Source organism: Subtercola sp. PAMC28395, assembly GCF_018889995.1.
Classification (GTDB): Bacteria; Actinomycetota; Actinomycetes; order Actinomycetales; family Microbacteriaceae; genus Subtercola.
In genome coordinates this window covers 912307-968568 of sequence record NZ_CP076547.1, presented here as the reverse complement: position 1 = coordinate 968568, position 56262 = coordinate 912307, and the positions used below count along the sequence as shown (strand labels likewise).

Sequence of the window (56262 nt, the reverse complement as noted above, 5' to 3'; positions counted from 1 at the left end):
CTGACTTCGCAAGTGAACCGCTCCACCCCAGCTCACTCGTGAGTCCGTCGAGCACCGAGCTGATGCCCCGGGGGTCCCTTCCGGTGCCATAGGGAACCGATTCGCCACTCGGAATCCGCCGGAGCTTCGTCTTCGACCGGCCGATCAGGCGGGCGTCGCCGAACATTGTCTTGAACCTCGTGTAGACCGACGCGGATTCGCCGAGCTGTGGTTCTTCTCCAGGATGAACCTCCGATGGCGTTCCGTTCTGAGCCGGGACCGCCAGCGAATTGTCGTCAGTCATTTGTCCCTCCGCCTTCACCCGGTGGGCCGTCGGCATCGGCATTCTGATCGATGATCGCGCCTGCGTCGATATGAACCGTGTGAGCAGCGAGCTCGACAGGAACATCCTCCAATACTGCCGCTGTGATGAGGACCTGCTCGAAACCCCCGACCGCCGCCGCGAGGCGGCCCCGCCGCGACTGGTCAAGTTCAGCGAACACGTCGTCGAGAATCACCACGGGGTCGCCCGTCCGGGAGTCGGCGCGCATCAGCTCTGCCGATGCGACCTTCAGGCCGAGGGCGAAGGACCAGGATTCACCGTGACTTGCATATCCCTTTGCCGGCAGGGAATTCAACTCGAAGACCACGTCATCCCGATGCGGGCCCACAAGAGTGATTCCCCGGTCGATCTCCTGTTTGCGAGCCCCAGCGAGGGAGGCCCGAAAGACTTCTTCGACCCCCGCCCTCGTCTCGGGCATTCCGTTGCCAGCGCCGGAAGAGAGTGCAACAGGGTCGACAGAACCCGAGTCCTGCGGGTCGTCGTCTGTATTCATGCCGGGCATGATGCTCAGTCGGTTCGTCAGGCGTGGAGCGTGGTCCGCTCCTGCCACGGCCCGGTAGGCCGCATCGACAAGTGGGCGGAGCTCAGCCACCAAAGCGGCTCGCTCGGTGATGATCTCCGAACCCAGAACGACCAGCCGATCATCCCAGATCTCGAGCGTCGAGAGCCCCGACCCGCGTACTCCCGCATTTCTGGCTGACTTCAGCAGAGTGTTTCGTTGACGCAGCACCCGGTCGTAGTCTGCCGTCACTCCTGCAAGCCTGGGCGTTCTCGCCACCAGCAGTTGGTCGAGGAACCGGCGCCGCACCGACGGGTCTCCCCTCACGAGCGCCAGGTCTTCCGGAGCGAACAACACGCTCGAGAAATACCTCGGTATCTCGCGCACCTTGACCACACTGCGATTGACCTGGGCTCGATTGGGCTCACTTCTGTTCAACTGCAGTTCGACGAGCAGTTCGCGCTCCTCGTGCTGCAGGCGTGCACGGATGATCGCCGCCTGGGCCGAGCTCTTGATGAGTGCCTGGTCGTTCGACACCCGGTGCGAGCCGAGCGTGCTCAGATATCCCAGCGCCTCGACCAGATTCGTCTTGCCTTGCCCATTACGGCCCACGAACAGGTTAGGGCCGCCGAACAGCGTGACCTCCGCGCGGGAATAGTTCCGGTAGTCGGTGAGGCTCAGGTGACGGACTAACACTCTTTTTCGCTCAGCAAGCGGTGGTCAGTCGGCCTTCTTCACCGCGTGACCACCGAACTGGTTGCGGAGCGCCGCGACAGCCTTCATGGCTGGAGAGTCTTCCTGGCGTGAGACGAAACGGGCGAAGATCGAAGCGCTGATCGTCGGGACCGGAACCGCATTCGCGATTGCTTCCTCAATTGTCCACCGACCTTCGCCGGAGTCCTCCACATACCCCTCGATGTCGACGAATTCAGGGTCTTCTTCGAGAGCGAGCACCAGAAGCTCGAGGAGCCACGATCGCACGACAGTGCCTCGCTGCCAGGCCTTGAATGTGCCTGTGACATCTTTGATGATGTCCTTCTTGGTGTCGAGGAGTTCATAACCCTCTGCATATGCCTGCATCAATGCGTATTCGATGCCGTTGTGCACCATCTTGGCGTAATGCCCGGCGCCGACTTCACCGACATGCACGAAGCCCTCTGCACGTGGCCCATCTGGCCGAAGCGCATCGAAGATCGGCATTGCACGATCGACGTCGGCCTTGTCGCCGCCTACCATGAGCCCATAGCCGTTCTTCAGCCCCCAGACACCACCCGAGACGCCCGCATCGACAAAGTTGATGCCTGTCTGAGCGAGCTGCTCAGCGTGTTTGAAGTCTTCGGTGAACCGCGAGTTCCCGCCGTCGATCACCAGGTCACCCGCCTCGAGTACACCAGCGAGGTCGGAGATGACCGAATCGGTGATGGCTCCGGCGGGAACCATGACCCACACGATTCTCGGAGTCGGAAGAGCAGCGGCCAGGGCGGCCAGATCTGCGACGTCACTCACAGCAGGATTGCTGTCGTAACCGACGACCTCGATCTGGGCTTCGCGCAGTCTTTCGCGCATGTTGTTGCCCATTTTTCCAAGCCCGATGAGTCCGAGGTGCATGTCTTCTCCCTAGCGAAGTAAGAGGTTGGGTTGAAGCAGGTACTTGTAGTCATCTGAGCCTGGCTGGTCTTTGGATGACTGGCTTGTGATCAGCACAGGCCCCGGTTTGTTGGGGTTGTCGGTCTTGGTGAACGAGATGCGCACGTACTCCGAGTGCACCGCCCCGAGTCCGTCGAGGAGGAACTGAGGCTTGAGTGAGACGACTGTGTCAGAACCCGTGAGAAGCGCATCGATCGTCTCTGACGCCTGGGCCTGTTCGGAGCCGACGGCTTCAAGTGTGACCCCATCGATGGTGAATGTGAACCGCAGCGCCGCCTCGCGCTCGAGCACCAGCGAGACACGCCTCGTTGCCTCGATCAGGTCTGCCGTGTTCATCACTGCGTAGTTCTCGACAGTCTCGGGGAAGAGACGTCTGACGGGAGGGAAGTTGCCCTTGATCAGCAGGGACGTGACTGTCTTGCGATCTGCCTTGAATGCGATCAGTTCGCGATCGTCGGTGTTCGTGATGGCAACGGAGATGGTGCCGCTGTTGCCGAAGGTCTTGCCGATCTCCTGGAGGGTCTTTGCCGGCACGAGCGCGGATGCGGTCTCGATGTTCGACGTGCCGGCGTCCCAGTCGATGTTGCGCACTGCGACGCGGTACCTGTCTGTGGCCACCAATGAGAGGCTGCGTTCAGATATCTCGAGCTGCACTCCCGTAATCACTGGCGTCACGTCATCGCGTGAAGCCGCAACAGCGACCTGGGCGATTGCCGCGGAGAAATCCTCTGCCCTCAGGAGGCCCGATTCTTCACCGACGACAGGCAGGCTTGGATATTCCTCCACAGGCATACTCAAAAGGGTGAATTTCGCCGACCCTGCGGTGACGATGATGTGGGTGTCTTCGGTATAGAAGCGCACCGGGGCATTCGGAAGCCTGTTGGCAATGTCAGAGAGCAGCCGGCCCGACACCAGCACACGACCGGGTTCTTCAACATCTGCGGTGATGTGTGTCTGCGATGACACCTCGTAGTCGAACGAGGAGAGTGTGAGCCCATCGGCGCCAGCCTCGATGAGCACGCCACTGAGGATCGGCAGGGTCGTTCGTTGAGGTAGAAGTTTGACCGCGAAAGATACGGCTTCGCTAAATACGTCTCTGTTTGCTTGAAACTTCACGCGCGCACCTTCAGTTTTTACGTATTGGTCGGTCCATGCTATCCGGTGGGCAGGGGCTCTGCGTGACCGGTTTCGAGGGAGTCGTCCCAGCGAAAAAGTTATTGGCGATCATCATTAATTAGTTCTTTGGTTAATCTTCTTAACCGACGTGGATATGTGGAGAACAGCAGAAGTTCCCTTTGTTCATGTTGGAACTACACCCGTGTGACTTGTTGAAACCGTGGGCAAACTTTTTGTAATTACCGTGCTCGTGTGACATGGCGGTCTCGGGAGTTCACACAACCATCCACAGACCATCAACACATTGTCCTTAGTTATACACAGGGTTGTGCACAACGTGTGGAATCAGCTCGAGAGAGAGATTCAAACGCCCTTGTAGCGCTGATTGTGCTTGATTCTCGTGCTGATCTCGGTGACCTGATTGTAGATAGACCGTTTCTCCGTCATGAGTTTGCCGATCTTGTTATTGGCGTACATGACCGTTGTATGGTCCCGGCCGCCGAACAGTTGACCGATTTTGGGCAGTGACAGGCTCGTCAGTTCCCGGCAGAGATACATGGCGATCTGTCGTGCAGTTGCAATCGCCTGGGACCTGGACGAGCCATAGAGGTCGTCCACAGAGAGCTTGAAGTACTCCGCGGTGTGGCCGATGATGTCGACAGGAGCGATGACATTGTCGTCGTCGAGGGTTATGAGGTCTTTCAGTACTGTCTGTACCAGTGCAAGGTCAACAGGGTTGCGTGTCAGGCTTGCGTACGCGGTCACGCGGATGAGGGTGCCCTCGAGTTCGCGAACATTCGAGGAGACTTTCGACGCCATATATTCGAGGATCTCATCGGGGACCTGGAGCTTTTCGCTCTGTGCCTTCTTTCGGAGAATCGCGATCCTTGTTTCGAGGTCCGGTGTCTGTACATCTGTGATCAGGCCCCATTCGAATCGCGTCCTCATGCGATCTTCGAACCCGGTGAGGTGTTTCGGTGGCAGGTCACTCGTGATCACAACCTGTTTGTTGTGGTCATGCAGGGTGTTGAAGGTATGGAAGAAGGCTTCCTGGGTCTCCGCTTTGCCCTGGAGGAACTGGATGTCGTCGATGAGGAGCAGATCGATGTCCCGGTATCGCGAGTGGAAGGCTGCCCCGCGATTGTTAGCGATCGAATTGATGAAATCGTTTGTGAATTCTTCGGAACTCACGTATCTGACTCGAACCCCCGGGTACAGGCTCATTGCGTAATGGCCGATCGCGTGCAGCAGATGGGTCTTGCCGAGCCCTGAGTCCCCGTAGATGAAGAGGGGGTTGTAAGCCTTGGCCGGTGCCTCTGCCACGGCGACCGCTGCTGCGTGGGCGAAGCGGTTCGATCCGCCGATGACGAAGTTGTCGAAGCTGTACTTCGGATTCAGTCTCGTGTCATTGTTCCGCAGTGGCCCGACTGTCTCTTGAACCGGTGTTGTCTCGACGTAGCTGACTGTCGCGGGGGTCACTTCGACCACGGCTGGAGCAGGAAGGTAGTCGTCTCCACTGATGTCCGGGTTGACGACGACCGCGAAACTGGTCACTCCAAAGGACTCGTCGAGTTTTCCGAGGGCAGAGAGCAGTGGGACCCGTATCCGCTGCTCGAGCATTCCGCGGGTCAGGTCGTTCGGAACCTCGAGGTAGAACGAGCCGGCCATGATTCCTTTGGGAACGACAAGTCCTAAGAATCCATGGAGTTGGGGTGTGATCCGCTCATCGGTGGAAAGTGCCTGGAGAACGGTGCGCCAATTGGCCTCCGGTGAACCGGAATCGTCAGCCATGGATCTCCTGTCAGAAGGATAGGTGTAGCCCCAGCAGCTGCGAGGGAGACGTACGAAGAATTGTGCGACTGCATCCCCACACCACTGTCACAAACCTAAGGATCTAAGCTAGTGACTGGCACGGGCTAGATCAAGTTCATTCTCCCCCTTCTGGGCGTGTCACTTTCGACCACTGACAATGAACTGTGGATAATTGGGCGTTTGACCGCTTTCAGTTTGACCAATTGCCAGTCAGGCCGTAGTTTTAATCAGTTGACCTGTGTGCGAGCGCACACCTTACTAAGCTTCCCGGCGCGTCATCGGCTGGGCCACGGAGACCAAGAATCATGAGCAAAAGAACCTTTCAGCCCAATAACCGCCGTCGCGCCAAGGTTCACGGGTTCCGTCTGCGTATGCGCACCCGTGCCGGCCGCTCAATTCTCTCGGCTCGTCGTCGTAAGGGCCGTACCGAGCTCTCCGCGTAAATCGTTCCACTGAGTTCACCTCAAGGTGCTTGCCAGATCCGCCCGAATAACGACTGCAGATGATTATCGTGCTGCGGTTCGCCGAGGTGCCAGGTTTGCGGCTCCGACTACGGTGACGTACCTCCGGCAGGGCTCCCACTCGACTCCGCGGTTCGGTTTCATTGTGGCGAAATCAGTCGGGGTTGCCGTTGTACGTAATCGTGTTCGGCGCCGGCTCAAAGCAATCTGCTACTCGCTTTCCCCTGATGTGGCTCCTGGTTCCGAAATTGTGATCAGAGCTCTTCCGGGAGCCGCGAATTGCTCGTTCGAGGTGCTGAAGCGCGAGGTCTCACGGTCGTTGACGCGGGCTGCGGTGCTGTCGTGAACAGTGCCCTTGTGAACGGCGTCGACGTGCGGTTGCAGATTGGTTCGAAGTTAGTCTCCCGTCTGACAGGTGTCGCGGTCTGGGTATTTCTGTTTCCCCGAAACCTGGCAATTCTCATCCTGCGGATATACAGGGCAGTGATATCGCCGTTGTATGGCGATGTGTGCCGTTACTATCCCTCATGCTCGTCGTACACACTGCAGGCGATCCAGCAGCGCGGTCTTCTTGTCGGCGTGGGTCTCGGGGGGTACCGGATCATCCGCTGTCATCCGTGGGCCGCCGGAGGGATCGACGACGTTCCCCCACCCCGAGTTTCACACTTCCGTATCACCAGATTCGGCTTCGTCGTAGCTAACGGCCAACGAAAGGGCTAGCCCGAAAACATGGATATTCCCGGATTCATCAGTACCATCCTGTGGCCCATCAAGTGGGTCGTGGAATTTCTCCTTGTGTCGTTCCACACGCTGTTCACGGCCCTGGGTATGGATCCTGCCGAGGGATTGACCTGGGTGCTCTCGATTGTCGGCATGGTACTCGTGATCCGTGCGGCGCTCATTCCCGTCTTCGTTCGACAGATCAAGAGTCAACGCAAGATGCTCGAGGTTGCACCACAACTGAAGAAAATTCAGGATAAGTACAAGGGTAAGAAGGATCAGTTCTCTCGCGAGGCCATGTCCCGCGAGACAATGGAGCTCTACAAGCGAACCGGAACGAATCCGTTGAGTTCGTGCCTGCCGCTTCTCCTCCAGATGCCGATCTTCTTCTCCCTCTTCTCGGTGCTGAACGATGCCCAGAAGGGGCAGGCGGGCGTCGGCCTGTTGAACTCCGAGCTTGCGCAGCAGTTCGGCAATGCGAAGCTCTTCGGTATCGCTCCCCTTCATGAGAGTTTTCAGCAGGCGACCGTGACCGGCGACGTGGCTGTGATGGTCATTGCAGTGATCATGGTGATTCTGATGACCGGCTCGCAGTTCATCACGCAGCTCCAGATCATGTCCCGCAACCAGTCCCCCGAGGCCAAGAACAGCCCGATGTTCAAGCAACAGCGGATCCTGCTCTACATTCTTCCTCTCGTATTCGCCTTCTCTGGTTTCACCTTCCCTCTCGGCGTGATGTTCTACTGGCTGACGTCGAACTTCTGGACTATGGGACAGCAGTTCCTGGTCATTCGAAACATGCCAACACCTGGCAGCGAGGCCGCGAAAGCACGCGAGGCAAGGCTTGCAAAGAAGGGCAAGTTGAACATCCAGACCGCGGGAGACGGGTCGATCAGCCATGTCGTGCTCGACTCGTCCAAGCCGGTGACTACCCAGCGACAGCAGCCGGTGGGAAAGAACAGAGCAAAGAAGCAGGGTGAGAAGAAATGAGTGACGTGACCGACGTGAACACGCAGGAATTCGTAGAACTGTCAGACGGAGTCACCAAGACGGGCATCGACGCCAGTCCTGTCGAGCCGGCTGAATCGACAGACGCCGGTAATTCCGTCGAGAATACTCTCTCAGGCAGCCTCGAAGACGAGGGTGACATTGCCGCGGATTACATCGAGGAACTGCTGGACATCTGCGATCTCGACGGCGACATCGACATAGATGCCCGGGGTGGCAGGGCTTACGTCTCGGTCAACTCCTCCGAAGACAGCAACCTTCGCCTTCTCTCCAATCCCGACACCGTCCAGGCACTTCAGGAGCTCACACGCTTGGCCGTACAAACGAAGACGGGTGGCTTCTCCCGCCTCATTCTCGACGTTGGTGGCAGCCGCCAGATTCGAGAAGCCGAGCTGGCACGCCTGGTGACAACCGCAATCGATCGGATCGAAGTCGGCGGCGAGAGAATGGTTGCCCTCGAGGCAATGTCGTCGTATGAACGCAAGGTGGTTCATGATCTGGTTGCCGAACGCGGGTTCGCTTCGGCTTCTGAGGGCGAAGGGCGCGATCGCCATACTGTGATCAGCGCAGCATAGTTTCACGTGAAACAATGAGCGGTATCGACTACGACGAGGTCTTGCGTTCGCTTGAGGGCGAGCCGGCGTCAGCGGAAGCCATGTTCGGCGATCGCATTGGCGTCGCCCGTGAGTTCGTCACGAATCTTGCCCGGCATGGCGAGGAGTACGGGCTGATCGGCCCCGTCGAACTACCTCGTCTCTGGAGCCGACACGTGCTGAATTGTGCAGCTTTGGCGCCGTTGATGAGACCGGGTCGGGTCGGTGACATCGGCAGCGGTGCCGGCCTACCGGGCCTGGTGCTGGCGATTGCACGACCGGATGTAGACTTTGTGCTCATCGAGCCGATGGAACGCCGGGTGAAGTGGCTGAATGATCAGGCTGCTGTTCTGGGTCTGGACAACGTCTCAGTTCTTCGCGCTCGCGCTCAGGATGTCGGTCTTCCTGATGCGCTCGACCAGGTGACGGCCCGCGCGGTCAGTGCTCTCTCCAAATTGGTTCCCTTGTGCGCTCCCCTGGTTCGGCGAGGCGGAGAGCTGGTGCTCATGAAGGGTGCAGGAGCAGAGCGCGAGATCGAAGAGGCAAACAAAGTCATTCGGAAGTTCGGCTTGCGGGATGTCCGAGTCGAGGTGCTGGGAGTCGGCGTGCTCAATGATCCGACTCGTGTAATTCGTGCGACGGTTTCCTAACGGAGCAGTTGTGATTGACGAGTAAGGCGTTTCACGTGAAACATCATCTCGACGTTACCGACATGCCGTTCGACTTAGATAAAGCGCCGAGTGCAGGTACCGTGGATGTTGAGTTCGTGAACGGAGTAATTCGGCCGCAGCCATCCCATCCGGCCTGAGAAGTAGGTCTCATCGCAATTTGGGACTTAGAGAGAGTGTTTCACGTGAAACATCTTTCGTCCGAACAACGCAAAGCACCAATCCAGGCCCACATTGGGTATCGCGCAATCGAAGAAAGTATCTATGACAAGCGAATCGGTCGGCTTCGACGCTTCGACTCCCCTTGCACGCGAGATTGCAGACCTTTCACAGCGACGGAGAGCAATTGCCGTCGCTGAGTTTCCACTCCCTTCAAAGACGAGGGTTTTCACTGTGGCCAACCAGAAGGGCGGCGTTGGAAAGACCACCACTACCGTAAATCTCGCTGCTGCCTTGGCGAAGACAGGTGCGAAGGTGCTGGTCGTGGACCTTGATCCGCAAGGAAACGCTTCAACGGCGGTCGGAGTAGATCATCGTGCCGAAACGCTGAGCGTATACGACATTCTGATCCGCGATGTCGAATTGGAAGACGTTGTCCAGAAGAGCCCAGAGTTCGATCGCCTCTACTGCGCACCAGCCACCATCCATCTTGCGGGTGCCGAAATTGAGTTGGTCCCCCTGGTTGCGCGTGAACTGCGCCTTCGTGAAAGCCTCAATGCCTACCTGAGCCGGTCTGAGGATAACGGTGAGCCCTTCGACTATGTCTTCATCGATTGCCCACCTTCACTGGGACTGCTCACCATCAATGCTTTTGTCGCCGCGCGGGAGGTACTCATCCCGATCCAATGCGAGTACTACGCCCTCGAAGGGCTCAGTCAGCTTCTCTCGAACATTGCGTTGATTGAACGTCACCTCAACCCCACGCTGGCTGTCTCGACGATTCTGTTGACCATGTACGATGGCCGCACTCGGCTGGCCTCCCAAGTGGCAGAGGATGTACGCAACCACTTCCCGAACGAGACGCTCCAGGCGATCATCCCGCGCTCTGTGCGTATCTCAGAAGCGCCGAGTTATGGCCAGACAGTGATCAGCTACGACCCGAATTCACCAGGATCACTTTCTTATCTTGAAGCAGCATCAGAAATCGCACGACGAGGAGTTCACAACCATGGCTAACCCCAAACGCACCGGACTTGGCCGCGGAATCGGAGCGCTGATTCCGACCGTTGACGAGTCTCGTTCGACTAGTCCAGTGGATGTGTTCTTCGCAGAGCGCGGCGCTGGCGAGGCCGAACTTGTTTCGGTGCCTGGTGCTCGTCTTGCCAACCTCGCGCCCGCGTCGATCGTACCGAATGCCAAGCAACCGCGAACCGAGTTCGACGCCGACGACCTCGCCGAACTCGTGCAGTCCATTCGTGAGGTTGGCGTGCTCCAACCGATCGTTGTTCGTCAACTGCCGGCACAACCAGGGCTCGCACAGGAGTACGAACTCGTGATGGGTGAGCGGCGACTTCGGGCCAGTAAAGAACTGGGACTCGAGACGATCCCAGCTGTGATTAAAGACACTGCTGATGAAAACATGCTTCGGGATGCACTTCTGGAGAACCTCCATCGTTCACAGTTGAATCCACTGGAAGAAGCATCGGCCTACCAGCAGCTCCTCGACGACTTCGACATCACGCAAGAGCAGCTTGCGACTCGGATCGGTCGATCGCGCCCGCAGATAACGAACACCATCCGCCTCCTGAAGCTGCCGACTGCTGTACAGAAACGTGTCGCTGCTGGCGTGTTGAGCGCGGGTCATGCCCGCGCGATCCTGTCGGTTGTCGACGTGGAGGAGATGGGACGCCTCGCAGACAAGATTGTGAATGAGGACCTTTCTGTAAGGGCAGCCGAAGCCGCAGCATCCAGGGCCCCGCGTGCACGCCGGGTGCGGCCTACCGCAGGCCGACGGAACGACCACCTCGACGAGATTGCCGAGCGTCTGGGTGACCGACTCAACACACGTGTCAAAGTGAGTCTGGGTGCGACTCGTGGACAGATTGTCATCGATTTCGCCACAATTCAGGATCTCAACAGAATCCTGAGCGAGATCGGAGATGAGGGATTCGGGTCAAGCAGGCCCAGTTGAGCGGGGCCTCGTTCCATGAAGCTTCTGATCAGGCCGATTCGGAGCCGCGTGAATCGCGGATGGCGAGCTCGCCGAGCTGCTCGTAGACCGAGCCGAGACTCAGCCCATCGGCGACGATTGCCAGCGGAACCAGGGATGTCTCGGTGAGGCCGGGCATGACATTCGCTTCGAGAAACCAGGGTATTCCATCGGCATCGATGATGAGGTCGATTCGCGAGAGGTGACGGAGCCCAAGCGCCTGATGGATGCTCAGCGCGGCATGTGCGGCGGAATCGGCCCAGTCTTCGTCGATCCGTGCAGGGGTGAAGAACTCGGTCTCGCCCGCGTTGTAACGAGCCTCGTAGGAATAAAGCCCTGATCGTGGCACGATTTCTACTGCTGGAAGAGCGAAAGCACCCTCGCCGGTATCGAGTACGCCAATGGAGATCTCCGTGCCGTCGATCTTCTGTTCGATGAGTGCGGTCTCGCCATAGGTGTACGCATCGACCACTGCCCGGGGCAGATCGATATCGTTTTCGACGACGGTCACGCCCTGTGCTGAACCGCCCATCGCTGGTTTCACCACAACAGGTGTACCGAGGTGCTTGAGCACACCAGCGAGCACCTGGCTGGCGCCGAGTTCCCGAAAGGTCTCGCGGGGTAGGGTGATCGACTCCGGCGTTGCGAAGCCAGCGCGAGAAACCAGTACCTTGGCCGTCGGCTTGTGCCAGGCGAGTTGTGCTGAAGCAGATTCAGACCCGACGTAGGCGATGCCCTGTGCACTGAGCAGGGCCCTCAGAGAACCGTCTTCGCCGCTGGCACCGTGCAGCGCGGGCCAGACAAGGTCGGGAGAAGCGTCTTCGAGAAAGCTCAGCAGGGTGCTGTCGGGCTCGCGCATCGTCACGCGGTGCCCTCGCGCCATCAGACTGTCGGCGACACGGCGGCCCGAGCGCAGTGAGACTTCTCGCTCGTGGGAGATCCCTCCGGCGAGAACGACGACGGAACGCATGGTGGGTGAGTCAGTCATAGTTAGTCCAGGTCTGGTGGTGGGGCTGAGAAGGAACGGCTCTGGCGGATCGTCTGGAGGGGTCCGGTCGCGTTGAAGGTCTCAAGCAGATCGATCTCGCCGTTGATGACGGTGGTGAGCCGACGAATTCCGAGGCGTATTTGATCGGGCGTCGGGTAGCAGAACGAAAGGCGGATCTTGTTGCGCCCACCACCGTCTGCATAGAACGCGGTGCCCGGGGTGTAGGCAACGAGTTCGGTGACAGCGCGTGGCAGCATCTGTTTTGCATCGAGGTAGTCGGGAAGTGTCAGCCAGACGTAGAACCCACCGTTCGGCTTCGTCCATGTCATTTCGGGCAGGTGCTCTGCGAGGGCAGCCAACATCGTGTTCTTGCGCTCTTCGTAGACCCCTCGGAACGTGTTGATCTGGCTCTTCCAGTCGGCCGTCGACAGGTATTCCGAAATGACCAGTTGGCTGAACGAGCTCGGGCAGAGAATCGCCGATTCGGCCGCCAGAACCAGCTTCTCGCGAATGGCGTGGGGCGCAATGGCCCAGCCCACACGGAACCCGGGGGCGAATGTCTTCGAGAATGACCCGAGGTAGATCACTCCTTCGTCTTCGGTGCTCCGCATGGGTGCAGGAGGAGGACCATCGAAATACAACAATCCGTATGGATTGTCTTCCAGCACCAGAATGCCCTCTGATCGGCAAATTTGCAGAATCTCCGCTCGCCGTTCTGCCGTGAGGGTCACGCCAGCGGGATTCTGGAAGTTGGGAATCGTGTAGAGGAACTTGATGGTTCTGCCCGACGACTTCACACGCGTGATCGCCTCGCGCAATGCCTCGGGGATGAGCCCATCGTCGTCCATCAGCACATGTTCGATATCGGCCTGGTATGAGCGGAATACTCCGATTGCACCGACGTAACTGGGTGCCTCGACAAGAATGACGTCGCCAGGATTGATGAAGAGCTTGGTCACCAGGTCGAGGGCCTGCTGTGAGCCGGTGGTGACGACGACATCGTCGACACTGCCGGAAATGCCCTCTTGTGCCATGACTTCGAGGATGTGTTCACGCAATCTGGGCACGCCCTGCCCAGACCCGTACTGCAGGGCGACGGAACCCTGTTCGGCCATGACCTTGGCCATCGACTCGACGACGAGGTGTTGAGGGAGGGCGGAAACGGCTGGCATTCCACCGGCCAGCGAGACCACCTCAGGCCGGGACGCAACGGCAAACAGAGCTCGGACCTCTGACACCGACAGGCCGGCAGCACGGTCAGCGTAGTTGTTGTACCAGGGGTCGAGATTTGTGGCAGAGGGCGACGATGGTCTGTGGTGGCTGTTCACGTGCACTTCCATGAATGAGGCGAAATTCCATGCTACCAACGCCAAAAAGGGCCCGGTGCCAGAATCGGCCCGGGCCCTCTCGCCGTCGGGGCCCGCTCGGGCGGCCTTCGACGAAGGTGAAAGATCAGCCGAGGTAGTCGACGAGGTCGTTCTCGAGCGCTGCCTTCGGCTTGGCGCCGATGATCGTCTTGACGACTTCGCCGCCCCGGTAGACCTTCATCGCCGGGATCGATGTGATCTGGTACTTGGCCGCGGTCTGTGGGTTCTCATCGACATTGAGCTTGACGATCTTGATCTTGTCGGAGTGCTCTGCCGCGATCTGGTCGAGGATGGGAGAAACGGCGCGACACGGCCCGCACCACTCTGCCCAGAAATCCACAAGGATGGTTTCTTCAGAATTGAGTACGTCGGCTTCGAAGCTCGCATCGGTGACTGCTGTTGCGGTTGACATGGTGTTCTCTCTTTCAGATTCGGTTGGGAGCCAGCGGCTTGCTGGCTTCGCGTGTGTGCACGGGAAGCGACACACGAAGTGGTTCTCAGGTGGACCGGATGAGCTCGATCTCAGCTTCGGCCTCGCGCAACTCATGGATCGCACGTGCCTCGGCAAGGCCAGCCAGGTAGTGTTCGGCATCGAGAGCGGCGACAGTGCCTGAAGCCGCTGCTGTGGCCGCCTGTCGATAGGTGTCGTCAATCACGTCACCTGCGGCGAAGACACCCGCGATGTTGGTCTTCGATGAGCGACCGGCGACAGCGATCGTTCCCGACGCCGTCAGGTCGAGCTGGCCATGCACAAGGTGGGTTCGCGGGTCATTGCCGATGGCGACGAACAACCCCTGCACCGGGAGTTCGCTCAACTCGCCCGTGACGGTGTTCTCGAGCGTCAGCGCTTCAACAGTGTTCTCGCCGCTGATGCCCACGACCGCCGAGTTGAAGACGAATTCGATCTTCTCGTTGGCGAAGGCGCGCTCCTGCATGATCTTGGATGCCCGCAGGCTGTCTTTTCGATGAACCAGGTACACCTTCTCGGCGAAACGGGTCAGGAAGGTGGCCTCCTCCATGGCGGAGTCCCCGCCGCCGACAACCGCAATGGTCTTTGTCTTGAAGAAGAAACCATCGCAGGTCGCACACCAGGAGACGCCGCGACCGCTCAGGCGCTCTTCGTCGTCGATGCCCAGTTTGCGGTAGGCAGAACCGGTCGAGAAGATGACGGCCTGCGCCTCGAAGTCGCCGCTGTAGCCCGTGGAGACCTTCTTGATGTCACCGCTGAAGTCCACACTCGTCACGTCGTCGAGGAGCACCTCGGTGCCGAACTTCTCAGCCTGCTCCTGGAGCCTGGTCATCAGCTCAGGACCCTGGATCCCCTCGGGGAACCCGGGGAAGTTCTCCACTTCAGTGGTCTTCATGAGTTCGCCGCCGGCTTCGACGCTCGAGGCGATGAGCAACGGCTCGAGGCCCGCGCGCGCCGCATAGATGGCCGCGGTGAATCCCGCAGGTCCTGACCCAATGATGATTATCTGTCTCATCGACAAGCTCCTTGTAGCGGTGACTCTTCACCGACGATGTTGCACTGTAGACCTCAACCAATCCTAGCCGCCGCGTATTCCAGAGCCGCAGGGCCCATGATTGAACGGTGAGTGAAGCCTTCAGCCCCGTCGACAACGTACGAGTCGCCTACACAGAGGTCGGCGAGGGGAGTCCTCTCGTGATGGTGCACGGTTCGGGCTTGTCGAGAGCGATGTGGCGCGGGCTCGGCTACGTGAAGGCGCTGCGAGACGACTACCGGCTGATTCTCGTCGACCTCCGCGGGCACGGGCTCAGCGACAAACCCCACCGGCCTGACGACTATCGCATGGAGCTCGTGGTGGCCGACCTGCTGGCGGTTCTCGATGCCGCTGGAGTCACGAGCGCCCACTATTTCGGCTATTCATTCGGCGCCCGCGCTGGCTTCACCCTTGCGGCCACCCACCCCGAGCGCCTGCTCTCGTTCGTCTCTGCTGCGGGAAGCTATCGTGCACCGGGGCGCAGCGTCGGCAAACTCTTCTTCGAAGGCTACGACGATGCGTTGGGCGTGGGCGGAATGCGCGCATTCATCGACGGCTGGGAGGAGCGCCGGGGCATGCCGGTCGACCCCGCGACGACAGCGGCCTTCCTGGCGAACGATCCCGTGGCCATCCGGTCGTATTTTCAGCGCGTCGAACTCGAACCCGGCGTCGACGAGCAGGCGCTGTACTCGATCGAGACGCCCACACTCCTGCTGGCGGGTACGGATGATCGGCGAGCCTTCTCCGACTCCGAACGAGCAGCGGAGCTGATGCCCCAGGCCCGTTTCGTGCCGCTGCCCGGGCGTGACCACGCTTCAACGCTGAGGCCGGCCGCCGGAGTCATCGAAGTGGTTCGCGAGTTTCTCGCTTCAGCTGCGCCGCAGCCGCCTGAGGATCGGAACGACGGCCTCACTCAGCTCTGATGATCGCAACAGGCGAAGGGTCACTGCGTAGAGAATCGTCATGACCACAGCGACCACGGCCATGGTGATGATGGCGGGAATGCGGCCCGAGAGCGCGTAGCCCGCCGGGTCTGCGCCGCCGAAGGCGAAGTACACCACGGCGCCGGCGATCGATGCGGGCGCGGCGGCCAGGGCATCCTTTGCGAAGCTCGTCGCCACCCGGCGAATGCCCCCGCCGAGCTTTCGGCGAATGAGAACACCCACCACAATGGTCTGCAGGATTCCAGCGAGCGACAGCATCAGAGCGACACCGACGCCCACCCACACCTTCGGAACGAAGAGGAGAACGGCGAGACTGCCGATGCTGAAGACAACAGCCTGGAAGACGGTGGTGTAGAACGGCGTACGGGTGTCGCCGAGCGAGAAGAACGCCCTCTGCAGCACGAAGAGAATGCTGAACGCGGGAAGACCGACGAGAAAGGCCATCAGTACGGTTCCGATGGCTGTCGAGCCGGCGACGGAATCGATCATCACCCGGCCGAACGGGTAGGCGACGACGAAGAGCACCACTCCGGCGAGCACCATGATGACGGTGATCTGCCGGATGCTCGCAGAGACGTCGGCGCGCACCCGGCCGAGGTCTCCGGCCGACGCGTTCTCGCTCATCCGGGTGAAATAGGCGGTGGCGATCGAGACGGCGACCACTGAGTGGGGGAGCATGAAGATCAGCCACGCGTTTGCGAGAGCAGCAATCGAGGCAGAGTCGCCGCCTGATGCTGTCGAAACCACGTTCGTCTCGACGAGCCCGGCCCCGGTCGTGACGAGAATCATGCCGAATGACCAGCTGGCGATCTTTCCGGTCTGTTTGAGACCCACGCCCCGCCAGCGAAAGTCGGGCCGGTACACAAGCCCGACGCGGCGCCAGAAGGCAAAAAGGATGAGGCCCTGCACGGCGATGCCCAGTGTGGCTGTACCGGCGAGGAGTGCGACGGACGAGGGCGTCCACCAGTCGAGAGGGCGCGTTCCGTTGGGGTCTGCGCCGAAGACGGCGATGAAGACGATGAGCCCGATCAGAGCCACGATGTTGTTGAGGATGGGAGAGAGGGTGAAGGGCCCGAACGAGTTACGAGCGTTCAGTACTTCGCCCAGAATCGTGTAGACGCCGTAGAAGAAGATCTGGGGCAGGCACCAGTAGGCGAATGCCGTGGCGAGCGCTGTCTGTTCGGCCGAGAACCCGTGTGCAGTGATGGAGACCAGGAATGGAGCGAGAAGTGTGGCGGCCAGCGCGGTGACGGCCAGAACGAGCAGCGAGATCGTCACGAGCTTGTTGATGTAGGCCGTGCCGCCGTCGGTGTGCAGCGCGCTCCTCACGATCTGGGGCACCAGAACGGCACTCAGCGCTCCGCCGGCGACGATGACGTAGATCGTGTTGGGCAGCTGGTTGCCAGCGGTGAACGCGTCACCGGCGGCGAACGCACCGATCGCCTGCAACAGCACGATCGCCTTGAGGAACCCGAGGATGCGCGAAGCGATCGTGCCGGAGGCCAGCAGCGCGCTCGAGCGACCGATGCTGCGTTCGGCCATCACGCACGCCTCGCCCGGCGGCGCTTGCGGATCTGCCTGATGATGCCGAAGGCGAGGAAGGCGACGGCGAGCACTGCGATGATGAGCGTACCGATGCCCTCCCAGTCGGCGCTCACGTTGATCTGAAGGGGTTGGGCCTGGCTGACGAGAACCCCGTTCTTGTTGTACAGCTCGAGCCTCAGGTTCACTTCACCACTGGCCACAGCAGCCTTGACCGGCACCTTGGCGGTCTTCTGCGACTGGGCTTCGACCGTGATGTCGATGCGGTTCGGCTCGACCACGAGCCGCCCGTTCGACGGCGTGACCTGGAGTGTGACCGTGACGGGCCAGGCGAGGGAGTTCCTGATGTTGACGGGCACGTCACCGTTGGACGCGAGGAGGTTGATCGAACTGCCGTCGACGATCTGTACCGCTCCGAGCGTGTCTGTCGACGCCTTCTGATATGACGCCTCGGCGGCAGTGCGGCCCGCGGTGTCTGCGGCCCACGACTGTGCGAGTACGCCGAGCAGGCTCGCACGCTGGCGCCCGGTGATCAGTTCGGGAGCCTCGATGACCGGAGCAAACGCTGCGACCTGGTTCTCGCTGGTGAGCATTGACCGAACGGTGTCCGCACGCGAAGATGCCTGCGGGCTGTCGCGGAGGCTGATTCCCGGCGTCTGCGGAGCGGTCAGTACGTCGTTCAACGGCACTTCGGATGCCCAGGGCAGCGCCTCGAGCACATCGAGCACGCGCGTCACCCCGAAACTCGACGCCGGTGCATCCCGCCCCAGGCTCGCAGCGAGCGACGGGGTGGTACCCGGTGAGGTACCGGTGGTCACCGTGAGGACGGCAGAGAGTTCGGCCAGCGCCGCGTCACGCGGAGCCTCGGTTGCCGCGTCAGCGGCGGTCTGCAGGGCATCCGTGATCTGTGCGTCGAGCAGGATCGAACTCGAACCGTCGACCGATGCCGGGGCGTTCGGAGTGATGCCCTGCGCAGCCACGGTGACATTGTCACTGCTCAGGATGCTCGTGGTGAGGCCGCTCTGCGCGAAGAACGCCGAATCCCCGGCCGAGACCGTGTTCGCGGCGGGCCAGGCGAGGTCTGTGCGGGTGTAGTTCCACGACGTGAGGTCGGAGAAGCTCGGCAGCTGGCCGGGTGCCGGGGTGGGAGTGGGTGTCGGTGCGCCGGGCGTGGCAGGCGTGGACGTCGGGATCGGTGAGGATGCGAACAGGGTGAATGGGTCTGGGCTTGGAGACGTCTGGAAGTTCGACGCGCTGAGGGCATAGTCGAACGATGTCGGAGAGAGCACGGTGCTGGCGCCGGCCTGCCGCTCGATGGAAAGGTCGGAGTCGGCGTAACTCAGCGGGAAGGTCGCGTTGGGTGCCGCGGCCAACCGGGCGAGCCAGTCGAGAGCGCTCTGGGGTGCCGCCGTGCCCAGCACCCGAATCGACACCATGATCATCGGGTCGATGGCCAGGGTGACAGGCCTGCCGACCACGGCGTCGAGCTTCTTCGTCAGGATTCCGTCTGAGCCGGTGTAATCGGTGAGGGTGGCCGCCGACAGCAGGCCGGCGCTGGTCGGCGGCACGGTGATGGGCATGATGAGGCCCAGTGCCGAGAAGGTGGAGGGGGCGCCCTCTGACCAGACCACGGCGCTTCTGGCATCGGAAACTGAAGAACCCAGCGGCAGCGTCGCCCTCACCCCATAGGCGCCCCATGCTGAGAGCCCGATCTGGGCGGTAGGGATGATCGCCCGGACGCTCGCGGTCGCGCCGGGTGCGATCGCCGTGGTCGCGGCATCGACGCTCGCCGAATCAGTGTCCTGGGGGGTCTCGGTGGCAGGGTCGAGCCAGCCGGAGAGCTCCGTGCGTGTCGCGAGCCTGGAGCGGTCGAGCCAGAGGTGGATGACTCCGGCCGGCACGGCGACAGCGGTCGTGTTCTCGATGGTCACCGTCATCGCGAGGTCCTGCGACGGAGCGAGGGAGCCCGCGTTGTCGGGGGCGAGGGTCAGGGAGACGGAACCGGCGTCCGTGGCGGCAGTCGAGCTCGGGGTCGGCACAGGCGTGGTCTCGGCCGCGGCCCGGTGCGCAGGACCCGCGAGCGTGCTACCCGTCAGAAGAACACCAGCGACGAGCAGCCCCGCTGCCGCACTGCGCAGCGCAGAAGCCATCGGCACCAACTGTCCGGCGCGTCTCGGGCCGCGACGGACACCCGATTTCGCCGCCGCATTCATACTGCCGATTCTAGAGTGTGTCTCCTGAACGACCGTTGCGGGTCGCGGTGCGGCTTGGTGGGCGGGTTATCCACAGCTTCGGGGCCAGTTCGACTCCCTGAGAGCGGGCAGGCAGTAAAGTGGCGGGGTGCAACCGGTAGCTGATTCCCTCGCGGCCCTGGCGAAGCTGGCTGAGACGCCTCCCGTCTCGTTGGTCGCCGCTGCCTTTGCGACAGCCGGCCACGAGCTCGCCCTGGTCGGCGGACCGGTTCGCGATGCGTTCCTGGGGCGCCCGGTGCACGACCTCGACCTCACCACCGACGCCACTCCCGACCAGATCCTCGCGATCGTCGCGCCCCTCGCCGATGCCCATTGGGACATCGGGCGCGCCTTCGGCACGATCGGCGCACGCATCGGTGGCGAAACGGTCGAGATCACCACCTACCGATCCGACGTCTACGACCAGGTCACGCGCAAACCCGTCGTCGAATTCGGCACAACGCTCGAAGGTGATCTGCTGCGACGGGATTTCACCGTCAACGCCATGGCTCTGCGCCTCCCGTCGAAGGTGCTCGTCGATCCCTCTGGTGGCATGGATGATCTGCTCGACGGCCGCCTCCGCACCCCGTCGACGCCCGAGATCTCGTTCGGCGACGACCCCCTCCGCATGTTGCGTGCCGTTCGTTTCACGGCCCAGCTCGGCTTCGAGCTCGACGACGAGACCCGCGCTGCGCTCGGCGGGATGGCGGGCAGCATCACCCATATCTCCGCAGAGAGAGTCGGAGAGGAACTGTCGAAACTCCTCAGCTCCGACCACCCACGCAGGGGAATCGAATTGCTGGTCGAATCGGGACTCGCGGACTTCGTGCTGCCCGAAATACCGGCCCTCCGCCTCGAGACGGATGAGCACCATCACCACAAAGACGTCTACGAGCACAGTCTCACGGTGCTCGAACAGGCGATCGACCTCGAACAGGAACGAGCAGACGAAGGTGCTCAGCCGGATCTCGTTCTTCGGCTGGCTGCCCTGCTGCACGACATCGGCAAGCCGGCGACCCGTCGGCTCGAACCGGGTGGCGTCGTGTCGTTCCACCACCACGACCTCGTCGGGTCGAAGTTGGTGAAGAAGCGTCTGCGTGAACTCCGTTATGACAACGACACGATCGCCGACGTTGCCCGCCTGATCGAGCTGCACCTTCGGTTCTTCGGCTACACCGACAGCGCGTGGACAGACTCGGCTGTTCGCCGCTACGTGCGTGATGCTGGGCCATTGCTTGCTCGCCTGCACATTCTTGTGCGTGCGGACGTGACGACGCGCAATCGTCGCAAGGCCGACCGCCTCTCCTTCGCCTACGACGACCTGGAGTCGCGAATCACGGAGCTCGCGCAGCAGGAGCAACTCGATTCTGTGCGACCTGATCTCGACGGCGAACAGATCAAGAGCATCCTGGGCCTGAAACCCTCACGCGAGGTCGGCGAGGCGTACCGCTTTCTGCTCGAACTGCGCCTAGACGAGGGACCCCTCGGCGAGGAGGAGGCCACTCGCCGCCTGCTCGAGTGGTGGGCGAACACACGGCCGGCCTGAACGGCCGGTCGTTTCAGTGTGGCGCGGGCGAACGCACGGCCGGCCGGCCTGAACGGCCGTCTCAGTGTGGCGGGGGCGAGCACGAGAACTGCCTCAACGGCTGTTCTCCCAAGCGCGGCGCTGGGGCGCCTGGAATTCGGCCAAATAGCTCGGTCTGCGTCGATGAGGACCGGTCTCGGGTAGTGCTACGTTATGAGGGCAATCGCGGCGTTGCGCGATGCACTTCACTAGTGTGAAGCGATTCCGGGGGCAGTCAATCGTGAAAAGAGTTCTTGCTGGCATCTCCGTTCTGCTGGTGGCCGCCGGCCTCATGGTCGGCTTCGGACCGGCTGCGTCAGCGCAGGCTGTCGGCACGAGTGTGCTGACGGAGTCACCTGTGACGGCCCCGGGGGTCTCTACTCCCGTGGCGGCATTCGTTACGGCGCTCTACCAGGACTTTTTGAACCGTCGCCCGGGAGAGAGCGAGGTCGCCTTCTGGGGCCACCGCTTCGCCGTAGGGGACTCCCGCGGGAGTGTGGCGTCTGCCTTCGCAGGCAGCGACGAATACCGGTTGATCCGAATCGACAACGCCTACAACTCGATCCTCAACCGAGGGCCTGACCCGGGAGGACGAGCATTCTGGCTCGATGCCATGCACCGCGGAATCGTGACAACCGACGACATTGAGAAGTCCTTCTACGCATCGCAGGAGTTCTACGATCGAACGACGGCCAACGGCGGGTGGATCAATGGTCTATACCAGCACTTGCTGGGGCGGTCGGCAAGCTGGGATGAGGCGTCATTCTGGACAGTGGCAGCCAGCAACTACTCGTTCGCACACTTCGACTGGCGCGCCCATCCCAGTGGCGGTGACCTACCACTGGATCGCGACTGGATCGTCGCGCAGATCTACAACGCACTCGAAGCTGCGCGAGCGCGCGTCTCTGTGATGTACCAGCACTATCTCGGTCGTGTTCCAGACGAGCCCGGCGTGCAGTTCTGGGCGGACTACGACATTCGCATGGGCGACGCCGCCGTGCGTTCCGGATTCACGAACAGTGATGAGTACTATGCCCTCGCGTCGACCAGATTCCCAGGCAACTGAGAATCACCGCGCAGGTATGCCCACAGTGAGCCGAAAAGGCGGCGGCTCACTGATGGGAGCTCAGCGATTGGCGCTGATGAACTGCTCGAGCAGTTCGCGGGCGACGTCGTCGGGGTGCTGGATCGCGGGGCTCTTCATGAAGTAGGCGGAGGCCGATTCGAGGGGGCCACCGAGGCCGGCCCTGCGGGCGATTGCGGCGGCACGAAGAGCGTCGATGACGACACCAGCCGAGTTCGGCGAGTCCCAGACCTCGAGCTTGTACTCCAAGCTGATGGGTGCATTGCCGAAGCCGTGGCCTTCGAGGCGAACGAAGGCGAACTTGCGGTCATCCAGCCACGGCACGTGGTCGCTCGGCCCGATGTGGATGTCACGTTCGGGCAGGGAGATGTCGATGTTGCTCGTGACCGACTGGGTCTTGGAGATCTTCTTCGACTTCAGACGCTTGCGCTCGAGCATGTTCTTGAAGTCCATATTGCCGCCGACGTTCAGCTGGTAGGTGTGGTCGATGGTGATTCCGCGGCTTTCGAGCAGGCGGGCGAGCACACGGTGGGTGATGGTCGCGCCGACCTGGCTCTTGATGTCGTCGCCCACGATCGGCACACCGGCCGCGCGGAACTTCTCGGCCCACACCGGGTCGCTCGCGACGAAGACAGGAACGGCGTTGACGAAGGCGACGCCGGCGTCGATGGCGGCCTGGGCGTAGAACTTCACCGCGTCGTCTGAGCCGACCGGCAGGTAGCAGACCAGTACGTCGGCTCCACTCTCGCGCAGGGCGGCAACGACGTCGACGACCGGGGCGTCAGACTCCTCGACCAGCTCGCGGTAGTACTCGCCGAGACCGTCGAACGTCGGGCCGCGCTGAACCAGAACTCCCGTGGGTTCGACGTCTGCGAACTTGAGAGTGTTGTTCTCACTCGCCCAGATGGCATCGGCCAGGTCGAGCCCGACCTTTGCTGCATCGACATCGAACGCTGCCACGAAGGAGATGTCACCCACGTGGAACTCGCCGAAGCGAACGTGCATGAGACCGGGCACCACCTCGTCTTCGGGTGCATCACGGTAGAACGTGACGCCCTGGATGAGAGAATTTGCGCAGTTTCCGACGCCCGCGATTGCGACCTTGATACCCATGGACTTCTTTCGAGAGAGATTCCGGCGTGCAGGAAGGCCCTGTCGAGCGCCGAAAAACCGGCGCGAGGGCTGCACAAGCCTTTTTCATCTTATTGGTTCTCAGTGATGCCGACGGCAGCGCGGTAGGCGTCGAGCGTCGTATCAGCGGTGCTCTCCCAACTGTGCCGTGCGCCGAAGGCCAGGGCACCTGCCGAAAGCCGTGCGAGTGTTTCTGGTCTGCTCAGCACTGCGTCTATCGCACTCGCCCACTCCAGCGGTTCCCGTGAATCGAGCAGAATACCGCTCACCCCGTCTGAAACCGATTCCTGCATGCCGGACGCCCGCGACGCAATGACGGGTGTTGCTGATGCAGCAGCCTCGAGCGCAACGAGGCCGAATGTCTCGGAGTGGGAGGGGAGCAGGACAAGTGCAGCGGATCGCATCCACTCGGCCGTGCGTTCGCGCGACTGGGTTCCGACGAATTCGACGTCGTCTGCCACTCCGAGTTCGGCGACCAGGGCGTGCAGTGATTTCAGATATTTCGTCTCCCCGGGAGTGGGCGCCCCTGCGATCACGAGTTTCGGGCGCCTGTCTTGGTCGATGCCAGCAATGGCCCGAATGGCGAGATCCTGGCCTTTGAGAGGCTGGATGCGGCCGAGCGTGAGGATGACCGGCCTGCCAGGGCCCGACTCCACGGCCTCCGCTCCGGTACGACGGGGGTGGAACCGCTTCACGTCGACACCAGGGGGTATCACAAGCACTGAGGACGGCGTGGCCCCGTAGCCTGTCACGATCGCATCGCGTTCTGCCTCGGTCGACGCGATGCTCAGCTGTGAATCGCCGATGAGTCGCTGTTCGGCCCAGAGCCGCTCCTGCGGTTCGGGGTGGTCACCGGCAGCGAGGTTCTGGTTCTTCAGAAACGCGACGGTGTGCAGGCTCTGAACGTGAGGGATGCCCTGCTCTTCTGCGACGGTGAGTGCTGCCGCGCCAGAGAGCCAGTAGTGCGAGTGCAACAGATCGAATACGGGCCGGGCTCGCAGGGCATCCCGGAACGCGAACATGTGCCGTGCGAGATCGTCTTTCGCCACGGCAGCCTGTGGGCCTGCTCGAAGGAACTGCACGGGGATTCCGTTCGGCGTGTATCCGGTCTGCGGGTCGTCCGGGCTCGAGGACCGGGTGAGCAGTTCGACGTCGAGGCCGCGCCGTGCGAGGGCCTCTGCGAGTGCGACCACATAGACGTTCATGCCGCCGGCGTCTGCCGAACCGGGTGGAGCAAGGGGAGACGTGTGCAACGCAACAAGGCCCACTCGATGCACGCTCACAGGTGCAACTCTAGGCGTGTGGAGATCCCGTAGTGACCCCGGTACGCCTTTCTGGTAGTCTCTACAGGTTGTCTATGTCCAGTGGGGTTCTCCCACGCGGGCACAGACGTATGCACACACCCTCCTGCTACAGAAATTCTGTAGCCGATCTAGTCCGAAGGAGGTGGGTTAGTGACGCATCAGTACGAACTCATGGTCATCCTCGATCCAGAAATCGACGAGCGCACCGTGGCACCGAGCCTCGACAAGTTCCTCAACGTCATCCGCAAAGATGGCGGCACCGTCGACAACGTCGACATCTGGGGTCGTCGTCGCCTGGCTTACGAGATCAACAAGAAGACCGAAGGCATCTATGCCGTCGTGAAGCTGACCGCTACGTCGGAGTCCACTGTGGAGCTCGACCGCCAGCTGAAGCTCTCAGAAGCCGTCATGCGCACGAAGGTCCTTCGTGCAGAAGAGGCCATCGCCCAGGTCGCCGCCGAGTCGAAGCGCAAAGAAGAGAAGGCTGCTCGCGCGGCTGCGAACCCGAAGGCGTCTGCGCCCAAGGTCCAGAGCTCTTCGCCTGCCGCTTCTGCCCCGGCGAAGTCGGCACCTGTTGCTCCCGCTGCTCGCGCAGCGGCAAGCGTCAGTGCAGCTTCGAAGCCGGCAGCAGCTCCCGCGGCTCCTGCCGCAGCAGCTGAGTAGTCGATCGTGGCTGGCGAAACCGTAATCACCGTCGTCGGTAACCTCACCGGCGATCCCGAACTGCGTTATACGCAGAACGGGCTGGCGGTTGCCAACTTCACCATCGCTTCCACTCCTCGCACGTTCGATCGTGCGTCGAACGACTGGAAAGATGGCGAAGCGCTGTTCCTTCGTGCAAGCGTGTGGCGTGAATTCGCCGAACACGTGGCCGGTTCGCTGACGAAGGGTTCCCGTGTCGTTGCGACCGGGCGTCTGCGCCAGCGTTCCTACGAGACGAAAGAGGGCGAAAAGCGCACCTCGATCGAGCTCGAGGTAGACGAGATTGGCCCCAGCCTTCGTTACGCAACCGCCCAGGTCACTCGCGCCTCGTCTTCGGGTAACTCCGGTGGCGGGCGGGGCCAGGTCAGCGGCGGTGGCGACGAGCCGTGGGCAGCCAGTGCCCCCGCCTCGGCGAACTCCGGTGGCGGCGCGGATGTCTGGAACACTCCAGGCAGCTACAGCGACGAAACCCCCTTCTAAACTTCACCTTTTTCAGAAAGCAGAATAACCATGGCTGGAAAGAGCAGCGGCGATCGCCGCAAGCCGATCCGCAAGGGGAAAGACGGCAAGAATGCCGCCCCGGCGAAGTCGATTCGCGTTGGCGTTATCGACTACAAAGATGTCAACACCCTTCGTAAGTTCATCTCCGAGCGAGGAAAGATCCGTGCACGCCGCATCACCGGCGTCTCGGTTCAGGAACAGCGTCTCATCGCCCGCGCAGTAAAGAATGCCCGCGAAATGGCTTTGCTGCCCTACGCAGGCTCGGGCAGGTAGGAATCCAATGTCAAAACTCATCCTCACCCACGAGGTCTCAGGCCTCGGTTCCGCCGGTGACGTCGTCGACGTCAAGAACGGGTTCGCTCGCAATTACCTGATTCCCCAGGGTTTTGCTGTGACCTGGAGCCGTGGCGGCGAGAAGCAGATCGAGTCGATCAAGGCTGCTCGTGTTGCCCGTGAGCTCGCAACGATCGAAGAAGCGCAGCACCTCAAGCAGGTTCTTGAGGCCAACGTCGTCAAGCTGTCCATCAAGGCCGGCAAAGAAGGCCGTCTCTTCGGTTCGGTCAAGACCAGCGACATCGCCGATGCGGTAGCCGCAGCGGGCCACGGTTCGCTCGACAAGCGCAAGATCGAGATCACCAGCCCCATCAAGGTGACTGGCACGCACGAAGCACAGGTCCGTCTTCGCGACGACCTGAGCGCAACGATCACCATTCAGGTGGTTGCTGCCAAGTAGCAGTATCTCAAAGGGGGGCCGTACCGATCCTGCATCGGTACGGCCCCCCTTTGTCGTGCCGATTGTCAAGCCCTTTGTGCACAGGTCTTTGTCAATTCGCTAACATTCAAGCGAGGGTCGAAACATCCGTTTATGCACAGGGTGTTCAGAAGATAAATACCTGATCAAGACGTATTTCGGGGTAAATATCGGCCGAAAGTGCACAGACGATTCCACAAGTTCTACACAAGTAGCGCGGCGTTTCGCCGTTTTTATCAACAGTGTTATGCACAGGCGCATTTGGTGACTGTCCAGAGAGCTTTCTAGTCTTAGGCAGCTTGCTCACCGTGCGCCTGTCGTGCAGTGTCGGGGGTCGACGGTAAGTATGTGAGAGAAGCGTAAAGGAGCATGGGTGTCGATAGCACATCTCGGTCTGACCAGTGACCAGCGTTCGGGCTCAGAGTCCCGTGGGCACGAGCGCACCCCTCCGCACGACCTGCTCGCCGAACAGAGCGCGCTCGGTGGAATGCTGCTCAGCAAAGACGCGGTCGCAGATGTCGTCGAGGTGGTTCGCGGGGCGGACTTCTACATTCCGAAACATGAACTCGTCTTCGACGCTATCCTCAATCTGTATTCGCACGGCGAGCCCACCGACGTTATCGCCGTCACCGATGAGCTCACCAAATCAGGCGAGCTGGTGCGCGCTGGGGGCGCCGAGTACCTCCACACTCTCACCAGCCTCGTGCCGACTGCCGCGAATGCAGGCTATTACGCATCGATCGTCGCCGAGAAGGCCATTCTGCGGCGATTGGTCGAGGCAGGTACGCGTATCGTGCAGATGGGCTACGCGAGTGAGGGTGAGGTCATGGACCTCGTCAACAACGCGCAGGCGGAGATCTATGCCGTCAACGGCAATACCGAGACAGAGGACTACGTTCCACTGACGACCGCGGTGAACGCGGCCATCGACGAGATCGAGGCGGCCAAGGGTCGCGAGGGCCAGATGACGGGCGTGCCGACCGGCTTCGAAGAACTCGACCAACTGACCAACGGCCTGCACCCGGGCCAGCTCATCATTGTTGCGGCGCGGCCCGCACTGGGTAAGTCGACGCTCGCACTCGACTTCGCACGGGCCGCGTCGATCAAACACGACATGCCATCGATCTTCTTCTCACTCGAGATGGGCCGCAGCGAGATCGCTATGAGGCTCCTGTCTGCCGAGTCGTCGATTCCTCTGCAGAGCATGCGTAAAGGAACCGTGGAGAACCACGACTGGACAAAGATCGCGGCAACACGCGGCCGCATCAACGATGCTCCGCTCTACATCGACGACAGTCCCAACATGACCCTGGTCGAGATCCGCGCGAAGTGCCGCCGGCTCAAGCAACGGGTGGGGCTGAAGATGGTCATCATCGACTACCTGCAGCTGATGACATCCGGCAAGCGTGTCGAGTCCCGGCAACAGGAGGTCAGCGAGTTCTCACGCGCGCTCAAGCTCATGGCGAAAGAACTGCAGGTACCCGTGATCGCCTTGTCGCAGCTCAACAGAGGCCCGGAACAGCGCGCAGACAAGAAGCCCGCTCTCTCCGACCTCCGTGAGAGTGGCTCGCTCGAACAAGACGCAGACATGGTCATCCTCTTGCATCGCGAGAGCGCCTACGAGAAAGACAATCCCCGAGCCGGCGAAGCCGACCTCATCGTGGCGAAGCATCGTAACGGTCCGACCGCCACCGTCACCGTCGGTTTCCACGGTCACTTCTCGCGCTTCGCAGATATGCCGCGCAACTGATCGGTCGGCGCCGTGCGCTCCCATGAAGGCTCCAGTGTGCTCCGATACACTAGGGGGTCAGCACCGAGCGAAATGAGGCCGCTGCACCGTGAGCTACCAGCCCGCCATCGTGGAAGGCCGGTCACCCTACTGGGGTGTGCCTGTCGCCCGTGCCGTACCGGCATTCGTGGTGGGACTGTACCTGGCCTTCAATCTGAACCACTCCTCGCAGGTCGGGCTCTTCGTGTTCGGCACCTTCGCGGTCACGTCGGCACTGCTTGTCGGCCTCCTCTCGATGCGAGTGATGGCGCCTGGGGTGATCCGTCGGCTCTTTGTGACACAGGCCATCGTGGGCCTGGTCCTCGGTACTGCGGCCCTGGTGTTCAACAACGGGGGCGTTCCCTTCTTTCTCTACATCGTCACCCTGTACGCAGCACTGACCGGCTTTCTCGAGCTCTACAGTGGATTGCGTAGCAGAGCGGCGCAGGCGGAGCCTGAGCGGCTCTCAGCACGCGACTGGATCGCGGTGGGCAGCTTCACGGCCATCCTCGCGCTGGTGTTCCTGCTTCTGCCACTCGACATCGTCACCGCCGTCGGACTGTTCGGCGGCTATGCCGTGATCCTGGGCATCTTTCTGGTCATCGGCGGCCTCTCGCTCCGCTGGGGACACGAACCATCGAACTCCACTCCACTGAATCAAGAGACGACACCGTGACCGACCAGTCCTCCACGCCAGACACCAACAGAATCCCTGACGCCGGCTTGTCGGCGACGGGTTCGGCAGGCTTCGGCAAACCGACCCGCAAAGAGATCTTGAAGCCGGTGGAGTTGCTCGTCATTTCAGCGGTGATGGGGCTCTTCGTCGGCCTCACGGTCTTGCTGTCGACCCGGCAGCCCATCCTGGCCATCATCTTCTTCGGCATCGCCTTCATTGTGGCGCTCATCGTGACGGCCATGTTCACACTGACGTTCAAGCCCAACGCGGCCGAAACGCAGGAACTTGCTGACGGCGGCGACGCCGACCTCAGCGGTGGCACCCCGCGAACCCCGGGCCACTAGGGCGCGTCAGTCGAGGTAGTCGACGAGTCCGCCTGCCAATCCGGTGTAGGTCTGCGGGGTCAGCAGCACGAGTCTGGCCTTTGCCTCGTCGCCGATATCAAGACCGTTGACGAAGTCGACGAGGTCTGCCTGACCGATCTTCTTGCCCCGCGTGAGCTCCTTGAGAAGCGCGTACGGGTCGACGATCGAACTGCGCCCGGCCGTGATCTCTGCGCGCACAACGGTCTGGATGGCTTCGCCGAGTACTTCCCAGTTGTCGTCGAGGTCGTCGGCGAGGAGCTTCTTGTTGAGAGAGATCTGGCCGAGGCCCGCCACGATGTTGTCGAGGGCGAGCAGCGAATGGCCGAGTGCTACGCCGATGTTTCGCTGGGTGCTCGAATCCGTCAGGTCGCGCTGCAGCCGTGAGGTGACCAGTGTCTGGCTGAGCGAGTCGAGCAGGGCGCTGGAGAGTTCGAGATTGGCTTCGGCGTTCTCGAATTTGATCGGGTTGATCTTGTGGGGCATTGTCGACGAGCCGGTCGCCCCGGCGACAGGGATCTGGGTGAAGTAGCCGAGGGAGATATAGGTCCACACGTCGGTGCAGAGATTGTGGAGAACACGATTCACATGTGCGACGCGGGAATACAGTTCGGCCTGCCAGTCGTGCGATTCGATCTGGGTGGTCAGCGGGTTCCAGGTGAGCCCGAGGCTCGTCACGAACTCCTCCGAGATGCGGGGCCAGTCCTTGGTGTTGTCGGCAGCCAGGTGTGCTGCGAAGGTGCCGGTTGCCCCGCTGAACTTGGCGAGGTACTCGCCTTCGGAGACCTGCTTTTCTAGACGCTCGAGGCGGTAGACGAAAACCGCGAGTTCCTTTCCCATGGTCGTCGGAGTTGCCGGCTGGCCGTGGGTGCGCGCAAGCATGGCGTCGTCTCGGTAGGAGTACGCGCCCGCGCGAAGTTCAGTGACGACCCGGCGGAGGGCGGGCATCCACACCTCGGTGATTGCTTCGCGGATGGTTATCGCATACGACAGGTTGTTGACGTCTTCACTGGTGCATGCGAAGTGGGTGAGTTCGGCTATCTCTGTGAGCCCGAGCGCGGCCAGGCGATTGCGCACGAGGTACTCGACAGCCTTCACGTCGTGTTTGGTTGTCGCTTCGAGGACGGCGAGCTCGTCGATCTCGGTCTGGCCGAACGACGACGCGAACCGCCGGAGTTCGCGCACCTGGTCTTCGGTCATCCGTTCGGTTCCGAAGAATTCGTCGTCTGTGAGGTAGATCAGCCATTCAACTTCGACGTGCACCCGCGCACGGTTGAGGCCGGCCTCGGACAGGAACTCGCCCAGGCCGCTGACCGCGCTGCGGTACCGGCCGTCGAGGGGACTGAGGGGCTGGAGTGGAAGGGCCATGGGGTGTCTAGACTTTCGAATCGGTGTCGGTGTAGAGAGCTGTGAAGCTGGCGGGAGTGTGACGCAGGGCCGGCTCGAGCTGGGCGAAGAGGGCGATGCACGCGCGCGTGATGATCTGAAGCACTTCGTCGAAGAGTGCGTCTGTGGAGTAGTAGGGGTCAGGAACGTCGATGAGGGGCCCGGACTCCGGGTCGAAGCTCGACAGCAGCCGGATCTTGGACCGGTCCGAATCGGTCGTGGCCCATGAACGCACTACGCGTTCGTGGCTTCTGTCGAGCACGATCACCAGGTCGAGATCGTCGAACCAGCCCGGGTCGAACTGGCGCGCCCGATGAGCGGCACCGTCGTAGCCGCTCTTCTCGAGTGAACTGACGGTGCGCGGGTCTGCCTTCTCGCCGACGTGCCATTCTCCGGTGCCGGCCGACGAGACGGCAATCCTGTCGGCGAGGCCAGCTTCGAGTGCGAGCCTGCGCAGCACGACTTCCGCCATGGGAGAGCGACAGATGTTACCCGTGCACACCATGCAGACACGGAACACGCCGGATGCATCGGTGGGGCGGTCGTCAGGCATGATTCCATTGTCGTTCATCGCGACCGCACCCGGTGCGCAGCTGCAATGCTGCGCGGAGGCTGTGGTCGCCGCCCGGTCAGCGGCTGCGTGCGAACGGCCTGAGGATTGCGCCGATGATCGCGCTGAGGATCGCCAGCACAAGTGCGCCCAGCACCGCCCACCAGAAACCGTCGACGACGAGGCCGAAGCCGAACCAGCTCGTCACCCAGCTCGCAAGCAACAGGATGATCGCATTCACGATCAATGAGATCAGGCCCAGCGTGAGAATGTAGAGCGGGAATGCCACGATACGGATCAAGGTACCGATGATGCCGTTGACGATGCCGAAGATGAGCGCGATGAACAACAGCGAGATCACCCAGGCGAATGCACCGGACGCATAGGGCTGCAGGTGGATGCCGCCGTACACGATCAGGGTGGTCAGCCAGAGGGCGATGGCGTTGGCAATCAGAGACACGATGAATCGGCGCATGCCACTACTATCCCAGTAAACGCGCCCTCGCGATATCTCTTCCTGGCGTGGCACGCAGGTTCTGGCCGAGGGCAGCAGCCGCAGCAGGCGCGGGCGAAGCGAGTATGCGAACCACGGCCTGCCTGAGGTCTTCCGCCGTCGCAGCGTTCGGGTCGAGCGACTCGCCGAGACCGGCGGATTCGACCGATGAAGCACCGGCGAACTGGTCTGTGGAGAAGGGCAGTACGAGCATCGGCACACCAGCCGTGGCCGCCTCTGTGACCGAGTTGTTGCCGCCGTGTGTGACAGCCAGTGCCGAGTGCTCCAGGAGCCTCACCTGAGGAAGGAAGTCGCGCACCAGCCACGACTCCGGCAGTTCGCCGAGCGTGGCGCGGTCGGCGGACCCCACGGCCAGGGCGACTCTGACGGGGAGGGTTCGCAGGGCATCCGCAACACGCCTGAGCACGTCGCTGCGAACCGAAAGGAAGCTGCCGAAGCTGACGTAGACCACCGGCACCGCACTCGAAGCCAGCCACTCCTCGACGTCGTCTTCGAGAGGCTCCGAGCGAACGGAGGAGCCCAGAAAGGCATGTGGGGGCAGAAGTGCGGTGCGTTCTGCCGCGTGCAGGGCTTCGGGGTAGTTGAAGAGCAGCAGTTCGCCGTGCTCGGCGAACGCATCCACTGACGGTTCGGCGCCGGGGCGCAGTTCGGCGAGGGCAGTGTTCCACTGGGCGGTGAAGTCGTCGCGAATGCGCTCGCAGAGGCTTCGGAGACCCGCGAGTTCGATGCTGTCGGGTGTGAAGGCGCCGGGCCAGGACGGCGGGTACCCATACACTTCGTCGCCGACAGGAAGAGCGGTCGGATGCCCGAGCACAACGTCGCCGTAAGGAATCTGTGCGGCGGCGAGCCCCAGCCTGGCCCCGAAGGCGAGGTGGTCGACGATGATCTGGTCGGGCTGTACCTGTTCGACGACGGCCTGGACGGCCCTGGCCGTCTCGACGGGGTTCCACAGGAGGTCGCTGCTGCGCGCATTGGCCTGGAAACGCAGGGTCTCCACGAGGGAGACGCGGGTGGCATCGAAGAATCCGCGGAGGGCTTCGTCTTCACCCTTCGGCTGGTCTTCGGCCCGGATGACACCGGGATTCGAGCCGCGACCCAGTTGCAGGTTGACACGCGAGAAAGCGAAGCTCTCCACGATCGCCGCCGTGGCGGGACCCGTGGCGACAACGACGTCTTCACCGGCATCGCGCCAGGCCGTCGCCAGCGTGGCGAGCGGCAGGAGGTGCGAGGCGTAGTCCGGGCTGATGACGAGGAGCGTCACAGGGCGAACTCGGAGTGCAGCGGGCGGAGCGAACGCTCGGCGACTCCGGTGTAGACGCCTGTGAGAGCGCGCGCCATGGCGTCGACCGTGAAACTGCCGGAAATCAGCTGCTGGGCTTCGCTGACCCGGGCAGTGTCTGCGCGACTCTCTGCCGCCGCCCCATCGTCATCGGTCTGGTGCATCGAATGCCGGGCATCCGGATCTGGCACGTGTGCCAGAGCGAACGCCTCGTGCATTCCGAGGCGGATGCCCTCTGACGACTTGGTGTCGACGAGTACTCCGGTGACCCCCCTGTGCACGTACGTGGCCGGCCCACCGCCGTCGGGGGCTATGACGACGAGTCCGGCAGCGAGGGCTTCGAGCAGGGCGATTCCGAATTCCTCCTTCAGGCTGCCGCAGACGTACACGCCATGGGCTCCGATCAGGCCTGGTCGGCCGAGTCGAACTGCAGCCAGCCACCGCGCAACGACGTCATTGGGCTGGTGCCCGGCGAGTACGAGACCATCGCGGGCTTCGGGGTGGGCGTCGAGCGTTGCGGCGATGCGGTCGAGTTGACCCTGTTCATCGGTCGAGGGATGGGCCAGGTCGCCGCCGACGATGATGAGGTTGCTCTGTGCGCGCAGCTGCGGGTCACTCGCCCAGGCCTCGACGATCGTCGCCATACCTTTGACATGGTGCAGCCGGCCGACACTCAGGGCGACCGGCAGACCGCGACGGTGCGGAGGAAGGGCCTGGATGAGGTCGTCGAGTTGTGCGAACGCCGCCCCCGCCACGTCGTGCCGGGCTTCGGAGAGGGCCGACTCGATGACAGAGACATCGATTCCCTCCGGCACGACCGTGTACCGTTCTGGATCGGCCTGGATGTCGACTCCGAGAAGTTCGCTCAGGGCAACGGGCAGGTCGGGGCGGGGGAACAGCACGATGTGAGCCGCCTGCAGCGACAGCCTCTGCACCAGGCGGGTTCTGAACCAGTAGTGCTCGTGCTCATCGACATCGCCGAAGGAGGCGCGTGTCAGGGCCCCGGACATGTCGAGGGCGTGGATGACGCCGTGCGGATCGGGGGCGAGGGTGAAGACGACCGGGATGCCGAGACGTTCGGCAACGGTGGCCGCCGCCATACTGCCGACATCTGCCATGCGCAGGTGCAGCACGTCGACTGGCCCGAGAGCCAGCAGGGCGCGACGGATGCCCCGCTCCGCTGCTATACGGGTCGGCCAGGCGGTGGCAGACGAGGTGGGCGGCGCGAGGAGCGGAATCGGAACGAGAAGGTGCTGGCCGGAGGGAATCTGGTCGTCTGTGCCACTGAAGAGGGCAGCACTCTCGGCGTCGAGATCGTGGCCGACTCCCGGAAGGGCCGCTAGCGCGGCGGCGGCGGACCCCCTTGACATGGTGATGACGCGGCCGATGCCCTCTTCCCTGGCGAGTGAATCTCCGAGTCTGACCAGAAGGGTCGCGATTCCCCCATTGTCGCCCGCACCCGCCCGGGTGAGACCGCGGTCGATATCCGCGTGCAGGAACAGCTGGGCGACAGTGAGTCCCTGGCGCGGTCGGCGTCCCCGGTCGGCGAGCCCGAATGATGACCCTCTACCGGGCACCCTGGGCCTGAGGGACGGGTTCAGTGACAGTTCGATGTCGTACGCAGCGAGGCGGGCGACGTCGCCGAGTTCACCGGACGTCTCGGCGAACTCCTGAATCACCCTCAGGGCGGAATTCTCGCTGTTTCGATCCCCCAGCGCGGCCATGGCGGCGACACGGACCACCAGGTGCTCGGTGTCGTCTGCCGCAAGGAACGCGAGAGCGCGGCCAGCGACGCGACCTGGGATGAGCCCGAGCGTCTCTGCGAGCCGGGCCCTGGCGTCGGGCTGGGTTTCAGACGCCAGTGAACCCTCGATCGCAAGAGCGATGTGGTCGGGGGTGGAAGAGGCCCACTGCTGGAGCGTGCGCTGCGACAGGGCTCCGGTGAACCCCCCGGAGATGATGCCAGCCACAAGCCGGGAGATGGCGTCGAGTCTCGGGAGCCTGCTCCAGAACGCCCAGGCGGCGTGCTCGCGCAGGAATGCGTGATCGCTCGAGAGAAGATCCGAGAGGGCGATCTCGGCTTCATCGTCATAGATGCGGGCCAGGGCATGCACTGCCGTGATCGCGGCGAGAGCGTCGGACCCGTCGGAGATGATCTCGACCAATGAGGCGATCGAGGCGTCACCGAACCGGTCGGCGGAGGCCGCAAACTCGTCGGCGTACCGCATAGCGTCGAGTAGGAACGGCGTCTCATGCAGTTTCAACAGTGCCGAATCGATGGTCATGGCTGGGGCGACTCTCAAATCTGTTGGCTGGACTCGGTGAAACACTCCCACGCTAGTGGGAGTCAGCTGTGCACTGGCTGGCCGTTTGGCAGGGCTTGACATTCGGGACCGCCGACAGGGCGTGCGTTGGGGCAATCAAATACACTGTCAGGATGAGCGCCCCTGATGTTCCCGCGGTGAAACTGCGCCCTGAAATCGTCGCCCTCCCGGCGTACCGCCAGGGAAAGGCGGTCGAGGGCGGGTTCAAACTCTCTTCCAACGAGAATCCCTTCGACCCGCTTCCCGGGGTGCTGCAGGCCACGCAGGCTGCGACGGCTGTGATGCACCGCTACCCGAACGGGTCCGCCCCCGAACTCACTGCTCTTCTTGCGGCACGACACGGTGTTCCGGTTGACAGGGTCATCGTGGGCGCTGGTTCGGTCGCAGTTCTCGCCCAGCTGGTCATTGCAGCAGCGGGATCCGCCGATGAGGTCGTGTACTCCTGGCGCTCGTTTGAGGCCTATCCCCTGCTCCCGCCGATGAGTGGCGCAACGAGCGTGAAGGTCCCCAACCGACCCGATCATTCCCACGATCTCCACGCGATGGCAGACGCGATCACCCCGCGCACCAGGCTGATCATCGTGTGTACGCCGAACAATCCGACGAGCACCATCGTCACCAAAAGCGAATTCGCCGATTTCATGACACGGGTGCCCGAAGACCTGCTGGTGGTGCTCGATGAGGCCTACGCCGAGTTCGTGACCGATCCAGAAGCCGTCAACGGCATGGATCTGCTGGACACCTACCCGAACCTCCTCGTGCTTCGCACGTTCTCGAAGGCGTACGGTCTGGCGGGCCTCCGCATCGGCTACGGTGTCGGCCCCGCGGCAGTCATCGACGCCGCTGTCAGTGCGAGCATTCCTCTGGCCGTGACCCACCATGCCCAGGTTGCGGCGATCGCCTCGCTCGACCACGAAGCAGAACTCCTGGAGCGCGTTGCACACATCTCCGCCCTGCGTAGCACGATCTGGCAGGGGCTCACCGCTCAGGGCTGGCAGGTGCCAGAACCCCAGGGAAACTTCGTCTGGCTGGATACGGGTGACTACACGGCCGAGGCCGCGGAGATCCTGACCAGCAACGGAATCATGGCGAGGCCGTTTCACCCCGAAGGGATCAGGATCTCCATCGGGGAGTCCGAGTCTGTAGGTAAACTCCTTTCTTCAACCGAAGAGATTGTTCAGAACCTCTCAAAGCGGCGCACGGCGGAGCCGGTACGTTAGAGGCCGGCCCACACACAGAAGTACGAGGTAACCAGGTGGCAGAAGATTCGCCGACGGTACAGTTTCTTACGATCGACGGCGAATTCGCCCCGAGCGCTGCGGCCGAACCGTACCTTCCGTACCTGGAATCGCTGAGCGAAGACGACTACCGCCAGTTCTATCGGGACATGGCGATAACCCGCCGTTTCGACGAGGAGTGCACCAACCTGCAGCGCCAGGGGCAGATGGGTCTCTGGCCCCCGAGTCACGGCCAGGAGGCGGCACAGGTGGGTTCTGCCCGGGCTTCGCGGCCGCAGGATGTTCTCTTCCCCAGCTACCGCGAACACGGCGTCGCCCTGGTCCGGGGTATCGACATCGTCGACATCGTGAAGGTGATGCGCGGAGTGAGCCTGGGCGGCTGGGACCCCAACGACCCCGCCAACGGCAACTTCCGCAACTACACCCTCGTGATCGGCTCGCAGACCCTGCACGCCACAGGGTATGCGATGGGCGTGGCTTTCGACGGGCTGGTCGGCACCGGTGACACCTCCGTCGACACCGCGGTGATGACCTACTTCGGCGATGGTTCAACCAGCCAGGGCGATGTCAGCGAGGCATTCGTCTTCGCCGCCAGCAACCAGACTCCGCAGGTCTTCTTTCTGCAGAACAACCACTGGGCCATCTCGGTGCCGGTCTCCACGCAGTCCCGCATACCTCTCTACCTGCGCTCGCGGGGGTTCGGGGTGCCCAGCGTGCAGATCGACGGCAATGACGTACTCGCGAGCTTCGCTGCCACGCGCAAGCACCTCGACGAGGCCCGCTCCGGCCTCGGTCCGTCACTCATCGAGGCGGTCACGTACCGCATCGGCGCGCACACGACCAGCGACGACCCCACCCGGTACCAGACGCCAGAGCAACTGGCCTACTGGGTCGCGAGGGATCCGATCATCCGGTTCGCTTCGTACCTGCGTTCACGCGGCGCCGACGACGCCTTCTTCTCCGAGGTCGCTGCAGAGGCCGACGATTTCGCGGCAGACCTCAGGCACCGCACGCTCGAGCTCGGGCCGCCCTCCCTGGCGAGCATCTTCGACACCGTGTACTCAGAACCGCACCCGGTACCGGCGGAACAGAAGGCCTGGCTCGAAGCGTACGAATCATCGCTGAACGAAGGTGCCTGATGCCCACGACACTCGAAGAAATGCCCATGGCGAAGGCGCTGAACGCCGGCCTGCGTGCGGCCTTGGCTGCGGATGATCGTGTGCTCCTCATGGGCGAAGACATCGGTACTCTCGGCGGCGTCTTCCGCGTCACCGAGGGCCTGCAGGCTGAATTCGGCGCCAAGCGTGTGCTCGACACGCCGCTCGCAGAATCAGGGATCATCGGCACGGCGGTCGGGCTCGCGATGCGCGGGTACCGGCCTGTCTGCGAGATCCAGTTCGATGGGTTCATCTTCCCCGGGTTCGACCAGATCACGACGCAGCTGGCCAAGATGACGAACCGCACCAGCGGCTCGGTGGCGATGCCGGTCGTCATCCGTGTGCCCTATGGCGGGCACATCGGTGCTGTGGAACATCACCAGGAGAGCCCCGAAGCCTACTTCGCACACACGGCGGGGCTCCGGGTGGTCAGCCCGAGCACTCCGAACGATGCGTACTGGATGATCCAGGAGGCGATCGCGTCGAACGACCCCGTGCTGTTCTTCGAACCGAAGAGCAGATACTGGCCCAAGGGCCCCGTCGACTTCACCTCGAGCGCGGCGAAGCTCCACGCCAGCCGTGTCGTTCGTGTCGGCACCGACGTGACGGTCGTCGGGCACGGCGCCATGGTCTCCGTGCTGCTCCAGGCGGCGCAAGTGGCGGGAGACGAGGGAATCAGCATCGAGGTCATCGACCTCCGGTCGCTGAGCCCGATCGACTATGCACCGATTGTCGCGTCGGTCGAGAAGACGGGCAGGCTCGTCGTCTGCCAAGAGGCCCCCGGCAATGTGAGCGTCGGTTCGGAGATCGCAGCGACGGTCGCTGAGAGGGCGTTCTACTCGCTCGAAGCGCCCGTCCTGCGGGTTTCGGGGTTCGACACTCCGTACCCTTCGTCGAAGGTCGAAGGGCTCTACTTGCCCGACGCCGACAGGGTGCTCGAAGCGGTCGATCGGGCACTGGCATTCTGATGACGTCGTCAGATGCCCACATGAATCACAAGGAGCTGACATGAGTGAATCCCTGTTTCATCTGCCCGACGTCGGTGAGGGCCTGACCGAGGCTGAAATCGTGTCGTGGCGCGTGAAACCGGGCGACACCATCGAGATCAACCAGGTGATCGTCGAGATCGAGACGGCGAAGTCACTCGTCGAGCTGCCGTCACCGTACGAGGGTGTTGTGCGTGAACTGCTGGTGCTCGAGGGCACCACAGTCGAGGTTGGCGCGCCGATCATCCGCGTCTTCGGCAGAAGTGCCGGGGCAGAGGGGTCTGCAGCCGATGCGCCCGAAGTCTCGGCCACAGTGGCGCCGGTCGCAGCGACCGCCATCGACGCCGACATCGCCCAGTCGGTTGCAGATGCCGCTTCGACGGTGTCGAGCGACGAGGCGCCGGGTGCTGTGCTCGTGGGCTACGGCACCAAGGGTCACGTTTCGAGCAGGCGCCGGCCACGCGGGGTGAGTGCTGCGGGCAGTGGTGCCCCTCTCGGTGGGAGTCCGGCGTCGATCGCGCCGCGGCCAGCCGCGGCGGCAATGGCCGCTTCGCCCGCGCCCTCCGCGGCCGCGGCTCCGGCGGGCCCCGCTTCACCGGTCGCGACCAGGCCGGTGGGGCACTCCTCGCCTGCCATCACCGGCTTGCCGGTCATTGCAAAACCGCCGATCCGCAAGCTGGCGAAGGATCTCGACGTCATCCTGACCGAGGTCACGCCGACGGGCCCGATCGGCGACATCACTCGCGACGACGTGATTCGCCACGCCTCGCAGGCGAAGGTGTTCCACAACATCGAGACTCCGCAGTGGGCAGACGAACGCGAAGAGCGTATTCCCGTCAAGGGCGTGCGCAAGCACATTGCGAGATCGATGGTGGCGAGCGCCTTCACTGCGCCTCACGTGAGCCTGTTCGTCGACGTCGATGCGACGCGCACGATGGAGTTCGTGAAGCGGCTGAAGGCTTCGGCCGACTTTGCCGGCGTCAAGGTCTCGCCGCTGCTCATCATCGCCAAGGCGATCATCTGGGCTGTGCGTCGCAACCCGATGGTGAATTCGGCGTGGACCGACAAAGAGATCATCGTTCGCAACTACGTGAACCTGGGTGTCGCCGCGGCCACGCCGCGCGGACTGTTGGTACCGAATGTCAAAGAGGCCCAGTCGATGACGCTGCTCCAGCTCGCTGGTGCGCTCGAGAATCTCACACTCACGGCACGCGAGGGGCGGACCAGCCCCGCCGACATGGCCGACGGCACCATCACGATCACGAACATCGGTGTGTTCGGTATGGACACCGGCACGCCGATCCTGAATCCGGGTGAGGTGGCGATCATCGCGCTCGGAACCATCAAGCAACGGCCGTGGGTCGTCGATGGCGAAGTGCGCCCCCGGTTCGTGACGACCCTCGGGGCGAGTTTCGACCATCGCGTGGTCGACGGAGACGTGGCGAGCAGGTTCCTCGCCGACGTGGCAGCAATCGTGGAGGAACCCGCACTGCTGCTCGACTGATGTCGGGCTGCCGGAGACGGAGACGACACGACGGGCGTCAGCGGCCGGGCTCTCATCTCAGCATGCTTGTTGCTTTTGACAATCATTATCAATAGCGTTTACGATCGGTGGAGGATGCGCCGTTCGGCGTTTCTGTCTCACCTCCTTAGATTGCCTCGTCATGAGCCGCACCCGTTCTGATTCTCGCGCCACCAAGCTCCCTCCGCGTATGGTGGTGTCGCTCGCGGCGGCGGCGGCGTCGCTGCTGATGCTCTCCGGGTGCGCCGGTGGGGCGTCAGCGCCCTCTGGCTCCGGCGGAGCGGCCGGAGGAGGGCATTCGACCATCTCCATCGTCACGTCGACCAACGTCTACGGTGACATCGCCGCCCAGATCGGCGGCGCCGCCGTGTCGGTGACGTCGATCATCACCGACCCGTCAAAAGACCCGCATGAGTTCACCGCCGACGCGCAGAACCAGCTCGCCGTATCGAAGGCGGACATCGTCGTCGAGAACGGCGGCGGCTACGACGACTTCTTCGATGCCATGGTGGCCAGCGCCAGGAATCCCGACGTCGTGGTGGTGAACGCGGCGACTGTCTCGGGCAAAGACCAACACCCTGCGAACGGGTCGTTCAACGAACACCTCTGGTATGACATTCCGACTGTCTCCAAGGTCGCAGATGAGCTGGCCGTCAGGCTCACTGCCCTGGTACCTGCGGATTCTGCTGCCATCTCGTCGAATGCCGCGGTGTTCCAGCACAAGCTCGCCTCCCTCGAAGCGACCGAGGCGCAACTGAAGAGCACCTATTCCGGAACCCCGGTCGCCATCACCGAGCCGGTGCCGTTGTACATGCTCGACGCGATCGGCCTGGTGAACGTGACGCCAGAGAAGTTCAGCGCGGCAGTCGAGGGTGGAACGGATGCTGCACCCGACGTTGTCGCTGAAACAGAGGCTCTCTTCACAACGGGCGAGGTGAGGCTGTTCGTCTACAACTCGCAGACCGTCGGCCCGCAGACCGATGCGGTGCGGGCATCGGCCATCGCCGCCGGGGCGTCGACGGTGCCCGTCACTGAGACGTTGCCGGCCGGTTCGACCTTCACGGGGTGGATGGCCGACACCCTCGCGGCCCTGTCGTCGGCACTCGCCGGGTAGGGGTTGATCGATGTCGATGGAGGGCGGGGAAGGGATTCGGGACCGGGCTGCCGGGCATCCGGTTGTGCTGAGCCTGCACAATGCCGGGCTGGCTTTTGGTGGTCGCACACTGTGGAGCGGTCTCGACCTCGACGTGAGGGCTGGTGAGTTCATCGCGGTGATCGGTTCGAACGGTTCCGGTAAGACGAGCCTGCTCAAAGTCATTCTCGGCCAACAGCGCCTCAGCGAGGGTGAAGCATCGTTCCTGGGTGAACCGATCCGCCGGGGCGACCGTCAGATCGGCTATGTGCCGCAGCAGCGACTCGCCGATGACGGTACGCCGCTCCGGGCGAGGGATCTGGTCGGACTGGGTCTCAATGGGCACCGCTACGGCCTGCCACTGCCCTCCAGGAAGCGCAGTGAGTGCGTCGACTCGATTCTGGCCTCGGTCGGTGCGTCTTCGTATGCGAACGTGCCGGTATCCACCCTGTCGGGTGGCGAACAGCAACGCCTGAGGATCGGCCAGTCGCTGGCGGGTGACCCGCGCCTGTTGTTGTGCGATGAGCCGCTGCTCTCGCTCGATCTGAAGTACCAGCGAGCGGTGAGCGAGCTCATCGACACGCAGCGCCGGGAGCGGAACCTCGGTGTTCTCTTCGTGACCCACGACATCAATCCCGTGCTTGACATGGTCGACCGCGTTCTGTACCTGGCCGGGGGTGCCTTCCGGATCGGGACCCCCGACGAGGTGTTGCGCTCGTCCGTGCTCACGGAGCTCTATGGATCGCCCGTCGACGTGTTCCGGTCGCACGGCCGGGTCGTCGTGGTGGGCACACCGGACGGAGCGCACAGCCACGACGGCGGAGACCTCTCCCACCACAGCGACGAGCACGCCCGAGGCACTGGCCATGCCCGAGGTACCGACCAGACTCAGTCAGGCCGGCACCCGGATGTCGGTGGAGATGGCGATCCTTCTTCACCACTGGGCGGTAGCCCATTCGGAGTGCGCCCATGAACGACTGGTGGTCTGTCATCTTCAATTTCAGCAACTATGGCGAGTTGCTGGTGCTCCTCCAGAATTCCTTGATCGCGGGCGCAGTGCTGGGGGTGGTCGGCGGGCTGATCGGGGTCTTCGTCATGTCTCGGGACATGGCCTTCGCTGTGCACGGCATCAGCGAGCTCTCCTTCGCCGGGGCGTCGGCTGGGCTCCTCTTCGGGGTGGGCGTGGTTGAGGGTTCGATCGTCGGTTCGCTGGTGGCTGCGGCACTCATCGGCGTGCTCGGGGCGCGGGCGCGGGATCGCAATTCGATCATCGCCGTCTTGATGCCGTTCGGCCTTGGCCTTGGCATTCTGTGCCTGGCCCTGTACCCGGGGAGGTCGGCCAACAAGTTCGGCCTGCTCACCGGCCAGATCGTCGCCGTCGACGACCCTCGACTCAATTCGCTGATCGCCATCTCCATCGTTGTCGTTGTCGGATTGATGGTGGTCTGGCGCCCGCTCACGTTCGCGAGTATCGATCCGGAGGTTGCAGCCGCTCGGGGGGTGCCCACCCGTTTTCTCTCCCTGTACTTCATGTTGCTCCTGGGTCTTGCGGTGGCAGTCTCGGTCCAGATCGTGGGCTCCTTGCTCGTTCTCTCCATTCTCGTGACGCCGGCAGCCGCGGCGCTGAGGGTCTCGTCGTCGCCGATCGTTGTGCCGCTGCTGAGCACCGTCTTCGCGGTGTTCTCGCTGGTCGGCGGCATCATGCTGGCTCTGGGGGGTTCGCTGCCGATCAGCCCGTACGTGACAACGCTCTCCTTTCTCATCTATGTCGTGTGCAGGATCATCGCCGCTGTCAGGATGCGACGAGGCAATACTGGGCGTGCCAGCGAACTCGTGGCGGCGCGAAGCTAACATTGTGCAGAACTGGGCCTCCCCGGAGGCCTGTGGAGGAAGAGGCCGAGTCATGCAACGGAACACCTGGCAACGAGAAGCTGTGCGCAGTGCTCTCGGTTCGCAGACGGGTTTCGTGAGCGCGCAGAACCTGCACTCGAGCCTCAAGAGCACAGGTTCGCACATCGGGCTCGCCACGGTCTACCGTGCCCTGAGTGACCTCGCCAGCGAGGGCGAGGCCGACTCGCTGCAGTCTCCGGAGGGCGAGAGTCTCTATCGCGCCTGCTCGGTCGGGCACCACCACCACCTGATCTGCCGGAATTGCGGACTGACGATAGAAATCGAAGCCGACGCCGTGGAGGCCTGGGCGAAGAAGGTCGCATCGCTTCACGGATTCAGTCAGGCAGAGCACGTGGTGGACGTGTTCGGATACTGCTCGACTTGCGCGGCTGAGCCCCCTCACGTAGGCTTGGACGCTGGTTGAGTGGTATCTCCGCTCACATGTACGCCATCTCCCCGTAGTACACCCTTTCCGGGAACTCCTGCGTGGTTCGGGCGTGCCGACAAGAGAACTTGGGTAGAGCATCCGCTCTACGGTAATTGGAGGAAAATCATGGCCGCAGTGTGCCAGGTGACTGGAGCCGTTCCCGGCTTCGGGCACAACATTTCGCACTCGCACCGACGCACCAAGCGTCGTTTCGACCCGAATGTACAGAAGAAGACCTACTACGTTCCGTCGCTTCGTCGCAACGTGAACCTGACCCTTTCGGCCAAGGGCATCAAGGTCATTGATGCACGTGGCATCGAATCCGTTGTGAAAGACCTGTTGTCACGTGGGGTGAAGATCTAATGGCTAAAGCACAAGATGTCCGTCCGATCATCAAGCTCCGTTCGACCGCCGGTACCGGGTACACCTACGTGACCCGCAAGAACCGCCGCAACGACCCCGACCGCCTCGTTCTGAAGAAGTATGACCCGGTCATCCGCAAGCACGTCGACTTTAGAGAGGAGCGGTAACACATGGCTAAGACAAGCAAGATCGCAAAGAACGAGCAGCGCAAGGTCATCGTGGCCCGCTACGCAACCAAGCGCCTCGAGCTGAAGAAGGCTCTCGTCGACGTCAACGGCACAGACGAGTCACGCGAGGCAGCTCGCGTCGGCCTGCAGAAGCTTCCCCGTGACGCTTCGCCGGTGCGCGTGCGCAACCGTGACGCTGTCGACGGCCGCCCCCGCGGTCACCTCAGCAACTTCGGCATCTCGCGCGTTCGCTTCCGCGAAATGGCGCACCGCGGCGAATTGCCGGGCATCACGAAGTCAAGCTGGTAGGTTACCCTCGCAGAGCCCGCCGCGACCCAGCTGGGTCGCGGCTCTCTGTAGCCGGTGTGCGGGCAGCTTTCCGGAGCTGCCTACACCACCAGATGGCTTTGTGCACTGGCTAGTGAAACACCGTGCGCTGGGTGATACTTGCTCACGCAACCGATACAACAGAATTGCTGCTTTCGCAGCAGGATGGTCCGAGGAGGACACTAAATGGCTGATAAGTCACTCAACAAGACCGAGCTCGTCGCAGCAGTCGCCGCCGCTTCGGGCCAGACTCAGACCTCCGTGAACGAGGTTCTCGACTCATTGTTCGCAACCCTCGCCGACTCGGTGTCGAACGGCGTCAAGGTCACGATTCCCGGGTGGATCGCCGTCGAGCGCACGTCGCGTGCCGCTCGCACCGGCCGCAACCCCCAGACGGGTGAGGCGATCCAGATCGCCGCGGGCAACTCCGTGAAGATCAGCGCCGGCAGCAAGCTGAAGGCCGCCGTCAAGTAATTTCGAATACAGTTCGAACCACTCGTGAACGAGGGGTCAGGCTCCGGCCTGGCTCCTCGTTTTTCGTGGGTCGGGCGCGTTGCTACCTGCCCGATGCTTGTGCACACTTCGCCCACCCGTGAAGTTCTACACAGGCCTGTCTCACGCGGCAGGGTTCACAGGTGCGCTGTCGTAGGGTTGTCAGGTGCCGAAAGTCGTACGAATAGCCGGGCCGGCAGCGCTCGTCGTTGTGGCTTTCGTCGCGCTCGTTCTCGGTCTCGAATACGGCGGCGGCGCAACCGCGCAGCTGCTCGAAGACCCGGGGCCACTCGTCCGTTTCGGTTTGCCCATGGCAACCCTGCTCGTCAACCTCAGCGCATCCCTCACCATCGGCGCGCTCCTGCTCGCGGTTTTCGCGCTGCGTTCGTCCAAACCTGAATTCACGCGGGCAATGGATGTCGCGGCTGCCGGCGCCGCACTCCTCACGGTTTCTGCGGCGCTCACAGGCTTTCTGAGCTTTCTCAACGTGACCTCGACGTCAGCCAGTATCGATTCGAAGTTCGGCCAGATTCTCGGGCAGTTCCTCATCTCGGTTCCGCTCGGCCAGGCGTGGCTCGAAACCACCCTCATCGCGGCCGCCGTCACGGTGCTCTGCTTTGCCGTTCGCAATCTCACGGCGCTCGTCTTCGTCGGCCTGCTCGCCGTCGTGGCATTGGTGCCGATGGCCCAGCAGGGGCACGCGGCCGGCGCAGACGGCCACGACGCAGCAATCACCGCTCTGTTTCTCCACCTGGTCTTCTCGGCCGTATGGCTGGGAGGCCTCCTCACGCTGGCACTTCTGTCGAAGCAGCTCGACAATGCCAGGCTGGTCGATGTTGTTTCGCGCTACTCCAGCGTCGCGCTCGTCTGTTTCATCGTGGTAGCTGCCTCTGGCTACGTGAGCGCCGAATTGCGTGTCGGTTCGCCCGACCGGCTGCTCACGCCCTACGGCATCCTCGTGGTGGTGAAAGTGGTCGCGCTCGTCGTTCTGGGCCTGATCGGCGCACTGTACCGACGGCTTCTCATCCGTCGCTTGTCCGCCTCCCAGGGTCGTGCTGCCTTCTGGCAGATCGTGATCGCCGAGCTGGTGTTCATGGGTGTTGCGTCAGGTGTCGCGGTGGCACTCGCCCGCACTGCCACGCCGATCCCCGAGACAGTGCCGACAACGCTCTCGCCCGCCCAGATCCTCACGGGTGAGCCCCTGCCCCCCGAACTCTCTCCCGGAACGGCGCTCGGCCAGTGGAACTTCGATCTGCTCTGGCTGCTGGTCTGCGCATTCGGTATCTTCTTCTACCTCGCCGGAGTCTGGCGCCTGCGCCGTCGCGGCGACAGCTGGCCCATTCATCGCACGGTGTTCTGGGTCGTCGGCATGCTGCTCTTGTTCTTTGTCACCAACGGTTTCATGAACGTGTACGAGAAGTATCTCTTCAGTGTTCACATGCTCGGCCACATGATCCTGGCGATGATGATTCCCATCTTCCTGGTCTCCGCTGGCCCCGTCACCCTGGCGCTTCGAGCCATCCACAAGCGCACTGATGAAACCCGCGGTGCACGGGAGTGGATCCTGCTGGCGGTGCACTCGAGATTCGGTACCTTCGTCTCGAACCCGATCGTCGCGGCGATACTGTTCGCGACCAGCCTGCTGACCTTCTACTACACGCCGCTCTTCCGCTGGGCCACTGTCGACCACATCGGCCACGAGTGGATGATCGTGCACTTCCTGATCGTGGGGTACCTCTTCGCCCAGGCTCTCATCGGCGTCGACCCCGTACCGTACCGGCTGCCCTACCCATTCCGACTCCTGCTTCTTCTGGCCACCATGGCGTTCCACGCCTTCTTCGGGCTCACGCTCATGACCGGCTCGGGCCTGCTGCTGGCCGATTGGTACGGATCGATGGGTCGCACTTGGGGCGCCAGTGCGATCGGCGACCAGCAGTCCGGTGGCGGCATTGCGTGGAGCATCGGCGAGATCCCCACCATCATCCTGGCCATTGTGGTGGCAATCCAATGGGGTCGAAACGATACGAGAGAGACGAAGCGCCTCGATCGCAAAGCGGAGCGAACGAATGACGCCGAACTGAACGAATACAACGCCATGCTCGAGCGGCTGGGCAGAGCCCGGTGAACGGGCCAGCCCGCTGCGCCGGCGACAACCGCGTTCCCCAGTGTCTGGGAAGGCCGCGATGAGCGGGCCCACCCTGTCGGCGGAGCAGCAGCGCGTCTATGAACTCATCGAGGGCACGAAGAAGCATGTCTTCGTGACCGGTCGGGCAGGCACAGGCAAGTCGACGCTTCTCAACCACCTGTCGTGGAACACCGAGAAGCAACTGGTGATCTCTGCCCCGACCGGCGTTGCGGCCCTGAATGTGGGTGGCCAGACCATCCATTCGCTGTTTCGTCTGCCGATCGGCGTCATCGCCGACCACGACATCGAGCAGAGTGGCGACGTGCGCAAGGTGCTCAACACCATCGACACACTGGTGATCGACGAGGTGTCGATGGTCAACGCCGACCTCATGGATGCCATCGACCGTAGCCTCAGGCAGGCCAGGCAACGCCCGCTCGAGTCGTTCGGTGGCGTGCAGGTTGTGCTCTTCGGTGACCCCTACCAACTTGCCCCTGTTCCCGGTGATTCAGACGAGCGCGCGTACTTCGCAGACCACTACCCGTCGATGTGGTTCTTCGACGCGAAGGTGTGGGCCGAAGCTCCGCTGACCATCGTCGAACTCACTGAGATCCATCGCCAGCACGATGACGACTTCAAGTTCATGCTGAACGCCGTGCGACACGGCATGGTCACGAAAGAGATAGCGGATGCCCTGAACGGTGCCGGGGCACGAACACCGCCCAGCGACGGTACGATCACGCTGGCCACGCGCAACGATTCGGTGAATCGCATCAATGCCGCCGCTCTCAAGAAGCTCTCCGGTGCCATCAAGACCGCGAAGGCAGAGATCTCGGGAGATTTCGGTGGGCGTGCCTACCCGGCAGAAGAAAGCCTCGAGCTCAAGACAGGCGCACAGGTGATGTTCTTGCGCAACGATGCCGACCAACGCTGGGTGAACGGCACTGTCGGCACCGTCACGAAGATCGCGGGTTCGGTCTGGGTCGAAGTCGACGGCGACGTGCACGAGGTGGAGCCCGTGAGCTGGGAGAAGTTCAAGTACTCCTATTCACCCGCGAACAAGCAACTCACCAAAGACGTGGTCGGTGAGTTCACCCAGTTCCCCCTGCGCCTGGCCTGGGCAGTCACCATCCACAAATCGCAGGGCAAGTCGTACGACTCTGCGATCGTCGACCTGGGCACCAGGGTCTTCAGTTCGGGGCAGACCTACGTTGCCCTCAGCCGCCTCACTTCGCTCGAGGGACTCTACCTGACCAGGCCGCTTCGCCCCGCCGACATCATCGTGGATCGGGACGTGCAGCGATTCATGCACCGCCCGCCGCCAGCGGGTGCGGGAGCCTGAGCACAGACCGCGCCACAGCCGGTCACCCCAGAGCCTGGCACCCCAGAGCCTGGCACGTCAGCGAAGGGCAGCGAGGATAGCCTCAGCGAGCTCGGCCGGTCGCGAGAACTGAGGCCAGTGACCAGTGGGAAGGTCGACGACGGTCACGTCTCTCACCCGGGCGAGCTCCGCGAAGTACGGGTGGCCCGCGTGCATCGCTTCGCGCAGGTCCGTTGAGGAGAAGGTGCAGGTGATCACGGTCGCCGGAACATCGAGACGACGCTGGTCGTCGCCGAGCACCACCAGGCCCGAGGTGACTGCTGCCGGCTCGGGTACGGCGCGAGTGCGGAAGTTCTCCAGCATCTCGGGGGTGAGCTCAGCGAGCTCGTCGGCATCGAAGAAACTCCAGGGCGGGAGCGGGCACTCGCCATCGACCTCTGGAATGTTCGGATTGATCGCCAACCCGTCGGCGAGTGGCCCCGAGTCGACGTAGATATCGCGTGCTACGAGCGAGGGTCTGCGGTCGGTCGCCGCATAGATCAGCGGCCCACCGCCGCTGTGCCCCACGAGCACGATGTCGGTCGCACCGATCTCATCTTCACTGGCGTCGGCGATGCTGTCGATCTCATCGGTGATCGCACGAACGTGGTCGTCGAAACTCACGTGGCTGCGTGGCTCGTCTTCAGACTCGAGGCCAGGCAGGGTCAGTGCGTGCACGGTGTGCCCGGCCTGCGTGAGTCTTTCGGTGATGGGCTTCCACGACCAGGCACCCAGCCAGAATCCGGGAACGAGAACAATGTTCATGTGCTTGACGTTACGCTGCACTCGACCAGACCGAAAGTGATTCGCTTCGATGAAACCGGCGCCGACGCTCAGGTGACTCAGGGTGGGTACGTCGACAGGTGCAGCGAGCATCCGGTGTCGAAAGGTGTCTAGAATCACCGCATGGCTATTGTTCCCGACACCAAGAACTGGACGTGGGTTCTCGAACGAGAGTGCCCGGAGTGTGGTTTCGATTCTTCGAAGACCCCGGCAACGGCAGTTGCCGAGCTGACGCGTGTGAACGTGGCCCAGTGGCCAGCCGTGCTGGCACGGCCCGACGTCGCCGTTCGCTCGCACGCCGGCACATGGTCGCCCCTGGAGTACGCGGCGCATGTGCGCGATGTGTTCCGGCTTTTTCGCGTTCGGCTGGCACTCATGCTGGCCGAGGACGACCCGGCATTCGCTGACTGGGACCAGGATGCCACGGCGCTGGAGTCTCGGTACAACGAACAGCTGCCCGAGGTGGTTTCAGCCGAACTCGTCAGTGCTGGCCTTGCGATCGCCGACGACATCGACGCGATTCCCGGAGACGCGTGGCAGCGCACGGGCCGACGCGGGGATGGGTCGGTGTTCACCGTCGACACCCTGACGCGCTACTTCATTCACGACCCGACTCACCACCTGCATGATGTCGGGGCAGGCGCGTGACCTGAGGCCACCGTGCCCGGTCAGTCGCCGAGTTGCTCCTGCAGAAAGTAGGTCGTCCGCGCGAAAGCAAGGGCGGCGGCGTTCTTGTCGAGGCGTTCGATGAGTGTTGCGTTCGCAAAGATGTCTGAGGTTGCCGCATAGGTGTGCCGGGTGACGGGTGTTCCCATCTCCTTGAGGCGGCTGACGAACCGGTCGGGTTCGTCTCCTGTGCCCCACCTGCCGCGCTCGGAATAATTGAGGAGCACCGGGCAGGGAACGATGCCGGCCTCGTCATCACCCAGGCCGGCGCTGTAGACGGCGATGGCGTCGAGGTTGCCCGATTGGGCCAACCGGAGCCCCACCCAGCCGCCGAGTTCGAACCCGATCAGACCCACCTTCGAGACATCGGAATCCTTGTCTGAGCGCAGATCCCTGGCAAGCGCTCGTGCCCTGCCGATTTCGACCGCGTCTTCGAGGGCTCCGAGTGCGAAACCGAGGTCCAGGTCGCGGCTGAGTTCGTCTGCGCCGGAGTCGTCGATGGTGGCCACTCCGTTGAACAGGTCGGGAACAGTCACGAAGAGACCGCGGCTGGCGAGAGCAGTGGCATACGACTCGAGATACGGCAGGCGCCCGTACCGGTCATGCACGAGAACGACCGAGGGGTTGCCCTGCGTACCGAATTCGAGCGGCCAGCCGGGCGAAGGGATGGTGATGAACTCAGCCACGATCATCGATCCGGTCAGTGATGACGGCTTGCAGAACTGCTTTCATTCCTTTACGCATGTACCGCAACCAGAGGGGCCCGATGAGGTGCCTCACGACGAACGCGCGGCCCGGCAGGGGCCGGTAACCATAGGTCCACGTGATGTGGGTGCGACCGGCACTGCCGGGGGCGTACGTCCACCTCGCCGTCGCATCGGAGACGAGCGAGCTCAGCACGCCGGTGAACAGGGAGACGTTGTAGTCGAAGTGACCGATTGCGTGATCAGCGTCGGGGCGTTCATATCCGACAATCGTCTCGCGGAAGGAGCCACCGTCGGAGAGGTGAACCGTGCGGTGGGCGCCGATGACATCGTATGGCCCGCTGAAGTCGGACAGGCCGACGACGGCCGGAAGCACTTTGGCGTACCCGGTGAAGAGCGTGCTGTCGTCCCGGGGAACGACGATGTCGAAGGCCACCGAGGGAGCCGAGAAACTCACTCCGACGACGGTGAACATCACCAACGGTTGTGTCATAGCGTGGTCTCTCCACCGAGGCTGGAATCGTTCTCTCACTCTACTTCGTGGCCGCGATAAACTGATGGTGTCGTTCCGAGCGGCGGGCAGGGCCGTTCCTGCCTTCGGATCCGGCCAGTGGGGTTCTCGTATCGTGTCTGCCGGTTCGGCACCCGCCTCCTCTCGTGGCCCTGCCTCTCGACCACGCCCCCGTCTGACGGCCATTCGCTTCTTCGGTTCGTACGCCGATATTCTGCGCGTTCCCGGCGCTCGGGGCTTCGTGATCGCGGGGTGGTTGGGCCGGGTCTCGCGCTCGACCGCCGGAGTGGCCACCATCTTGCTTGTTGCCGCCTTCTCTGGCAGCTTCGCCCTGGCGGGTGCGGTCGCGGGCGCCACCATCCTGGGAATTGCCGTCGGCGGCCCGCTCTGGGCACGCGCAGTGGATGCCCGGGGCCAACGCCTGGTTCTGCCCTTCAGCCTTGTCGCTGCGGCGGTCGCGGCCGCTGCGCTGGTCACTCTCGTGCTGGCTGCCGCTCCTGTCTGGACCTGGTTCGCCGCCGCCTTCGTGCTGGGAGCCTCGTCTATCGACGTTGGTTCGCTGGTTCGTGCCCGGTGGCGCAGCGTGGTCTTCGATGAACCGGGAAGGCATACCTCGCTGGCGCTGGAGTCGGTGAGCGACGAACTCGTCTTCGTGATCGGGCCACCGACAGTTGTCGTGGTCGCCGCGACAGCTGGACCGATCTCGGGATTCGCCGCCGCCTTCGCGGTGTCGATCATCGGCGGCCTCTGGCTGTGGCTGCAGCGGTCGACGACACCGCCCGTGCTCCACCGGGCATCGAGTCTGAAGACAGGGATGACGCTCGGCGTCGCACACGGGCGCGCTCGCCCAGCGTGGTACCCACCCGCCGGAGTGCTCGGCGTGCTCCCGGTCTTCGCTGGCGTCGGAGCCGTCTTCACTGCGATCGACCTGGCGGCCGTCGGCATCGGGCGTGAAACGGGGCAGCCTTGGCTGACTGGCATCACGCTTGCCGTCCTTTCCGTCGGGAGTGTCGTAGCCGCCTTCGCATTCGGCCCTCTCAGTGCCCTTTGGCGACCGGCGAAGCGGGTCCTGGTGTCGACCGTTGCCTACGCGATCGTCGTGCCGAGCCTGCTGCTCGTGCACGACCCTGCTGTGCTTGCGGCACTGGTGGTTGTGGCCGGTTTGGTCACGACTCCCGTGCTCATCTCCGGTACCTCGTTCATCGCGTCGATAGCGCCGGAGGGCCGCCTGACCGAGGCCCTCACCTGGCCGTCGATCGGCATGGCGGCCGGGGCGACCGTCAGTGGTGCAGTGACAGGAATCGTGATCGACTCCGGATCGGCCATGGATGCCTTCTGGGTCGCTGCTGCCGCGGCCGTCATGGTCGGGGTCGTCGGGGTCACACGCGCTGTGCGCGATCGATCGGCGTCGTCGGGATGCATCTGATGGCGCGGCAGCGCAGGCGCGCCCGAGCCGGCCTGGTCATCGGCCCCCGAGCCGGGTGACCGGGCGCATCAGCGGGTAGGCGCATCTCACCGTCACACGTTGTCTCCACCGGTGTCTTCCGCCCGTGAACGGGTTGGGGCGAGACCGCGGCCGTCGACCCCAGACCACTGCCAGCCCGTGACCTCGGGGCTGTCTTCGCCATGGGCCCGGGTATATGCCCGGGCACGCATACGTGCATCCTGCATCTCCTGGCGCAATGATGCAGCGCGAACGGCCAAACCCGGCACGCGGTCGAGAACGTCGATCACGAGATGGTACCTGTCGAGGCTGTTGAGCATGACCATGTCGAACGGGGTGGTCGTTGTTCCCTCTTCGTTGTACCCGCGAACGTGGATGTTCGCGTGGCCGACCCGACGATAGGTGAGCCGGTGGATCAGAGTGGGATAGCCGTGATATGCGAAGATGACCGGCTTGGTCGTGGTGAAGATGGTGTTGAACTCGCTGTCGGAGAGACCGTGGGGATGCTCCGATTCTGACTGGAGCCGCATGAGGTCTATCACGTTGACCACCCGCACAGCGAGGTTCGGAAGGTGCTCGCGAAGAATGGAGGCCGCGGCGAGGGCTTCGAGCGTGGGCACATCGCCGGCGCAGGCGAGAACGACGTCGGGCTCGGTGCCCGGGGTCTCTGTGCCGGCCCAGTCCCAGATTCCGAGGCCTCTGGTGCAGTGAGCAACGGCTTCGGGCATGGTGAGCCAGTTGGGAGCGGGTTGTTTGCCAGCGACGACCACATTCATATAATCGACAGACCTCAGGCAGTGGTCGTAGGTCGACAGCAGGGTGTTCGCGTCGATGGGCAGGTAGACCCGGACGACGTCGGCCTTCTTGTTGACCATGTGGTCGATGAACCCCGGGTCCTGGTGACTGAAACCATTGTGATCCTGTCGCCACACGTGTGACGAGAGCAGGTAGTTGAGCGACGAGATCGAGCGCCTCCACGGAATCTCGTTCGACACCTTCAGCCACTTGGCGTGCTGGTTCGCCATGGAGTCGATGATGTGGATGAAGGCCTCGTAGCAGTTGAACAGACCGTGCCGCCCTGTGAGGAGGTACCCCTCGAGCCAGCCTTCGCACTGGTGTTCGGACAGAACCTCCATGACCCGACCGGCGCGGGCGAGGTGTTCATCGATCGGCCAGATGGCGGAGTTCCACTGCTTATCAGTCGCCGCATACACCCCCTGGAGGCGATTCGAGGCGGTCTCGTCTGGGCCGAAGATACGGAAGTTGTCTGGGTTCTTCTCGATGACCTGGGCAAGCCAGTCTCCGAGCACTTTCGTTGCAGAGTCTTCTGTCGCCCCAGGCGACGGGACCTCCACTCCGAAGTCGCGGAAGTCCGGCAGATCCAGTTCGCGGCGGAGGAGCCCGCCGTTGGCAAAGGGCGTCGCGCTCATGCGGAGATCTCCGGCGGGCGCGAGCTCTGCGACGAAGGGCACGAGCGCCCCAGAGTCGTCGAACAGTTCTTCTGGCTTGTACTTCTTCAGCCAGTCTTCGAGGATTCGTGTGTGTGCTTCGGTGTCACGTGCGTTGGCGAGGGGCACCTGGTGTGCGCGCCAGGTGTTCTCGACCGGCAGGCCATCGATCTCTGCCGGGCAGGTCCAGCCCTTGGGAGTGCGGAGGATGATCATCGGCCAGCGGGCCGTGCCGTCGAGGGTACCCTCCCTCGCCTGGCGCTTGATCTCTGAGATCTCGTTGAGAACCTCGTCGAGAGTTTCTGCCATGCGCTGGTGCACCAGCAGTGGGTCTTCGCCGTCGAAACCGCCTGACACCAGGTGTGGGTTGTGCCCGTAGCCACGCATCAGGTCGAGGAGTTCATCTTCGGGGATGCGTGCCAGAACAGTGGGGTTGGCGATCTTGTAGCCATTCAAGTGCAGGATCGGCAGCACGACGCCGTCATTCGCCGCGTCGAGAAACTTGTTCGAATGCCAGCTGGTGGCCAGCGGGCCCGTCTCCGCCTCGCCGTCGCCGATGACGCAGGCCACCAGCAGGCCGGGATTGTCGAAGGCGGCGCCGTAGGCGTGTGACAACGAGTACCCGAGTTCACCACCCTCGTGGATGGAGCCGGGAGTCTCTGGTGCGTGATGACTGGGGATCCCGCCGGGGAAGGAGAACTGACGGAACAACCGCCGAATCCCTTCCTCGTTCTGCTGGATGGGCGCGTACACCTCGGAGTACGTGCCTTCGAGGTACGCGTTCGCCACCATGCCTGGGCCGCCGTGGCCGGGGCCGGCGATGTAGAGCGTGGCCTGCTCACGCTGCTGGATGATGCGGTTGAGGTGTGCGTAGACGAAGTTCAGCCCCGGGGTGGTGCCCCAGTGCCCGAGCAGCCTGGGCTTGATGTCATCGCGGCTGAGCGGCTCACGCAGCAGCGGGTTTCGCAGCAGGTAGATCTGGCCGATCGAGAGGTAGTTCGCAGCCCTCCACCAGGCATTCACCCGCTGGAGCTCTTCGCCCTCGAGTTTCACGGGTTCGAGGCTCGGCCACGGTGTGGTGCTGGATTCACTGTTCATGGGCTGCGCAGCTCTCTCTTCGGGCGAATGCCCGACGGGGTTCGCTCTCTTCACCCACCCTAGGCACGAGGCCTGTGCGGGGTACAGGGTCTTATGACCCGTTCACACAGACGTTGCCCTATATTCTCCGAACAGAACGGCCCGGCAACGATTCTGTGGAGAACCGCTGCCGGGCCGAGATTGTGCGGGAGGAGTGACCTAGGCTGCGGCCACCTTTGAAGCTTCTGAGACTGCGGCGACGACGTCGCGAACGACTGCGGCGAGCTGGGCCGAGACCTCTGCGTCATCTTTCGGGTGGATCTCAGCGAAACGCACCATGGACCCGGGGACAGACAGCTTGATCTCTTCGAGCACGGTCGCACCGGCGATGCCGAATGACTTGCGGGCCTCGTCGTGGGCCCACACGCCACCGAACTGGCCGAAGGCGCTGCCGATGGCTGCGACCGGCTTACCCGAGATCGGGCTGGAGCCGTAGGGTCGCGATGCCCAGTCGATGGCGTTCTTCAGCACGGCCGGGATGGTTCCATTGTGCTCGGGGGTGACGACCAGAACGGCGTCAGCGGCGGCAACGGCTGCGCGGTACGTCGTGGCTGCGGCAGGAACAGAACCCTCGACGTCGATGTCCTCGTTGTAGAAGGGCAGCTCAGCGAGGCCTTCGAAGATCGTGAGCGTCACACCCTCGGGGGCGACACCGATGGCTGCTTCTGCGAGCTGGCGATTGGTCGAGCCGGCGCGCAGGCTTCCGACGAGAACGAGAATGGAAGTGTCAGTCATTTCTTCTCCAAGAGGGGTAGGGGGGTGACGCAGGGGAACGCGCATGGCGCGGCCGATCATCCAGTTCAACCGGACTGCGGTCCGTTTATTCCCTGCATGCTAAAGTCCGAGAATGGATGCCCGAGACAACCTCATCGCATCTGTCGGCGGGCCTCCTCATGCCGCTACCCGTTCTTCCACCGG

At 62.8% G+C, this 56262-nt stretch carries 57 protein-coding genes and 1 pseudogene (2 of these 58 cut by a window edge); 35 read left to right on the top strand and 23 right to left on the bottom strand.

Annotated elements, in window-relative coordinates; translation table 11 throughout:
* The 5 genes from KPL76_RS04625 to dnaA form a co-directional block, all read right to left on the bottom strand.
* Positions 1–283, bottom strand: the 5' portion of a protein-coding gene (locus KPL76_RS04625; RefSeq protein ID WP_216335324.1) for a DUF721 domain-containing protein. Its footprint begins 275 nt before the window's first position; the window shows 283 of its 558 coding nt (coding positions 1–283); it begins with the start codon at positions 281–283; its stop codon lies beyond the left edge, outside the window.
* Positions 276–1517: a DNA replication/repair protein RecF gene (gene recF, locus KPL76_RS04620; protein WP_216335323.1), complete on the bottom strand. Its 1242-nt coding sequence runs from the start codon at positions 1515–1517 to the stop codon at positions 276–278. The genes KPL76_RS04625 and recF overlap by 8 nt, the downstream gene beginning before the upstream one ends.
* A gap of 24 nt (positions 1518–1541) precedes the next feature.
* Positions 1542–2429 carry a phosphogluconate dehydrogenase (NAD(+)-dependent, decarboxylating) gene (gnd, locus tag KPL76_RS04615; protein ID WP_216335322.1) on the bottom strand — a complete coding sequence of 296 codons (888 nt, stop codon included), beginning with the start codon at positions 2427–2429 and terminating at the stop codon, positions 1542–1544.
* Positions 2430–2438: 9 nt separating this feature from the next.
* Positions 2439–3584, bottom strand: coding sequence for a DNA polymerase III subunit beta (gene dnaN, locus KPL76_RS04610; RefSeq protein WP_216335321.1), 1146 nt, complete (start codon positions 3582–3584; stop codon positions 2439–2441).
* A 363-nt stretch (positions 3585–3947) separates the two neighbouring features.
* Entirely contained in the window at positions 3948–5375 is a 1428-nt protein-coding gene (gene dnaA, locus KPL76_RS04605) for a chromosomal replication initiator protein DnaA (RefSeq protein WP_216335320.1), read from the bottom strand.
* 326 nt (positions 5376–5701) lie between these two features.
* Between dnaA and rpmH the strand changes: the two genes are divergently transcribed.
* The 8 genes from rpmH (at position 5702) to KPL76_RS04565 (ending at position 10977) form a co-directional block, all read left to right on the top strand.
* The gene (rpmH, locus tag KPL76_RS04600; protein ID WP_055810406.1) at positions 5702–5839 is read left to right on the top strand and encodes a 50S ribosomal protein L34; all 138 of its coding nucleotides are present in this window, start codon (positions 5702–5704) and stop codon (positions 5837–5839) included.
* Between the two features lie 25 nt (positions 5840–5864).
* A complete protein-coding gene (gene rnpA / locus KPL76_RS04595) occupies positions 5865–6203 on the top strand; it encodes a ribonuclease P protein component (protein ID WP_216335319.1) in 339 nt (112 codons plus the stop codon).
* Positions 6204–6265: 62 nt separating this feature from the next.
* On the top strand, positions 6266–6577 hold the full coding sequence (yidD, locus tag KPL76_RS04590) for a membrane protein insertion efficiency factor YidD (RefSeq protein WP_216336081.1): 312 nt from the start codon (positions 6266–6268) through the stop codon (positions 6575–6577).
* A 9-nt stretch (positions 6578–6586) separates the two neighbouring features.
* Positions 6587–7567 carry a membrane protein insertase YidC gene (yidC, locus tag KPL76_RS04585; RefSeq protein WP_205106141.1) on the top strand — a complete coding sequence of 327 codons (981 nt, stop codon included), beginning with the start codon at positions 6587–6589 and terminating at the stop codon, positions 7565–7567.
* Positions 7564–8160, top strand: a complete 597-nt coding sequence (locus KPL76_RS04580) for a R3H domain-containing nucleic acid-binding protein (protein ID WP_216335318.1) — start codon at positions 7564–7566, stop codon at positions 8158–8160. Before yidC ends, KPL76_RS04580 begins: the two co-directional genes overlap by 4 nt.
* 14 nt (positions 8161–8174) lie before the next feature.
* The gene (gene rsmG, locus KPL76_RS04575; protein ID WP_216335317.1) at positions 8175–8828 is read left to right on the top strand and encodes a 16S rRNA (guanine(527)-N(7))-methyltransferase RsmG; all 654 of its coding nucleotides are present in this window, start codon (positions 8175–8177) and stop codon (positions 8826–8828) included.
* Positions 8829–9110: 282 nt separating this feature from the next.
* Positions 9111–10022, top strand: a complete 912-nt coding sequence (locus tag KPL76_RS04570; RefSeq protein ID WP_216335316.1) for a ParA family protein — start codon at positions 9111–9113, stop codon at positions 10020–10022.
* Positions 10015–10977 (top strand): ParB/RepB/Spo0J family partition protein, encoded by a 963-nt coding sequence (locus KPL76_RS04565; protein WP_216335315.1) that lies wholly within the window; start codon positions 10015–10017, stop codon positions 10975–10977. Before KPL76_RS04570 ends, KPL76_RS04565 begins: the two co-directional genes overlap by 8 nt.
* A gap of 28 nt (positions 10978–11005) precedes the next feature.
* Here KPL76_RS04565 and KPL76_RS04560 read toward each other — a convergent pair whose 3' ends face one another.
* From KPL76_RS04560 to trxB, 4 genes are all read right to left on the bottom strand, one after another.
* Positions 11006–11983 (bottom strand): D-alanine--D-alanine ligase, encoded by a 978-nt coding sequence (locus tag KPL76_RS04560; RefSeq protein WP_216335314.1) that lies wholly within the window; start codon positions 11981–11983, stop codon positions 11006–11008.
* Positions 11984–11985: 2 nt separating this feature from the next.
* Positions 11986–13323 (bottom strand): PLP-dependent aminotransferase family protein, encoded by a 1338-nt coding sequence (locus tag KPL76_RS04555; RefSeq protein ID WP_216335313.1) that lies wholly within the window; start codon positions 13321–13323, stop codon positions 11986–11988.
* A 112-nt stretch (positions 13324–13435) separates the two neighbouring features.
* A complete protein-coding gene (gene trxA, locus KPL76_RS04550) occupies positions 13436–13762 on the bottom strand; it encodes a thioredoxin (RefSeq protein WP_205106148.1) in 327 nt (108 codons plus the stop codon).
* Positions 13763–13847: 85 nt separating this feature from the next.
* Complete coding sequence (trxB, locus tag KPL76_RS04545; protein WP_216335312.1) at positions 13848–14834, bottom strand: thioredoxin-disulfide reductase; 987 nt, start codon at positions 14832–14834, stop codon at positions 13848–13850.
* A gap of 107 nt (positions 14835–14941) precedes the next feature.
* On the opposite strand from trxB, the gene KPL76_RS04540 reads away from it, so the two are divergent.
* Positions 14942–15775: an alpha/beta fold hydrolase gene (locus KPL76_RS04540; RefSeq protein WP_216335311.1), complete on the top strand. Its 834-nt coding sequence runs from the start codon at positions 14942–14944 to the stop codon at positions 15773–15775.
* Here KPL76_RS04540 and murJ read toward each other — a convergent pair.
* Together murJ and KPL76_RS04530 are read right to left on the bottom strand one after the other, a co-directional pair.
* Positions 15722–17338 carry a murein biosynthesis integral membrane protein MurJ gene (gene murJ, locus KPL76_RS04535; protein ID WP_216335310.1) on the bottom strand — a complete coding sequence of 539 codons (1617 nt, stop codon included), beginning with the start codon at positions 17336–17338 and terminating at the stop codon, positions 15722–15724. The two genes, KPL76_RS04540 and murJ, sit on opposite strands and share 54 nt — an antisense overlap.
* Positions 17338–19488 carry a DUF6049 family protein gene (locus KPL76_RS04530; protein WP_216335309.1) on the bottom strand — a complete coding sequence of 717 codons (2151 nt, stop codon included), beginning with the start codon at positions 19486–19488 and terminating at the stop codon, positions 17338–17340. Before KPL76_RS04530 ends, murJ begins: the two co-directional genes overlap by 1 nt.
* Before the next feature lie 190 nt (positions 19489–19678).
* Between KPL76_RS04530 and KPL76_RS04525 the strand changes: the two genes are divergently transcribed.
* Positions 19679–21115, top strand: a complete 1437-nt coding sequence (locus KPL76_RS04525; protein ID WP_216335308.1) for a CCA tRNA nucleotidyltransferase — start codon at positions 19679–19681, stop codon at positions 21113–21115.
* Positions 21116–21374: 259 nt separating this feature from the next.
* Positions 21375–22199 carry a DUF4214 domain-containing protein gene (locus KPL76_RS04520; protein ID WP_216335307.1) on the top strand — a complete coding sequence of 275 codons (825 nt, stop codon included), beginning with the start codon at positions 21375–21377 and terminating at the stop codon, positions 22197–22199.
* A gap of 60 nt (positions 22200–22259) precedes the next feature.
* Here KPL76_RS04520 and KPL76_RS04515 read toward each other — a convergent pair whose 3' ends face one another.
* The gene (locus tag KPL76_RS04515) at positions 22260–23330 is read right to left on the bottom strand and encodes an inositol-3-phosphate synthase (protein ID WP_216335306.1); all 1071 of its coding nucleotides are present in this window, start codon (positions 23328–23330) and stop codon (positions 22260–22262) included.
* 89 nt (positions 23331–23419) lie between these two features.
* Positions 23420–24631 (bottom strand): glycosyltransferase, encoded by a 1212-nt coding sequence (locus KPL76_RS04510; protein WP_216335305.1) that lies wholly within the window; start codon positions 24629–24631, stop codon positions 23420–23422.
* A 192-nt stretch (positions 24632–24823) separates the two neighbouring features.
* On the opposite strand from KPL76_RS04510, the pseudogene rpsF reads away from it, so the two are divergent.
* The 7 genes and pseudogenes from rpsF to KPL76_RS04475 form a co-directional block, all read left to right on the top strand.
* Positions 24824–25153: pseudogene (gene rpsF, locus KPL76_RS14925) on the top strand (30S ribosomal protein S6); the annotation flags it as partial.
* A 168-nt stretch (positions 25154–25321) separates the two neighbouring features.
* Positions 25322–25834 carry a single-stranded DNA-binding protein gene (locus KPL76_RS04500; RefSeq protein ID WP_216335303.1) on the top strand — a complete coding sequence of 171 codons (513 nt, stop codon included), beginning with the start codon at positions 25322–25324 and terminating at the stop codon, positions 25832–25834.
* 30 nt (positions 25835–25864) lie between these two features.
* On the top strand, positions 25865–26128 hold the full coding sequence (gene rpsR, locus KPL76_RS04495) for a 30S ribosomal protein S18 (protein ID WP_104245567.1): 264 nt from the start codon (positions 25865–25867) through the stop codon (positions 26126–26128).
* Positions 26129–26135: 7 nt separating this feature from the next.
* Entirely contained in the window at positions 26136–26588 is a 453-nt protein-coding gene (rplI, locus tag KPL76_RS04490; protein ID WP_216335302.1) for a 50S ribosomal protein L9, read from the top strand.
* Between the two features lie 391 nt (positions 26589–26979).
* Positions 26980–28356, top strand: a complete 1377-nt coding sequence (gene dnaB, locus KPL76_RS04485) for a replicative DNA helicase (RefSeq protein ID WP_216335301.1) — start codon at positions 26980–26982, stop codon at positions 28354–28356.
* Between the two features lie 88 nt (positions 28357–28444).
* On the top strand, positions 28445–29050 hold the full coding sequence (locus KPL76_RS04480) for a hypothetical protein (RefSeq protein WP_216335300.1): 606 nt from the start codon (positions 28445–28447) through the stop codon (positions 29048–29050).
* Complete coding sequence (locus KPL76_RS04475; protein ID WP_253202174.1) at positions 29047–29394, top strand: hypothetical protein; 348 nt, start codon at positions 29047–29049, stop codon at positions 29392–29394. The genes KPL76_RS04480 and KPL76_RS04475 overlap by 4 nt, the downstream gene beginning before the upstream one ends.
* 6 nt (positions 29395–29400) lie before the next feature.
* Here KPL76_RS04475 and purB read toward each other — a convergent pair whose 3' ends face one another.
* From purB to KPL76_RS04450, 5 genes are all read right to left on the bottom strand, one after another.
* The gene (gene purB / locus KPL76_RS04470; RefSeq protein ID WP_216335299.1) at positions 29401–30780 is read right to left on the bottom strand and encodes an adenylosuccinate lyase; all 1380 of its coding nucleotides are present in this window, start codon (positions 30778–30780) and stop codon (positions 29401–29403) included.
* A 7-nt stretch (positions 30781–30787) separates the two neighbouring features.
* Entirely contained in the window at positions 30788–31351 is a 564-nt protein-coding gene (locus KPL76_RS04465; RefSeq protein WP_216335298.1) for a low molecular weight protein-tyrosine-phosphatase, read from the bottom strand.
* A 76-nt stretch (positions 31352–31427) separates the two neighbouring features.
* The gene (locus KPL76_RS04460) at positions 31428–31823 is read right to left on the bottom strand and encodes a phage holin family protein (protein ID WP_216335297.1); all 396 of its coding nucleotides are present in this window, start codon (positions 31821–31823) and stop codon (positions 31428–31430) included.
* A gap of 7 nt (positions 31824–31830) precedes the next feature.
* Positions 31831–33123: a glycosyltransferase gene (locus KPL76_RS04455; RefSeq protein ID WP_216335296.1), complete on the bottom strand. Its 1293-nt coding sequence runs from the start codon at positions 33121–33123 to the stop codon at positions 31831–31833.
* Positions 33120–35426: a glycosyltransferase gene (locus KPL76_RS04450; protein WP_216335295.1), complete on the bottom strand. Its 2307-nt coding sequence runs from the start codon at positions 35424–35426 to the stop codon at positions 33120–33122. The genes KPL76_RS04455 and KPL76_RS04450 overlap by 4 nt, the downstream gene beginning before the upstream one ends.
* A 152-nt stretch (positions 35427–35578) precedes the next feature.
* Between KPL76_RS04450 and KPL76_RS04445 the strand changes: the two genes are divergently transcribed.
* The 14 genes from KPL76_RS04445 to KPL76_RS04380 all read left to right on the top strand — a co-directional run bounded on the left by KPL76_RS04445 (position 35579) and on the right by KPL76_RS04380 (position 48633).
* On the top strand, positions 35579–36685 hold the full coding sequence (locus KPL76_RS04445; RefSeq protein WP_216335294.1) for a histidinol-phosphate transaminase: 1107 nt from the start codon (positions 35579–35581) through the stop codon (positions 36683–36685).
* A 35-nt stretch (positions 36686–36720) separates the two neighbouring features.
* A complete protein-coding gene (locus tag KPL76_RS04440) occupies positions 36721–37842 on the top strand; it encodes a thiamine pyrophosphate-dependent dehydrogenase E1 component subunit alpha (protein ID WP_216335293.1) in 1122 nt (373 codons plus the stop codon).
* Positions 37842–38828, top strand: a complete 987-nt coding sequence (locus KPL76_RS04435; RefSeq protein WP_253202173.1) for an alpha-ketoacid dehydrogenase subunit beta — start codon at positions 37842–37844, stop codon at positions 38826–38828. The genes KPL76_RS04440 and KPL76_RS04435 overlap by 1 nt, the downstream gene beginning before the upstream one ends.
* 40 nt (positions 38829–38868) lie before the next feature.
* The gene (locus tag KPL76_RS04430) at positions 38869–40350 is read left to right on the top strand and encodes a dihydrolipoamide acetyltransferase family protein (RefSeq protein ID WP_216335292.1); all 1482 of its coding nucleotides are present in this window, start codon (positions 38869–38871) and stop codon (positions 40348–40350) included.
* A gap of 160 nt (positions 40351–40510) precedes the next feature.
* Positions 40511–41482 (top strand): metal ABC transporter solute-binding protein, Zn/Mn family, encoded by a 972-nt coding sequence (locus KPL76_RS04425; protein ID WP_253202172.1) that lies wholly within the window; start codon positions 40511–40513, stop codon positions 41480–41482.
* Between the two features lie 10 nt (positions 41483–41492).
* The gene (locus KPL76_RS04420; RefSeq protein ID WP_253202171.1) at positions 41493–42473 is read left to right on the top strand and encodes a metal ABC transporter ATP-binding protein; all 981 of its coding nucleotides are present in this window, start codon (positions 41493–41495) and stop codon (positions 42471–42473) included.
* Positions 42470–43351 carry a metal ABC transporter permease gene (locus KPL76_RS04415; protein ID WP_216335291.1) on the top strand — a complete coding sequence of 294 codons (882 nt, stop codon included), beginning with the start codon at positions 42470–42472 and terminating at the stop codon, positions 43349–43351. Before KPL76_RS04420 ends, KPL76_RS04415 begins: the two co-directional genes overlap by 4 nt.
* A 52-nt stretch (positions 43352–43403) precedes the next feature.
* On the top strand, positions 43404–43814 hold the full coding sequence (locus KPL76_RS04410; protein WP_216335290.1) for a Fur family transcriptional regulator: 411 nt from the start codon (positions 43404–43406) through the stop codon (positions 43812–43814).
* Positions 43815–43943: 129 nt separating this feature from the next.
* On the top strand, positions 43944–44180 hold the full coding sequence (gene rpmB / locus KPL76_RS04405; RefSeq protein WP_205106175.1) for a 50S ribosomal protein L28: 237 nt from the start codon (positions 43944–43946) through the stop codon (positions 44178–44180).
* Complete coding sequence (gene rpmG, locus KPL76_RS04400; RefSeq protein WP_136640251.1) at positions 44180–44347, top strand: 50S ribosomal protein L33; 168 nt, start codon at positions 44180–44182, stop codon at positions 44345–44347. Before rpmB ends, rpmG begins: the two co-directional genes overlap by 1 nt.
* Positions 44348–44350: 3 nt before the next feature.
* The gene (gene rpsN / locus KPL76_RS04395; protein WP_205106176.1) at positions 44351–44656 is read left to right on the top strand and encodes a 30S ribosomal protein S14; all 306 of its coding nucleotides are present in this window, start codon (positions 44351–44353) and stop codon (positions 44654–44656) included.
* Positions 44657–44860: 204 nt separating this feature from the next.
* On the top strand, positions 44861–45148 hold the full coding sequence (locus tag KPL76_RS04390) for an HU family DNA-binding protein (protein WP_205106177.1): 288 nt from the start codon (positions 44861–44863) through the stop codon (positions 45146–45148).
* 184 nt (positions 45149–45332) lie between these two features.
* Positions 45333–47291: a cytochrome c oxidase assembly protein gene (locus tag KPL76_RS04385; RefSeq protein ID WP_216335289.1), complete on the top strand. Its 1959-nt coding sequence runs from the start codon at positions 45333–45335 to the stop codon at positions 47289–47291.
* Positions 47292–47349: 58 nt separating this feature from the next.
* The gene (locus KPL76_RS04380) at positions 47350–48633 is read left to right on the top strand and encodes an ATP-dependent RecD-like DNA helicase (RefSeq protein WP_216335288.1); all 1284 of its coding nucleotides are present in this window, start codon (positions 47350–47352) and stop codon (positions 48631–48633) included.
* 57 nt (positions 48634–48690) lie between these two features.
* On the opposite strand, the gene KPL76_RS04375 is transcribed toward KPL76_RS04380, so the two are convergent.
* Complete coding sequence (locus tag KPL76_RS04375) at positions 48691–49416, bottom strand: alpha/beta fold hydrolase (protein WP_216335287.1); 726 nt, start codon at positions 49414–49416, stop codon at positions 48691–48693.
* Between the two features lie 141 nt (positions 49417–49557).
* Here KPL76_RS04375 and KPL76_RS04370 point away from each other — a divergent pair, with 141 nt between their 5' ends.
* Positions 49558–50082 carry a DinB family protein gene (locus KPL76_RS04370; protein WP_216335286.1) on the top strand — a complete coding sequence of 175 codons (525 nt, stop codon included), beginning with the start codon at positions 49558–49560 and terminating at the stop codon, positions 50080–50082.
* A gap of 20 nt (positions 50083–50102) precedes the next feature.
* On the opposite strand, the gene KPL76_RS04365 is transcribed toward KPL76_RS04370, so the two are convergent.
* Together KPL76_RS04365 and KPL76_RS04360 are read right to left on the bottom strand one after the other, a co-directional pair.
* Positions 50103–50786 (bottom strand): dienelactone hydrolase family protein, encoded by a 684-nt coding sequence (locus KPL76_RS04365; RefSeq protein WP_216335285.1) that lies wholly within the window; start codon positions 50784–50786, stop codon positions 50103–50105.
* The gene (locus tag KPL76_RS04360) at positions 50779–51297 is read right to left on the bottom strand and encodes an SRPBCC family protein (RefSeq protein ID WP_216335284.1); all 519 of its coding nucleotides are present in this window, start codon (positions 51295–51297) and stop codon (positions 50779–50781) included. The genes KPL76_RS04365 and KPL76_RS04360 overlap by 8 nt, the downstream gene beginning before the upstream one ends.
* A gap of 64 nt (positions 51298–51361) precedes the next feature.
* On the opposite strand from KPL76_RS04360, the gene KPL76_RS04355 reads away from it, so the two are divergent.
* Positions 51362–52741 (top strand): hypothetical protein, encoded by a 1380-nt coding sequence (locus KPL76_RS04355; RefSeq protein WP_216335283.1) that lies wholly within the window; start codon positions 51362–51364, stop codon positions 52739–52741.
* A 92-nt stretch (positions 52742–52833) separates the two neighbouring features.
* Here the strand turns inward: KPL76_RS04355 and KPL76_RS04350 are convergent, their stop codons facing one another.
* Together KPL76_RS04350 and KPL76_RS04345 are read right to left on the bottom strand one after the other, a co-directional pair.
* Entirely contained in the window at positions 52834–55305 is a 2472-nt protein-coding gene (locus tag KPL76_RS04350; protein ID WP_216335282.1) for a phosphoketolase, read from the bottom strand.
* Between the two features lie 198 nt (positions 55306–55503).
* Positions 55504–56079 (bottom strand): NAD(P)H-dependent oxidoreductase, encoded by a 576-nt coding sequence (locus tag KPL76_RS04345; protein ID WP_216335281.1) that lies wholly within the window; start codon positions 56077–56079, stop codon positions 55504–55506.
* A 112-nt stretch (positions 56080–56191) separates the two neighbouring features.
* Between KPL76_RS04345 and KPL76_RS04340 the strand changes: the two genes are divergently transcribed.
* On the top strand, positions 56192–56262 hold the 5' end (the start) of the coding sequence (locus tag KPL76_RS04340; RefSeq protein WP_216335280.1) for a TetR/AcrR family transcriptional regulator. 652 nt of this gene lie beyond the right edge of the window; 71 of the gene's 723 nt are visible here — the first part of the coding sequence; its start codon is at positions 56192–56194; its stop codon lies beyond the right edge, outside the window.

Bases quoted from the DNA above. Each gene is read 5' to 3' on its own strand.
- gnd (WP_216335322.1), bottom strand. From the start codon at position 2,429: ATGCACCTCGGACTCATCGGGCTTGGAAAAATGGGCAACAACATGCGC.
- dnaA (WP_216335320.1), bottom strand. From the start codon at position 5,375: ATGGCTGACGATTCCGGTTCACCGGAGGCCAATTGGCGCACCGTTCTC.
- rpmH (WP_055810406.1), top strand. From the start codon at position 5,702: ATGAGCAAAAGAACCTTTCAGCCCAATAACCGCCGTCGCGCCAAGGTT.
- yidC (WP_205106141.1), top strand. From the start codon at position 6,587: ATGGATATTCCCGGATTCATCAGTACCATCCTGTGGCCCATCAAGTGG.
- KPL76_RS04580 (WP_216335318.1), top strand. From the start codon at position 7,564: ATGAGTGACGTGACCGACGTGAACACGCAGGAATTCGTAGAACTGTCA.
- rsmG (WP_216335317.1), top strand. From the start codon at position 8,175: ATGAGCGGTATCGACTACGACGAGGTCTTGCGTTCGCTTGAGGGCGAG.
- KPL76_RS04570 (WP_216335316.1), top strand. From the start codon at position 9,111: ATGACAAGCGAATCGGTCGGCTTCGACGCTTCGACTCCCCTTGCACGC.
- KPL76_RS04565 (WP_216335315.1), top strand. From the start codon at position 10,015: ATGGCTAACCCCAAACGCACCGGACTTGGCCGCGGAATCGGAGCGCTG.
- KPL76_RS04560 (WP_216335314.1), bottom strand. From the start codon at position 11,983: ATGACTGACTCACCCACCATGCGTTCCGTCGTCGTTCTCGCCGGAGGG.
- KPL76_RS04555 (WP_216335313.1), bottom strand. From the start codon at position 13,323: ATGGAAGTGCACGTGAACAGCCACCACAGACCATCGTCGCCCTCTGCC.
- trxA (WP_205106148.1), bottom strand. From the start codon at position 13,762: ATGTCAACCGCAACAGCAGTCACCGATGCGAGCTTCGAAGCCGACGTA.
- trxB (WP_216335312.1), bottom strand. From the start codon at position 14,834: ATGAGACAGATAATCATCATTGGGTCAGGACCTGCGGGATTCACCGCG.
- murJ (WP_216335310.1), bottom strand. From the start codon at position 17,338: ATGGCCGAACGCAGCATCGGTCGCTCGAGCGCGCTGCTGGCCTCCGGC.
- KPL76_RS04530 (WP_216335309.1), bottom strand. From the start codon at position 19,488: ATGGCTTCTGCGCTGCGCAGTGCGGCAGCGGGGCTGCTCGTCGCTGGT.
- KPL76_RS04515 (WP_216335306.1), bottom strand. From the start codon at position 23,330: ATGGGTATCAAGGTCGCAATCGCGGGCGTCGGAAACTGCGCAAATTCT.
- rpsR (WP_104245567.1), top strand. From the start codon at position 25,865: ATGGCTGGAAAGAGCAGCGGCGATCGCCGCAAGCCGATCCGCAAGGGG.
- rplI (WP_216335302.1), top strand. From the start codon at position 26,136: ATGTCAAAACTCATCCTCACCCACGAGGTCTCAGGCCTCGGTTCCGCC.
- purB (WP_216335299.1), bottom strand. From the start codon at position 30,780: ATGGCCCTTCCACTCCAGCCCCTCAGTCCCCTCGACGGCCGGTACCGC.
- KPL76_RS04465 (WP_216335298.1), bottom strand. From the start codon at position 31,351: ATGCCTGACGACCGCCCCACCGATGCATCCGGCGTGTTCCGTGTCTGC.
- KPL76_RS04460 (WP_216335297.1), bottom strand. From the start codon at position 31,823: ATGCGCCGATTCATCGTGTCTCTGATTGCCAACGCCATCGCCCTCTGG.
- KPL76_RS04450 (WP_216335295.1), bottom strand. From the start codon at position 35,426: ATGACCATCGATTCGGCACTGTTGAAACTGCATGAGACGCCGTTCCTA.
- KPL76_RS04445 (WP_216335294.1), top strand. From the start codon at position 35,579: ATGAGCGCCCCTGATGTTCCCGCGGTGAAACTGCGCCCTGAAATCGTC.
- KPL76_RS04435 (WP_253202173.1), top strand. From the start codon at position 37,842: ATGCCCACGACACTCGAAGAAATGCCCATGGCGAAGGCGCTGAACGCC.
- KPL76_RS04430 (WP_216335292.1), top strand. From the start codon at position 38,869: ATGAGTGAATCCCTGTTTCATCTGCCCGACGTCGGTGAGGGCCTGACC.
- KPL76_RS04425 (WP_253202172.1), top strand. From the start codon at position 40,511: ATGAGCCGCACCCGTTCTGATTCTCGCGCCACCAAGCTCCCTCCGCGT.
- KPL76_RS04420 (WP_253202171.1), top strand. From the start codon at position 41,493: ATGTCGATGGAGGGCGGGGAAGGGATTCGGGACCGGGCTGCCGGGCAT.
- KPL76_RS04415 (WP_216335291.1), top strand. From the start codon at position 42,470: ATGAACGACTGGTGGTCTGTCATCTTCAATTTCAGCAACTATGGCGAG.
- KPL76_RS04410 (WP_216335290.1), top strand. From the start codon at position 43,404: ATGCAACGGAACACCTGGCAACGAGAAGCTGTGCGCAGTGCTCTCGGT.
- rpmB (WP_205106175.1), top strand. From the start codon at position 43,944: ATGGCCGCAGTGTGCCAGGTGACTGGAGCCGTTCCCGGCTTCGGGCAC.
- rpmG (WP_136640251.1), top strand. From the start codon at position 44,180: ATGGCTAAAGCACAAGATGTCCGTCCGATCATCAAGCTCCGTTCGACC.
- rpsN (WP_205106176.1), top strand. From the start codon at position 44,351: ATGGCTAAGACAAGCAAGATCGCAAAGAACGAGCAGCGCAAGGTCATC.
- KPL76_RS04390 (WP_205106177.1), top strand. From the start codon at position 44,861: ATGGCTGATAAGTCACTCAACAAGACCGAGCTCGTCGCAGCAGTCGCC.
- KPL76_RS04380 (WP_216335288.1), top strand. From the start codon at position 47,350: ATGAGCGGGCCCACCCTGTCGGCGGAGCAGCAGCGCGTCTATGAACTC.
- KPL76_RS04375 (WP_216335287.1), bottom strand. From the start codon at position 49,416: ATGAACATTGTTCTCGTTCCCGGATTCTGGCTGGGTGCCTGGTCGTGG.
- KPL76_RS04370 (WP_216335286.1), top strand. From the start codon at position 49,558: ATGGCTATTGTTCCCGACACCAAGAACTGGACGTGGGTTCTCGAACGA.
- KPL76_RS04360 (WP_216335284.1), bottom strand. From the start codon at position 51,297: ATGACACAACCGTTGGTGATGTTCACCGTCGTCGGAGTGAGTTTCTCG.
- KPL76_RS04355 (WP_216335283.1), top strand. From the start codon at position 51,362: ATGGTGTCGTTCCGAGCGGCGGGCAGGGCCGTTCCTGCCTTCGGATCC.
- KPL76_RS04350 (WP_216335282.1), bottom strand. From the start codon at position 55,305: ATGAACAGTGAATCCAGCACCACACCGTGGCCGAGCCTCGAACCCGTG.
- KPL76_RS04345 (WP_216335281.1), bottom strand. From the start codon at position 56,079: ATGACTGACACTTCCATTCTCGTTCTCGTCGGAAGCCTGCGCGCCGGC.